Origin of the sequence: Streptomyces sp. MI02-7b (assembly GCF_033793585.1) — a bacterium.
Lineage (GTDB): Bacteria > Actinomycetota > Actinomycetes > Streptomycetales > Streptomycetaceae > Actinacidiphila.
The window spans coordinates 1-47,800 of the sequence record NZ_JARAWX010000042.1; the positions used below are offsets into that span (position 1 = coordinate 1).

Here is a 47,800-nt window from a genome sequence, read left to right on the forward strand (position 1 = left end):
GGCCGGAACCGCGGGGGCCGCCACAGGCGCGGCGGGGGTCACGGCGGCGGCAGCCGCGGCGGCCGCAGCGGCGGCGGCCGCGGCCTCCTCGACGGCCTTGGCCTCGGCGGCCTCCTCCGCCTCGATCTCCGCGGTGTGCTTGGCCACGAACGCCTCGCCCAGGACCTCGCGGGCCTCCTTGAGGTGGTCGAGCTCCACCTCGCCGTTCTCCGCGACGTGGCCCTCCAGGGCCTCGAACATCCTCTCCACCGGCTCGTGCGAGCCGCCGAGGCGCTGCTCGGCGTAGACCGCGACGCCCAGCTTCAGGAAGAGCTCGGCCGTGCGGCGGTTGACGGTGAAGTCGTGGATGGCGTCACCGCCCGCATCAAAGCCCTTCTCGATGACTTCGAATGCCTTCTTGATGAGACTCACGCTGTGCTCCCCTGCACGTGCCTGTCGGACGACTGCCTGACTGTGACCTGACCTGATCTGACCTGAACTGACCCGAACTGCGCAGTGCTGTACGGCAACTGACCGAACGGGCCGGTCCGCGCCGAACCCTATGGCAGTTCCCCGGCCGATGGGCAGTCGCCCCGGTCCCCATCCGTCCCCGGCGCGGAGAGCGTGCCGGCGCGCCGGAGGTCAGGCCCGGTGCGAACCCGCCGCGTACTGCTCCCGCGTGATCGCCGTGACCCGTACCGGCTGCCCGTGCGCGGGCACCGTCGTCGTACGGTCGAGGGCCATCCCGAGCTTGGCCATCACGCGGGCGGAGGCGTGGTGGTCGACATGGCAGATGCTCACGAGCCGGTCCAGACCGGCCTCGGCGAAGGCGAACTCCATTGCCGCGCGGGCGGCTTCGGTCGCGTAGCCGCGGCCCCAGTGGGCCCGTCCCAGACGCCAGCCGATCTCCACGGCGGGCAGGATCTCGGGCAGGAAGGCCGGCACCGTCAGCGCGACCCAGCCCGCGAGTTCGCCCGTGCTGCGGACCTCGACGGCGAACGCGCCGTGGCCGTGCCCGTGGTGGTCGCGCCATTCCCCACGGAAGCGCTCCAGTTGGGCGGCGGTCTCCTCGCGGGTGCGGGTCGAGCCGTCGGCGATGAAGCGCATGACCTCCGGGTCGGCGTTGACGGCGGCCAGCGGGTCCAGATCCGCGTCCTGCCACGCCCGCAGGCGCAGCCGCGCGGTCAGCCGTTCCACTGCGGGGGCGACGCGTGCGCCGCCAGGGCTTCGCGGAGCTGCCGCCGGGAGGGGTTGACCATGGCCCGGCCGGCGACGGTCACCGTGGGCACGGTCTCGTTGCCGTCGGCGACGGAGCGGACGAAGGCCGCGCCGTCCGGGTCCCGCCAGATGTTGACCTTGGTGTGCCGCAGCCGCGTCACGAAGAGGTAGAGCCGCAGCCGCATGCAGTAGGGGCAGCCGGGCCGCCAGTAGAGGACGACACCGTCGTCGCGCCCTTCGCTCATGCTTCCCCGCTCGGCAGGCGTGGCAGCCGGGTGTCGTGCAGCCACGGTCGGAACACCAGCGCGTCCAGGGGCTGGTCGCTGTGCTGGTGGGCCAGTGCGATGAACTGGTCGGTGGTCACGCTGCCATGACGGTACGTCCGGGTCCAGGCCTGTGCCAGCGCGAAGAAGGCGGCGTCGCCCATGGTGGTGCGCAGCGCGTGCAGGGCGAGCGCGCCGCGCTTGTAGACGCGGTCGTCGAACATGCGCCGTACGCCGGGGTCGGAGAGCCGCAGATCCTGCGCCAGGGAGGCGAGCCGGGAGTGCGCGCGGGCGGCGTGGCGGGCGGCCGGGATACCGCCGGAGACCTCCGACCAGAGCCATTCGGCATAGGCGGCGAAGCCCTCGTTGAGCCAGATGTGGCGCCAGTCGGCGATGCTGACGCTGTTGCCGAACCACTGGTGGGCGAGCTCGTGGGCGACCAGGCGCTCGTGGCCGCGCCGGCCGTCGACGTGGTTGCGGCCGAAGATGGACAGCGCCTGGGCCTCCACGGGGACGTCGAGTTCCTCGTCCACCACCACGACCGCGTACTCGGCGAACGGGTACGGCCCGAACAGCCTGGTGAAGGCCCTCATCATCTCCGGCTGGCGCCCGAAGTCGTGGCCGAAGTCCGCCACGAGCGCGGCCGGGACGGCGGCCGGCTGGGGTATGTCGCCGCCGATGTGGTCGATCAGCTCGTAGGCGCCGACCTGGACGGTCGCCAGGTACGTCGGCATCGGCTCGGCCTGCTCGTACACCCAGGTCGTGGTCGAGGCGCCGACCCGGTACGACTCCAGGCTGCCGTTGGCCACGACCGCGTACGCCGACGGCGCGGCCACCGTGATCCGGTAGCTGGCCTTGTCGCCCAGGTGGTCGTTGCAGGGGAACCAGGAGGGCGCCCCGATCGGCTGGCTGGCCACGAGGGCGCCGTCCTCCAGCTGCTCCCAGCCCAGGTCGCCCCAGTCGCGGGTGCGCACCGGCTTGGGGTTGCCGACGTAGCGGACCTCGATCTCGAACGGTCCGGCGGGCAGCGTCTTCAGCGGCTTGATCCGCAGCTTGCCGGCGCGGTGCGTGTAGCGGCACGGCCGGCCGTCGACGAGGACCCGGTCCAGCCGGAACGGGCCGAGGTCCAGGCTCAGCCCGGACAGCGCGCGGGTGGCCACCGCCGAGATCCGCGCGCGGCCCGACAGCCGGTTGGCCGCCGGGCGGTAGTCGAGTTCCAGGTCGTAGTGGGCGACCTGGTACCCGCCGTTGCCGTGCTCGGGGAAGTAGGAGTCGGCGGACACGTCCGCCCCCGGCGTGGCGGGGACGCCCTCCCCGCCACGCACGCGCTTGCCGCTGCTCACCCTCTGCGGGCCCCCTCTGTGTGCCAGGCGGAGATCGGGTTGCCCAGCCACCGGGTGCCCTCGGGAACGCTCTCCCCGCGCATGACCAGCGAGGCCGGGCCGATCGTGGTGCGCGCGCCGACGGTCGCCCCGGGGAGCACGATGCCGTGCGGGCCGAGCGTGGCACCCGGCTCGAGGACGACCTCGTCCATGCGCATGATCCGATCGTGGAACAGGTGCGTCTGCACGACGCAGCCGCGGTTGACGGTGGCGCCGTCCCCGATCCTGACCAGGTCGGCTTCCGGCAGCCAGTACGTCTCGCACCATACGCCCCGACCGATCCTGGCCCCCATGGTCCTCAGCCACAGGCTCATCAGCGGGGTGCCGCCGAGCGTGCCGACCGCCCACGGCACGGCCAGCACCTCGACGAAGGTGTCGGCCAGTTCGTTGCGCCAGACGAAGGAGCTCCACAGCGGCCGCTCGACCGCCCGGAAGCGCCCGACCAGCAGCCACTTCGCCTCGATGGCCACCGCGCAGGCCACCGCGCCGGCGAGGGCGAGCAGCAGCCCTCCGGAGAGCAGCGCCACCGCGACGCCGAACCGGCTCGCCAGCACCGCGTACCCGGCCAGCAGCAGCACGGCCAGCGCGGCCGCGCACATCAGCGGGACGATCCGGCACAGTTCGACGGCCCCGCGGGCCAGCACCAGGTGCCGGGGCGGCGCGAAGGTGCGGCTCTGGTCGGCGGCCTCGGGGGTGCGCGGCAGCTTCATCGGCGGCATGCCGAGGTACGAGCTGCCCGCCTTGAAGCCCTTGGGGGTCGACGAGAGCACGCCGACCAGGCCGTTCTTGGGCACCGAGCGACCGGGGGCGGTCATGCCGGAGTTGCCGAGGAAGGCCCGCTTGCCGATCCGGGCGCCGGCGATGCGCATCCAGCCGCCGCCCAGCTCGTAGGAGCCGACCATGGTGTCGTCGGCGAGGAAGGCGCCGTCACCGACGGTGGTCATCGAGGGCAGCGCCAGCACGGTCGAGGCCTCGACGCGGCGGCCGATCTTCATGCCGAGCGCCCGCAGCCAGACGGGCGTGAAAAGGCTCGCGTAGAACGGGAAGAGGTGCCCGCGGGCCATGTCCATGAGGCGTTCGGTCGCCCAGGCCTGCCAGGCGACACGGCCGTGCACGGGGTGGTGCCCCTCGCGCAGGCCGAGGCCCAGCACGCGCACGCCGCCCAGCACGAGCAGCGCGTACGTCAGGAGCCAGGCGAGCGTGGCGAGCGGGACGGCGGCAAGGGCGGCGCCCAGGGACGCGTGCCCGGCGCCGCGCAGGAAGGCGGCGAGGACGAGCACGGCGGGCACCGACGCCACCGTCGGCAGCAGACCGAGGGCGAAGGACGCCATCTCGTAGGCGAGCGCCCAGCGCCGCTTGCGCGGCGGCCGGGTGTCGGGCCAGCGGTGGGACGCCTTGCCGGTACGGGCGGCGGGGACGCCCGCCCAGCGCTGCGCGGCGGGGACGGCGCCCTTGACTCCGGAGCCCGGCGCGATCTCGGCGCGCTTGCCGACGCGGGCCCCCGGGAAGAGCGTGGAGCGCGAGCCGACGGTGGCCCCGGCGCCGATCCGGATCTTGCCGACGCGCAGCAGGTCACCGTCGAGCCAGTGGCCCGCGAGGTCCACCTCGGGCTCGACGGCGCTGCCCCGGCCGAGCTTGAGCATGCCGGTCAGCGGCGGCAGGGAGTGCAGGTCGGCGCCGTCGCCGATGCGGGCGCCCAGGGCCCGCGCGTAGTGGGTCAGCCAGGCGCCGGTCAGCTGGGTCGCGCCGCTGAAGTGGGCGAGGCGTTCGGCGGTCCACAGCCGCAGGTGCACGCCGCCGCCGCGGGGGTACGTCCCCGGGCGCACGCCGCGCAGCAGCAGCCGCGCGCCGCCCGCGGAGATCGCCAGCCGGCCGGCCGGGCTGATGAGCAGGGCCCAGCCGGCCGCGATCCACCACCACGACACAGTGGGGGTGCCGGTGGAGGCGCCGAGCAGCGCCAGCACATTGCCGAGGGCCGCGGCCACCACGCCCCAGCGCAGGCCGGCCAGGGTGAGCAGCGGCAGCATCAGCGCGAGCTGCGCGGCGGCCGCGCGCCGGGGCACCGGCGCGATGGTGCGGACGGCGGTGCGGCGGGCGTCGGCCTCGTCCAGCCGCGCGGCGAGGCCGGCGAGCGTGGGGTGCTGGTAGATCTCGCTGACCGACGCGCTGGGAAAGCGGGTGCGCAGCTGGGAGACCAGCCGGGCGGCGGTGAGGCTGCCGCCGCCGAGCGCGAAGAAGTCGGCGTCGGCGGAGGTGGCGGGCACACCGAGGATCTCGCCCCACTGTTCGGCGAGCCAGGTGCCGGTCTCCGTCAGGTCGCCGGGCACTGCCCCCGCGGCGTCGAGCGTGGGCAGCGGCCAGGGCAGCGCGTCGCGGTCGACCTTGCCCGAGGTCCGGGTGGGCAGCGTGTCGACGACGGCGATCAGCGGGACGAGGGCGGCGGGCAGCGCCTCGCGCAGCCGGCCCAGCGCGTCGGCCTGGTCGAAGGCGTCGGTGCCGGCGACGTAGCCGACGAGGATCTGGTTGCCGGCCCTGGTGGTGCGGACGGCGGCCGCGGCGCCCGCGACCTCGGGCAGCGCCTGGAGCGCGGCGTCGATCTCGCCGAGCTCGATGCGGCGGCCGCCCAGCTTGATCTGCTCGTCGGCGCGGCCCATGAAGAGCAGGCCCTCGGGCTCGGCACGCACCAGGTCGCCGCTGCGGTAGGCGCGCTCCCATCCGAGCGAGCGCAGCGGTGCGTACTTCTCGGCGTCCTTGGCCGCGTCCAGGTAGCGGGCCAGGCCGACGCCGCCGATGACCAGTTCGCCGGTGGCGCCCATGGGCAGCGGTACGCCGGCGGTGTCCACGACGGCCAGTTCCCAGCCGTCCAGCGGCAGCCCGATGCGGACCGGGCCCTCGCCGGTGAGCTGGGCGGCGCAGGCGACGACGGTGGCCTCGGTCGGGCCGTAGGTGTTCCACACCTCGCGGCCCTCGACGGCCATGCGCTCGGCGAGCTCGGGCGGGCAGGCCTCGCCGCCGAAGATCAGCAGACGTACGTCGTCCAGGGCCTCGATGGGCCACAGGGCGGCCAGCGTCGGCACGGTGGAGACCACGGTGATGCCCTGCTCGACCAGCCAGGGGCCGAGGTCCAGTCCGGTGCGGACCAGGGAGCGCGGCGCGGGCACCAGGCAGGCGCCGTGCCGCCACGCCAGCCACATCTCCTCGCAGGAGGCGTCGAAGGCCACCGACAGTCCGGCCAGCACCCGGTCGCCGGGCCCCAGCGGCTCCTCGGTGAGGAAGAGCCGGGCCTCGGCGTCGACGAAGGCGGCGGCGGAGCGGTGGGTGACGGCGACGCCCTTGGGCTTGCCGGTGGAGCCGGAGGTGAAGATGATCCACGCGTCGTCGTCCGGCCCGGGGCGGCGGCCCGGCGCGCCGCGGGGCGCGGCGTGCGGGGTGATCGCGCGGTGCTCGCCGATCACGGCGCAGACACCGGCCTCGGAGAAGACCAGTTCGGCGCGCTCGTCGGGGTCCTCGGCGTCGACCGGCACATAGGCGGCGCCCGCGGCCAGGACGGCGAGGATCGACACATACAGGTCGACGGTGCCCGAGGGGACGCGCACGCCCACCCGGTCGCCGGCGCCGATCCCGGCGTCGGCCAGGCGGCGGCGCAGCCGCTCGGTCTCGGCGGCCAGCGCGCGGTAGCTCAGCGCGGTGGTGCCGTCGTCGACGGCGGCCGCGGCGGGGTGCGCGCGGGCCGTGGCGGCGAGGATGTCGAGCAGGGTGCGCTCCGGCGCGGCGCCGCCGGCGCGGAAGAGCGCCGGGACGGGCTCGTCCGGGGCGGTGGCGACACCGGCGAGGGCGGAGTCGAGCAGGGGCAGTTGTGGGAGCGGCGAGTCGACGAGCGTCACGCGGGGCTCCCCGGCTCGAACGACCCGGACGCCGGTGGCGCGCCGGCGGACGCGCGGGACACCTGGTGCCGGTCGCTCACGGCCAGAGACGGACGCATGTCAAACCCTCCAAAAGTCAAGGACCACTGCGGTGCCGGGGTTCACGCGACGGGCGGTCCCGGCCGGCCGGGGACGACACTGTCCCGGGGCCGCGGGCTTCTTCCCGCGGTCGGCGTACGCCCGGCACATCCCCGTTCCGCTGTCGTCCGCTCTGGACGACGACGGGTCCTTTCACCTGGCGTCACGAATAGCGAACAGGCAGTTTACCTGTCGTTAATCCACGCGGCCCGCCGAAACGGGCGCCAAGTGGCTGGTCTCACAACGGGTCCACCACCGGACGGGGATGCCGGTGGCCCGGCCGAAGGACGCCGGCGTCTCCTTTCCGCAGGTGCCACGGCGGTCCCGAAGCCGTTCACCCGTCCTTCTCCGGCGGTTGGGCCGGGGCCCGCGATCCGCCCGTAGCGTCCGGAACGACGCTGCCCACCGGCCGAGAGCGGGATCACCATGTGCGACACACACCACAGACCTGATGGACCTCGGCTCGGCGCGAGCCGCCGCTCCGTGCTGGCCGGCGCGGGTCTGGCGGGCGCCGCCGTCGCGGGGCTGGCCGCGGCCGCGCCGGCGGCGTCCGCCACCGGGAGCGCCGGTCAGGGCGGCTCGTGGCGCCCCGACACCGACGACTCGCGGTTCACGCTGGTCGTCATGCCGGACACGCAGTACCTCTTCGACGGCGCGAGCGTCCACCCGGCCCCCGTCGAGGCGTCGTTCCGGTACCTACTGGACCACGGCAAGGACGAGAACATCGTCTTCATGGCGCATCTGGGTGATGTCACGCAGAACGGCCAGGCCGGTGAATTCGCCGCCGTCGACGACGCGTTCCGCGTCCTGGACCGCAAGGGCGTGCCCTACAGCGTCGTCGCGGGCAACCACGACATCGACTCCTCCACCGACGACCAGCGGGGCCGCAGCGCCTACCTGGACGTCTTCGGCCCTGACCGCTACCGCCACGCGCCCGCCTTCGGCGGCTCCAGCCCGGACGGCTACAACCACTACCACCTGTTCCGCGCGGCCGGCCGCGAGTGGATGGTGCTCTCCCTGGACTGGCGGCCCTCGCCGGGCGGCATCGCCTGGGCGAAGGACGCCATCGCGCGGCACCCCGGCACGCCGGTGGTCCTCACCACCCACGAGATCGTGTACGCCGACGCCTACGGCGACGAGGCCCAGCTGTCCGACCACGGCCGGGAACTGTGGGACGAGCTGATCGACGGCACGGACCAGATCTTCCTCACCCTGAACGGGCACTTCTGGCCGCCGGCCCGCACCACCCGCACCAACGCGGCCGGCAACGCCACCCACCTGCACATCACGAACTACCAGAACCGCTACTACGGCGGCGCCGCGATGATCCGGCTCTACCGCTTCGACCTGGCGCGCAACACCATCGACGTCGAGACCGTCTCCCCCTGGATCCTGGGCCGCGCCGGCGAGGGCCTGAACGCGCTGGAGCGCGAGGAGGTCGAGCTGACCGGTCCGCAGGACCGTTTCGCGGTCGACATCGACTTCGCCGAGCGCTTCGCGGGCTTCGCCCCGGTCCCGGCGCGCCCGTCCCGCCCGGCCGCCCGGATGCTGATCCCCGGCACGGTCGCGTACTGGCGCTTCGACGCCTCCCACGACACCGACCGGGTCCGCGACCTGACCGGCCACGGCAACGACCTCACCAAGGTCGTCGCCCCCGGATCCGACCCCGCGACCGCCCTGACCTGGTCCGCCGAGCACCACCCCGACCAGCCCGGCCACGCCAGCCTGTACTTCGCCGGCGACAAGAGCCCGCTGCGCGGCGCCCACCTCACCACCGGCGACCACGCCCCGCTCAACTCGGCCACGTTCCGGTCCGGTTACACCTTCGAGGCGTTCTTCAAGCTGCCCGCCGACTGGGACGAGGGCCGCAACGCCTGGGCCGCCCTGCTCAGCCGCTGGGGCCTCAGCCGCGAGGCGGGCAAGACCTCCGGCGACCCCGACGAGCCCGTCGCGACGCTCAGCCTCTCCGGCGGGCGCGAACTCCAGTGGTGCGTCTACCCGCTGAACACGGACGGCTCGGTCACCAACTGGGGCCACGAGCTGCCGCTGGACACCTGGTGGCACGTCGCCGTCGTCAACGACGGCCGCCACACCACGATGTACGTCGACGGCTGCCCCGTCGCCCGCAACCCCTCCACCCGCAACTCCGGCCTCACCGCCCTGGGCCTGCCCTGGATGCTCGGCGGTTACGAGTACGGGGGCAAGCTCGACCAGCTCCTGCACGGCTGGATCGGCGACGTCCGCATCAACGAACGCGCCCTGCGGCCGGACGAGTTCATGAACGCGCGCCAGGTGTAGTGACCCGGAGCGCCGTTCACGCGGGTGATGGACGGACGGCCGCCGAGTGCGGGGTGGCGGGGGGCCGGCCGGAGCGGTCGGCAAGGCCCGCCTCTCCCTCGGCTCGCCGGCGGGCGGACCCATGTGTCCACACGTCGCGCGGGAGATGCCCGTTGGGACGACCCGCGCTGCACGCTCGACCAGCAGTCGCCTGCCGTGGACGGTCAGGCGGGCATTACGGCGGGACACGAAGACCTCCGGCGCGGTGCGGTCCTGGACAGCTCCACCGCACCGGAGGTCTTCGCCTTGATCACGCGCCGACCGGTGGACAACGCTCGTGATCAATACAGCTGCCGCCCCTCCCCCTGCCCCGCCCCGCAGAGCAGGGGGCGGGTGGGGTGAACGCCGCGGGCACGGTCTGCGTATCCCCTCGCGTAGCGGGTGCCGCACGAACAGCTGCCCGAGATCGTCACGAGGGTGAGGACCGGCCGATGAACAGTCAGAGCAACGTCTCCTTCCAAGGACTTCAGGCGCTTCCCGACGGCGAGGCGGAACTGCCCCTGGTCGTGCACCTCCGCTGGGAGGACCTGGCGGCGCTCGGCCGCGAAGCGAGCCGGCTGGCGGTGCGGCTGCAGCGCCCGGTGAGTCTGGACGAGGCCGCCGGGCACCATCTTCGGACCCGGTTCGGCGTGACCCACGCGCCGGAGAAGGACGAGCAGCCCAAGGCCGACGCCACCCGCGCCGTCGCGGCGCCGGCCGCCGCCGTGCCGTCGAGCGCGGCGCCGATGGCGATCACCCCGGGCACGGCACAGCACTCGTCCGGGGCGCACGCGGCACCCCCCGTCGTGACCGGCACCGGCGCGGGTACGGGCGCGGCGCAGGCGGCGCACCAGAGCGACCACGCCGGACGGGTCGGCCCCCTGGGCGGCCGCAACATGGTCGTGCAGCCGGGCACCACCCCCGCCTGACCCCGCGCCCACGGCGTCCGGGCAGGCTCGTTCGCCGTACCGCCCACACGGCGCGTAGGCAGCCACGCCAGGCACGGCACAGCGCTCGTCAGAGACTCACGCGCCCCCCGGTTGCGACCGGTACAGGCCGCGACCCCGGCAGCACCGGCCCGGACCGAGAAGCCCACACCCTGCCCGGGGCGACGGCGGGCACAGGCCCCCGGGCAGGCCCGTACCGCCCCCACGGGCGCCGAGGCAGCCACGCCGCACCGCGCAACCGGCGGCCTCAGCCGCCCGACGCGGCGACCCTGGCCTCGGCCGTCCAGCGACCGAGCGCGTCGCGGCAGGTCTCGACGTGATCGGCGCCGTAACCGCGCGGTCCGCACTCGACGACGAGGATCAGGCCGAGGTAGAGGCGGTAGAGCGCCAGCCGGTGCCGCATGGCGGGCCCGAAGCCCAAGAGCCCGCCGGCCTCGCGGTAGCCGGCGACGAGGTCGCTGTCCGGGCCGGTGTCGCCGCCGAAGCCCAGGGAGACCAGTTCGGCTGCCGGGTCGCCGAAGAAGGCCCGTTCGTGGTCGATGAGGCCGGTGACGGCGGTGCCGTCGTCGGTGACGAAGACGTTGCCGGGCCACAGGTCGAAGTGGACCAGCCGCGGCCGGTCCACCCGCGCGAGCGCGGACGCGCCGGCAGCGACCAACTCCCTTACCTCGTCCGGCGACACCCCGAGCGGGGAGTGCCACCGCGCGGCCTCCTCCAGCATCGCCTCGACCATCGCGCCGAAGGCGGCCGGCCAGTCCGCCGCCGACAGCCCGGCCTCGGGGGCGGGGTAGCCGTAGCGGCCGTCCTGGGAGGTCAGGGTGTGCAGCCGCGCCACTGTCCGGCCGAGTTCGCGGCGCAGCGCGGCCTGCCGCGGTGGCGGGAGGCGGTCGGCGGCCTTGTCCCAGGGCGTGCCCGGCAGGACCGACAGGGCCATGAAGTCCGGTCCGGCGTAGAGCAGTTCCGGCAGCGGGACGCCGCCGAGGGCGGCCGCGCGGCGGTGCACCATGATCTCCGTCGCCATGATGCCGCGCTCGTAGCGCAGCACGACGGTCTCCGGCGGGGGCGCGACCTTCAGCACGGCGGGGCGTCCGTCGTCGAGCAGCACGCGGTACGCGGCGTTGAACCAGCCGTCCGTCAGCTCGGCCTCGACACGGCAGCCGATGCCCGCCGAGGCGTGCAGCATGGCCGAGAGCTGATCCGGCGTCAGGGCGCGCTTGGTGAGGCTCCGCATGACCCGCATGGTATGAGAGCGCTCCCACGCCTGTCCCGGGTCCGGCACCGTGAAAGGATCGCGGTCATGCGCGACCAGACGATCGGCGAGTTCCTGGAGCAGTTGTCCGCGCGGGTGCCGGTGCCGGGCGGAGGCGCGTCCGCGGCGCTGCACGCGGCCCAGGGCGCCGCCCTCGTGGCGATGGTCGCCCGCTACACCACGGGCGAGCGGTACGCGGAGCACGGCGCCGCCGTCGGGCGGATCGCCGAGGCCGCCGACGAACTGCGCGAGGCGGCCCTGCGCCTGGCCGCCGAGGACGCCGCCGCCTTCACCGCCGTCACCGACGCCTACCGGCTGCCCAAGGGCAGCGACGGGGAGAAGGCGGCCCGCTCGGCCGCCGTCGCCGCCGCGCTGGAGGGCGCGGCCCGCCCGCCGGCCGAGGTCGTCGCCGTCGCCGAGCGCGTGGTGGCGCTCGCCGAGGAGCTGCTGCCGATCGCCAACCGCAACCTCCTGTCGGACGTCGCCGCCGCCACGGAGGCGGCCCGCGCCGCCGCCGGAACCGCGCGCGTCAACATCGAGATCAACCTCGGCGGCATCAAGGACGGGACGGTCCGGGCCGGGTTCTCGGCGACCGCCGACGCGGTCGGCGCGCTCGTGGACCGCGCCGACCGCGTGACGGAGGCCGTACGCCAGGAGATCGCCAAGTGAGCCCCGCACTCGCCCTGTCGGGCAAGGAACTGGCCGCGGCCCTCCGGGAGGAGACGACGGCCCGCGCCGCCGCGCTGACGGAGGGGGGCCGGCCGCCCCGGCTCGCGGTCGTGGTCGCGACCGCCGACGAGTCCAGTGCCTGGTATGTGCGCTCCATCGCGCGCGCCGCCGCCAAGTGCGGCATCGCCTGCGACATCCGCGACCTCGGTCCGGACGCGTCCGCCGCCGCCCTGCGCGCCGAACTCGCCCGGCTCAGCGAGGACGAGGCCGTCCACGGCATCATCCTGCAGACCCCGCTGCCGGCGGGCGCGGCCCTGGAGGACCTTGCGTCGGCCATCGCGCCGGGCAAGGACGTCGACGGCGCCAACCCGGTGAGTCTCGGCCGTCTCGCCGCGCGGCTGCCGGCGTTCGCCCCGGCCACGGCGGAGGCGGTCGTCGCGCTCCTTGAGCACCACGGGATCGAGCTCACCGGGCGGCACGTCGCCGTCGTCGGCCGCTCCACGGTGGTCGGCAAGCCCGCGGCGCTCCTGCTGCTCGACCGGAACGCCACCGTGACCGTGTGCCATTCACGCACCCCCGACCTGCCCGCCGTCACCGGCCGGGCGGACGTCGTCGTCGCCGCGGCCGGCCGTCCCGGGCTCATCACGGCCGCCCATGTGCGCCCCGGGGCCGTCGTGATCGACGTGGGGACCAACCCGACGCCCGAGGGCGGGCTCGTCGGCGACGTGGACGCCGCCTCGGTCACCCCGCACGCGGGCGCGCTCACCCCCGTTCCCGGCGGCGTCGGCCCGGTCACCACCGCCCTGCTCCTGCGGCACGTGGTGCAGGCGGCGGAATAGCGCACGCGGGGCCGTCGAGGCCTACCCCGCACGGGAGTTCACGCAGGCGGCACGGCGATCGCGGGCCGCGCCGCCCCGGCCGCGACGGGAACCGGTCCCGGGAGCACGCCCCCACGGGGGCGCGCGGCTACACCCGTCACGCCGGGTGGCACAAGCCCTACACACGTGCTCTGTTCCCGGACTACTTTCGTATGGCAATCTCATCTACACGTCGTACGCTCAGGCCGCACGGGCCCCGTACGCCCTTTCCGCCCCCTCCTTCCGTTCCTCACCGCTGGTAATGGCTCGTTTCCCGCTGTTTCACAGGACCGACGAAGAGAAGACCGCTGTGGCGCCCCTGCCCCTCACTCTTGCGGCTCGTCTGCTGCCCACCGCCGTGCTCGCCATCGTCGGCTGGACGATGGCCTCCTCGTCCCAGCACGACGCCGCGACGCCCTCGGCCGGCGGCTCCCCGGCACGGCCGTCGACGCCGTCCGGCGGTTCCGGCTCCTCGAACGCGCCGGACTCCCCCGGCAGCTCCGGCGCCCCGTCGATCACGTACACCAAGCCGCCCGCACCCTGCACGGCGATGCGGGCGGCCACGATCAAGAAGCTGGTGCCCCAGGCCAAGACGGCCGGCAAGCCGCTCTCCCTCACCGACCCCTCGCACCGCACGGGCTGCTCCTGGAACGCCCTCAAGGGCTTCGACTACCGCTGGCTGGACGTGACCTTCGAGGTCGCCGCGGGCGGCAACGGGCAGAGCGCGGAGAAGGCGGCGCAGGCCTCCTACGACCGGTCCAAGAAGCCGAACCCCGCGCAGGGGATCGGCGACGAGGCGTCCGTGTCGGTCCAGGTGACCACGGAGGACGGACAGCAGACGCGCGAGGCGGTCGTGGTCTTCCGCAAGGGCAACGCGGTGGTCACCGTCACCTACAACGGCAGCGACTTCGAGTCCAAGAAGGCGCCCGGCGTCTCCGAGGTGCGCGACGGCGCGCTGACCGCGGCCAAGGACGCCCTGGCCGGACTCGCCAAGGCGGCGACCTCCGCCACCGGCGACCAGAGCGCCTGACCCCTCCTCCTTTCCTCTCCCGCGGGCGAGGAAAGGCGACCGGCGCCACGTGGTCGGCGGCGCGGCCGGGCACGGGACCGGGGCAGACGGGGCGGCGATCGACGCGACCTGCCCCTGGAGGATCCCCCGCACTGTGGCGGCCGCGCGGGGACGGCTGCGCAGCTCGCCGAGCGCGGACAGCAGCACCCCGTCCGGCCCGGCACCCGGGCCCCGGGCACCCGCCGCTGCGGGAAGGCGGGGACGACCGGTGGTGACGAGGCCCGCGCGCGGGGGTCGTGGGACTCCGCGTCGCCCGGTCCGGCGGCACCCCGCACGACGTGACCCCCGCACGGTGGGCGGGCCCCTCCTGACGCGTGCACCGTGCGGAAGCCCGCCGCCGCCCCGCCTATGCTCCAGTCATGGCCCGGCACCGCAGGCGCGTACCGGCGATAGCGAAAGGCAGCACGACATGAGCCCCCGTACCGCAGTCGTCACCGGAGCGAGCAGCGGCATCGGCGCCGCCACCGCCCGCCGGCTCGCCGAAGCCGGCTGTCACGTCGTCCTCACCGCCCGCCGCGCCGACCGGCTCGACGCCCTCGCCAAGGAGCTCACCGCCGCCGGCCACTCGGCCGCCGCCGTCGCCCTCGACGTCACCGACCGTGCCGCGGTCGACGCGTTCGCCGACTCCCTCGACCGCTGCGACGTGCTCTTCGCGAACGCCGGAGGAGCGCTGGGCGCCGACCCCGTCGCGACCGCCGATCCCGACGAGTGGCGGACGATGTACGAGGTGAACGTGCTGGGCGTGCTCCACTCGGTGCAGGCGCTGCTGCCGAAGCTCATCGCCTCCGGCGACGGCACCGTGGTGATCCTGTCCTCCACCGCGGGCCTGACCCCCTACGAGGGTGGCGGCGGCTACGTCGCCGCCAAGCACGGCACGCACGCCCTCGCCGGCACACTGCGCCTGGAACTGCTCGGCGAGCCGGTCCGAGTCGTCGAGATCGCGCCCGGCATGGTCAAGTCCGAGGGCTTCGCCCTCACCCGCTTCCACGGCGACGAGGAGAAGGCCGCCGCGGTCTACGCGGGCGTCGCCGAACCGCTGACCTCGGACGACATCGCCGACGCCGTCACCTGGGCGGTCACCCGCCCCGCCCATGTGAACGTCGACCTCATGGTCGTCCGCCCGCGCGCCCAGGCCGCCCAGCACCGCGTCCACCGCGTCCAGCGCGAGGACTGACCGGGACGGCAGAGCGCCCCGGGGTCCCCCGGGCCGGCATCACCGGCCCGGGGGACCGCGGGGAAGGCACCTCAGCCCTTCACGCAGACGACCTGCTTGAGCTTCGCCACCACCGCGACCAGGTCCCGCTGCTGCTCGATGACCTTGTCGATGGACTTGTACGCGCCGGGGATCTCGTCCACGACGCCCGAGTCCTTGCGGCACTCGACTCCCCGGGTCTGCTCCTCCAGGTCCCGCGTGGAGAACCGCTTCTTCGCCGCGTTGCGGCTCATCCGGCGGCCCGCGCCGTGCGAGGCGGAGTTGAAGGCGTCGGGGTTGCCCAGGCCGCGGACGATGTAGGAACCGGTGCCCATGGAGCCGGGGATGATGCCGTAGTCGCCGCTGCCGGCCTTGATCGCGCCCTTACGGGTCACGAGCAGGTCGACCCCGTCGTAGCGCTCCTCGGAGACGTAGTTGTGGTGGCAGGAGATCACCTGGTCGAAGCTGACCTTCGCCTTGCGGAACTCGCGCCGCACGACCTCCTGGAGCAGCGCCATCATGATCGCGCGATTGCGCTTGGCGTAGTCCTGGGCCCAGAACAGGTCGCGGCGGTACGCCTCCATCTGCGGGGTGTCCGCGACGAAGACGGCGAGGTCGCGGTCGACCAGGTCCTGGTTGTGGGGCAGCTTGTGGGCCTCGCCGATGTGGTGCTCGGCGAGTTCCTTGCCGATGTTGCGCGAACCCGAGTGCAGCATGAGCCAGACGGCGCCGGACTCGTCGAGGCACACCTCGATGAAGTGGTTGCCGGAACCGAGGGTGCCCATCTGCTGCAGCGCGCGTCCGTGGCGGAAGCGCACGGCCTCGGCGAGGTCGTCGAAGCCGTCCCAGAAGTCGTCCCAGCCGCCGGCCGGCAGGCCGTACAGCCGGCCGGGGTCGACCGCCTCGTCGTGCATGCCCCGGCCCACCGGGATGGCCTGCTCGATCCTGGAGCGCAGCCGCGACAGGTCGCCGGGCAGGTCGCCCGCCGTGAGGGAGGTCCTGACGGCGCTCATCCCGCAGCCGATGTCGACGCCGACGGCGGCGGGGCAGACCGCGCCGCTCATCGCGATGACGGAGCCGACCGTGGCGCCCTTGCCGAAGTGGACGTCGGGCATGACCGCGAGGCCCTTGATCCACGGGAGCGAGGAGACGTTCCTCAGCTGCTGCATCGCGACGTCCTCGACCGAGGCCGGGTCGGTCCACATGCGGATCGGCACCCGGACGCCGGGCACCTCGGTGTAGGTGGGTCTGGACGTGGATCCGGACATGGACATGGACATCTGCCTTTCCCCCAGGGGTGGTTCATGGAACGGTTCAACCAACAAAGCACTTAAAAACGGATAAAGGCCACACATCAATGAAAAACGAAATCAGGGAGGAAGTCATCCATACAGCCCCCGGGCCCGGCGACGGCCGCGGCCGGTGCGGTAGACATTGTGTCTACTCGGCGTCGTCCCCCGCCAAGGGATTTACACGAGCGCCGGGCCACCGCCGGAGGAAGGGGCCACGTCAGTGCAGCCATCGGGAGACCGCTCCAACCGGGTCCGGGCACTGCTGAGCGGAACGTGCGCCGTGTCGCTCGCCGCCGTGGCGCTGGCCGGCTGCAGCGGCTCCGACGGTGCCGGGAGCGGCACGGCCGCCGCGGACGCGGCCAACGGCGGGCAGACCGTCGCCGCGGCCCCGCCCGGCAAGTACCGCGTGCTGCCGGAGCCGTGCGGCTCGGTGTCCGCCGGCACCATCGCCTCACTCGTGCCGAACGCGGCCGATCCCGACGGGGAGGCGAGCGTGACCTTCGACACGGACCGCAAGGTCGGTTGCAAGTGGACGGGGCGCACCGCCCTCGGCAACCGCTACCTCCAGATCGACCTGGAGCGCGTGGTGTCGTACGACTCTGCGGTCAGTGACGACGACCAGGCCGCGACCGACTACCGCACCCGCGCGACGGACGCCGGCATCCCCCTCGCGCCCGCCGACGGCGGGCCGGGGGCGCCCACTCCGCCCGGCGCCCCGACGTCCTCGACGAGCCCCAGTTCGACCGGGGTTTCCGCACCGCCGAGCAGCAGCCCGTCCGGCATCCCGCAGGACGTCGCGCCGCGCTTCCTGGACGGCCTCGGGGACGACGCCTTCCTCGACGACGCGCTGCGCACCCGGGACTCCGGGGTGCACCGCGACGTGACCGTCGTCTTCCGGATCGCCAACGTCCTGGTGACCGTCGGCCTCTCCCAGTGGTCCACGGACAAGTCGGTCGAACCGCCCAGTCCGGACCTGCAGGCCGGTGCCCGTCAGGTGGCCGCGGAACTGGCAGATCAACTGGACGAATGAGGCGATCCGCGTAGTCTGGCCGTTTGTGCCACGCCAGGACACGCGGAAAGTGAGCGAAGGATCCATGCACCGATCAGCCCCCCGTCTCGCCCGTCTGCTCGCCTGTGCGGCCGTGCCGGTGACGCTCGTCGCCGCCTGCTCCTCCGGCTCGGACTCGCCGAAGGGGACCGCCGGCGCCGACAAGGCGGCACCCTCCGCCTCCCCCTCGGGATCGCCCACGGCCTCCGCCTCACCGGCCGTCGCCCCGGCGAAGTACACGCAACTGCCCGCCGCCTGCAAGGCCGTCGGCGCCAGGACCGTCGCCTCACTGGTCCCGAAGGCGAAGAAGGCCGCCGGCACGCCGGCCGGCTCCGGCTCCGCCGACGAGCGCGGCGGCTGCTCCTGGAACGGCCTGAACGGCTACCAGTACCGCTGGCTGGACGTGTCGCTCCAGCGCTACGACTCCGTGGCCGGTCTCGGCTCCGCCGAGCAGCAGGCCACCAGGCGCTACAACGAGCTGGTCGCGCAGGCGAAGGCCGCCAAGGGCGCCACGAGCGAGACCGTCACGGCGTCCGGCACCTGGGACACGGGCACCGCGGTGACCTCCAAGGCCACGAAGGACAAGGAGGAGTACCAGGACGTCACAGTCGTCGCACGCTCCGGAAACGCCGTCGTCGCGCTCTCCTACAACGGCGCCGGCCTGGAGGACGCCAAGACCCCCAAGGCCGACGATCTCCGGAAGAACGCGCTCAAGGCGGCCAAGGAAGCCGTCGCCTCGGTCGCGGCGGCGAACGCGTAACAACTCCCCCCTCGCCGTACCGATTCACCACGTTTGTACGACAAGCCCATTGACCCGTGTGGCAGGCTGGGCAGGCCAGTTTCCGAGCCTGGGAGGGTCGCGGGTGTCCGCGATACGCATGAACCGGACGCACCGCATCCTGGTCGGTGTGGTGGTCGCCGGAGCGGTGATCATCGCAGCGATCGGCTTCGCGGGCTCGTACGCGGCGGTGCGCGAACTCGCGCTCGCCAAGGGATTCGGCTGGTTCGCCAACGTCTTCCCGATCGGTGTCGACGCGGGGATCGTGGTCCTGCTCGCGCTGGACCTGTTGCTGACCTGGCTGCGCATCCCCTTCCCGCTGCTGCGCCAGACCGCGTGGCTGCTCACCGCGGCCACCATCGCCTTCAACGGTGCGGCGGCCTGGCCCGACCCGCTCGGCGTCGGGATGCACGGCATCATCCCGATCCTCTTCGTGGTGTCGGTGGAGGCGGCCCGGCACGCGATCGGCCGGGTCGCCGACATCACCGCCGACAAGCACATGGAGTCGGTCCGGCTCGCGCGCTGGCTGCTGGCGCCGCTGCCGACCTTCCGCCTGTGGCGCCGCATGAAGCTGTGGGAACTGCGCAGCTACGACGAGGTCATCCGGCTGGAGCAGGAACGTCTCGTCTACCAGGCCCGGCTGCGGGCGCGCTACGGCCGCGCCTGGCGCCGCAAGGCCCCGGTGGAGTCGCTGATGCCGCTGCGGCTCGCCCGCTTCGGCGTCCCCCTCACCGAAACCGGCCCCGTCGGGCTCGCCGCGGCCGGCATCGAACTCCCGGCGGTCCCGGCGGTCCCGGCGCCCACCGCGCTGCCCGCCCCGGCCCCGGTCGCCGCCCAGGCCCCGGCACCGGAGGCCGCCCCGTACGCCGAGGAGTACCCGGTCCCGGAGCCCGCCCCCGAACAGGCTCCCGAGCCGGCGCAGTTCACTCCCGCGCAGGCCGCCGTACCGTTCCAGGCACCGGCGCAGCCCCAGCCCCAGCCGCAGGCCCCGGTCGCCGCCCAGGCCCCGGCACCGGCGCCCGCTCCCGCGCCCGTCCCGCAGCCCGAACCCCTCACCGCACCGGTCGGCGCGGGCAACCGCCGGCGCAACCTCGCCGACGGCAGCGGCGTGATCCCCACCCCGCGCGTCGAGTACGCGCCGGAGCCCGAGCCGGAGTACTTCGCCGAGCCGGAACCGGAGCCCGTCGTCGAGGACATGGGCCGCGAGGAGCTGTACGACCGGGCCTTCCGGGCGTACCACCAGCAGTTCGGCGCCTTCCCCAACGCCCGCCAGTTCGGCCTGCTGCTGCAGGACCGGTACGGCATCTCCAGCCCCAACGGCGGCCCGCTGAGCGAGAGCACGCTGCGCCCCTACGTCCGCGAGCTGCGCCGCCGGCTCGAGCTCGACGGCCAGTACGCCTCCTAGGGCGTGGGGGCGGGGGTGAGCGCCGCGACGACGTCCGCCGCCGCCAGCAGCCGCACCCGCGCCGCGTCCAGCCCCGCCGGGTGGAGGGCGAACACCTCGGCGCCCTCCGGCAGTTCGAGGTCGCCGCGGAGCAGCCAGGCCAGCCGCGCCCGGCCGAGCTCCTCGCGCGCGTCAACGCCGTCAGCCCCGTCGGAGCCGTCCGCGTCGGGCGTGCCGATCCGGGCCGCGAACCCCGCCACCGGCTCCCCGGCACGGCGCCGGTAGGCGGTCAGCGAGCCGTCCGCGTGCCGCAGCAGCACGGTGGCGGCGCGGGCCGCCGCCTGCCACACGGCCAGTTCGCCCAGGCCCACACGGGCGCCGGAGGCGAACAGGGCGGTGAGGCTCCTGGCGAGCAGGGCGAGGTCGTCCCCGTGCCGTGCGACCGAGTGGTCGGTGCCGGTCACGCCCGAGACCACGTCCAGCCACCGCATGGTGCGGTTCACCACGTCGACGACCAGCGGCACGCTCGCGCGGGCCCGGCCGGTCAGGTCGTAGCGCTGCTCCACGGCACGGGCGTCGAAGACCGGCCCGTCGTCGCCGGGCAGGTCGCGGGCCATGAGCCCGGCGAACGCCTCGGGCAGTGCCTCGAACGGGACGTTGTTGAACGAGAAGACCACCGCCACCACATGGCGGACCCCGGCGGCCGCCAGCGCGTCCAGGTCGAGGTCGACGAACTCCGCCGCCCCCTGCGGCGCCGGGGCGCTGGTCAGGTCGCCCGAGTGCACGGCGGCGTCCGCCCCGAACCGCAGGCGGGTGTAGTCGCAGTGGCCGACCGCGTTCCACTCGGCGTCGAACAGCGCCGTGGACAGGTCCAGGTCGGTCCGGCCGGATTCCTCGCTCTCCATCCAGTGCAGGAACAGCCGCAGGCTCCTCCCGTCAGGGACGGGCAGTTCGCTGCCGCGCGGCAGCGTCACCAGGGCCCGAGCGGCCGTGCGCTCGGTGAACGGCGCGATCAGTCCGTCCAGGCCGGCGTCCACGACGGCGACGTCGGCTGCCTCCGCCTCCGCCGCCCGCCGCAGCACCTCGGCCTCCAGCAGGGCGACGGCCCGCCCGATGACGTCCGCCCCGATCGGCAGCCGGTCGTCCTGCGCCAAATGCACCTTGGCCGTGCCGCCCTTGGGGAAGAACACGCGTGTGGCGGCCGCGCGGGGACGGCTGCGCAGCTCGCCGAGCGCGGACAGCAGCACCGCGGGCGTCACCCGCGCCACCACGGGCTCCAGCGCGGACAGGACCGTGTCCGCGTCCTCGGCGGCGGACAGCCGCAGCAGGTGGTCCAGGCGGCGCACGAACTCGCCCGGCCGCTGCGCCAGCAGCGCGACGGCCGCCGGCACGTCCATGGCGTCCAGCGCGGCCTCGACCCGGCTCGCCCAGCCGCGTACCCGGACCGTGGTCCCGGTCGCGTCGACCCGCGCGTCCGAACCGGCCGCCGTCCGCAGGGTCGCGGTCAGGGCGTCGCCGTCCGCGAGCCGGGTGTCGCGCAGCGCCGCGACGGCCAGCGCCGCCCGGGGGAAACGGTCCGCGTACTCGAAGGGGTGCAGCAGTTCCGCGACCCGCAGCCACGCGTGCCGGTACCGGCGCATGTCCTGCACGGCGAGGTCGGGGGCCAGCCCCTCCAGCACGCCGAGCAGGGCGCGGCGCAGCGGCCTGGGCACCGAGACGAAGCGCGGCAGGTCGACCAGGCCGGGGTCGCCGCCGGAGCGCACGGCGAGCAGCCGCAGGATGTCGGTCGCCGTGTCGATGCGGGCCGTCACGGCGGGGAGGGTCGTCCCGTACGCGCCGGCGTCGTCCAGCAGCCGGGCCAGGACGCGCGCCTTGGTCTCCCGGCCGGGGATGTGCTCCGGCAGCCAGGACACATCTGCCGGGTCGCGGGTCTCCGTCAGCGCGAGGAGATCGTCGGCGTCCTGCGGGCTTAGGGCTCCGGGCCGGGCGAGGAGCCCGTGGATCTCCCGCACGGCGTCCGCGTCCCGGGCGGCGAGGTCGCCGCCGTGGTGCAGTACGCGCAGCCGCTCGGGGAGGGCGCGCCGCCGGCCGCCGAAGCGGCGCGGCCGGCGGGGCCGCAGGAAGGGGTCGTCCGCGTCGATCCGGCGGTGGCAGACCGGGCACGCGGAGAGGTCCGCGCCGTCGAAGCAGCTCCGGCACACCAGGTGCGCGCAGGGCGATACGGCATGGACGGAGCCCTCCGTGCCGCACCGCACGCACGGCTGCTCCGGGTACTGGAAGAGCACGGTCAGCACGCGCTCGACGTAGAAGGCGAAGGTGTCCCGGGGCGTGCTCGCCGGGAAGTCTCGGAACAGCGGCACGTGGGGCCGGTCAGCGCCCAGCGCCTGGTCGATGTCGGCCAGCAGCGCACGGCCCGCCGCGGTCAGCGCGGTCTCGCCGCGCCCGGCGAGCGCTTCGCGCAGGGCGGACGACATCAGGTAGCCGCGGTCCAGCAGATCGGCCTCCAGCAGCGCCACCCCGGCGGCGGTGCCGAGCGACGCCCCCGCCGTGGCGGCGGGCAGGTACACGGCTCCGCGGCGGGCGAGCATGACGGCCGCGAGCGGGCGCGGAACGTGCGTGGTGGCTGCGGTGGTGGTCGTGAACATCGCTGTGTCTCCCCCTGGTTGACCTCAGGGCGGGAAGTGGGCGCGCTGAAATCCATCGCAGGAATGCGACGTCGCAGTGAGAAGGAAGTACGCCCGTGAGCCGCCCCGGGTCCGGTCCGGTCGCCGGACCGGTGACGCCGGTTGCGTGCGCGGGGCGGGAAGGGTGCGCACTTTTTAATCCGTGACAGGGAAGAGAAGGAAGCACGCCAGGAGCCGCCCCGCGCTGGACGACCATAACGCGCCGCACACCACGGCGCGTTCGAATTTTCTGGCTCGTGCACGCGCAAAGGCGGCGGGTGGCCGGGCCACCCACCGCCTCCGTCTGCGTCCGCGTAAGCGCGCGTTCTCGCTCAGCTCGCCGCGAGCAGCTCCCGTACCCGCTCCTGGCCCACGGCCAGCAGCAGGGTGGGCAGCCGCGGACCGGTGTCCCGGCCGACCAGCAGGTTGTAGAGCAGGGCGAAGAACGAGCGCTGGGCCGCCTTCAGCTCCGGCGTCGGCTTGGCGTCCGGCGCGAAGCCCGCCTGCGTCTTCGGCACGCCGTAGACCAAGGTGGTCAGCCCGTCCAGCGACCAGTGCTCGGGCAGCCCGTCCACCAGCAGCTTCAGCGCCTCGCGCTCCTCGCCGGACAGCGCGGCCAGGGCCGCCGCGTCGGGCTCGGTGCGAACCTGGGTACGGGCCTCCGGCTCGACGTGGGTGTTGACCCAGTGCTCGGCGCAGTCCAGCCGCGGCCGGGCGTCGTCCAGGGAGGCCAGCGGCCGCTCCTGGTCGAGGTCGCGCAGGATGCGCAGCGTCTGCTCCTCGTCGCCGGTCGTGATGTCCACGACCGAGGCGAGGGTGCGGTACGGCAGCTTGTGCCCGGTGGTCGGGAGTTCCCCGCTCGCCGTGCGCGCGGCCCGCGAGTGCACGGCGACGTCGACCGGCGCGGCCGTGCCCTCGGCGACCTTGCGCTCCAGCGCGTCCCACTCGTCGTAGGTGCGGGAGATCTCGTCGCCGAAGGAGATGTTGAACGCCTGGTTCGGCCGGCGGCGGGCGTACAGCCAGCGCAGCAGCTGCGGCTCCATGATCTGCAGCGCGTCGGCCGCGATCGGCACACCGCCCTTGGAGCTGGACATCTTGGCCATGCCGCTGATGCCCACGAAGGCGTACATCGGGCCGATGGGCGGCTCGGCGCCGAAGATCTCGCGCACGAGCTGCTGGCCGACCATCCACGAGGAGCCGGGCGACTGGTGGTCGACGCCGGACGGCTCGAAGTCCACGCCCTTGAAGGCCCAGCGCATCGGCCAGTCGACCTTCCAGACCAGCTTGCCGCGGTCGAACTCGCTGAGCCGCACGGTCTCGCGGTTGCCGCAGGCCTGGCACTCGTAGGTGAGCTCGGTGGTGTCGTCGTCGTAGGCGACGACGGTGGTCAGGTCCTTGTCGCAGGCCGAGCAGTAGGGCTTGTACGGGAAGTACTCGGGGGCCTGCTCCAGTGAGGCCTCCTCGTCGTCCTGCTCCTCGCCGCCCGCCTTCTTCTTCGTCCGGTAGCGGCCGAGCACCTCGTCGATCCGCCGGCGCTCGCGCATCGCGTGCAGGATCTGCTCGCGGTAGGTGCCGGAGGTGTACTCGACGGTCTGGCTGATCTCGGTGACCTCGACGCCGAGCGCCGCCAGCGCCTCGCGGAAGGGCGCCTTGAAGTGGTCGGACCAGCTCGCGTGCGGGCTGCCCTCGGGCGCCGGGACGGCGGTCAGCGGCTTGCCGATGTGCTCGGCGTACGACGGGTCGTAGCCGGCCGGGACCTTGCGGTACCGGTCGAAGTCGTCCCACGACAGGATGTGCTCGCAGGGCACGCCGCGCCGCTTGATCTCGTCGGCGACCAGGTGCGGGACCATGATCTCGCGGAGGTTGCCCAGGTGGATCGGCCCGGACGGGCTGATTCCGGAAGCGACGACGATTTTCTTGCCCGGAGCCCGCCGCCCGGCTTCCGCAATGACGTCGTCCGCGAAGCGGGCGACCCAGTCGGCCTCGGTGCTCTGAGCCACTGTCTCGACTTCCTTCCACCAGTGCAGCGGGTAGCTCGGTACCCGGCAATTGTCCCAGAGAAAAATGAGTGGTAGCGCGTGGGATACTGAGGGTTGATCTCTGATCCCTCTCAGGAAGCACCCATCCCATGGCCTCGGTCAACTCGCTTTCCGCCACGATCCAGCAGCGCGTCGCTGACGCCCTCGGTGCCGACCCGCTGCTGCGACGTAGCGACCGGGCCGACTTCCAGGCCAACGGTGTGCTGGGCCTCGGCAAGCGGAACAAGGCGAACCCCCGCGAGCTGGCCGCCGAGGTCGTGGCCGCTCTTCCGGCCGACGACGGCCTCATCGCCGACATCGAGGTCTCCGGCCCCGGCTTCCTCAACATCACCGTCGCCGACTCCGCGATCACCCGGACGCTGGCCGCCCGGGCCGCCGACGACCGGCTCGGCGTGCCCGCCAAGGCCGACCCCGGCATCACGGTGATCGACTACGCACAGCCGAACGTGGCCAAGGAGATGCACGTCGGCCACCTGCGGTCCTCCGTGATCGGCGACGCGCTCGTCAAGATCCTGGAGTTCGAGGGCGAGACGGTGATCCGGCGCCACCACATCGGCGACTGGGGCACCCAGTTCGGCATGCTCATCCAGTACCTGGTCGAGCACCCGCACGAGCTGGACCACGACTCCGCGGGCGGCGCCGGCGACGAGGAGGCCGGCGAGGCCTCCATGTCGCGCCTCAACCGGCTCTACAAGGACTCGCGCGCCCTCTTCGACGCCGACGACGACTTCAAGACGCGGTCACGGAACCGGGTCGTGGACCTGCAGGCCGGCGAGCCGGAGACGCTGGCGATGTGGCAGCGGTTCGTCGACGAGTCGAAGATCTACTTCAACTCGGTCTACGACAAGCTCGACATCGCGATCCGGGACGAGGACGTCGTCGGCGAGTCCGGCTACAACGACATGCTCGTCGAGACCTGCACGCTGCTGGAGAAGTCCGGCGTCGCCGTGCGGTCCAACGGCGCGCTCTGCGTCTTCTTCGACGACATCAAGGGCAAGGACGGCGAGCCGGTCCCGCTCATCGTGCAGAAGGCCGACGGCGGCTTCGGCTACGCCGCGACCGACCTGTCGGCGATCCGGAACCGCACCGCCGACCTGCGCGCGAACACGCTGCTGTACGTGGTCGACTTCCGGCAGGCCCTGCACTTCAAGATGGTCTTCGAGACCGCCAAGCGGGCCGGCTGGCTCACCGACGAGGTCAAGGCGCTCCACATCCCGTTCGGCGCGCTGCTGGGCAAGGACGGCAAGCCGTACAAGACCCGGTCCGGCGAATCCTTCCGGCTGGTCGACCTGCTGGACGAGGCGGTGGAGCGGGCGGGCGCGGTCATCGAGGACAAGAGCGGCGGCCTCCTCACCCCCGAGGAGATCGCCGACCGGGCCAAGGAGGTCGGCATCGGCGCGATCAAGTACGCCGACCTGTCCACCTCCCTCGGCCGGGACTACGTCTTCGACCTCGACCGGATGGTCTCGCTCAACGGCGACACGAGCGTGTACCTGCAGTACGCGTACGCCCGTACCCAGTCGATCCTGCGGAAGTCGGGCGACGCCAAGCCGGTCGCCCACCCCGAGCTGCCGCTGGCCCCGGCCGAGCGCGCGCTCGGGCTGCTGCTGGACGAGTTCGCGGAGACCCTGGCGAGCGTGTCCGAGACGTACGAGCCGCACAAGCTGGCCTCGTACCTCTACGCGCTGGCCTCGACGTTCACCACGTTCTACGACCAGTGCCCGGTCGTGAAGCCGGAGCCCGCTCCGGACGTCAAGGAGAACCGGCTCCTGCTCTGCGACCTGACCGCCCGCACCCTGCGCCAGGGCATGGCACTGCTCGGCATCCGCACCCCCGAGCGCCTCTGACGCACCCCGCGTCCGCACGACGGCGGCCCCGGGAAGAGCAACCGCTCTCCCCGGGGCCGCCGTTGTCAGTGGTCACCCCTGCATTCCCGACCATGGCGACGCTCCCCAACCAACTCCCCAAGCTCGCGCAGGACCCGACCGGCCGGTGTCTGGGCCTCGACCTCCCGCCCGGCAGCCTGGTCGACGCGACGTGCGACGGCCCCTGGCACGCACCGTTGCTCTGGCACGCGGACGGGCCCGCCGCGCCCGACGCCTGGGAGCGGCTGCTGCCCGCGCGCATGTCGGCGGGCCTGCATCCGGTGCTGCTCTCGATGGCCCCGGTCATGCCCGCCACCAGGGAGTTGTCCCCCGGGATGATGTCGTACCCCGGCGACCACGACGCCGAGGACGTGCTGGCCGGCTTCTGGGGCTTCGAGGAGGATTGCGACACGCGCGACGCCGAGATGGTCGCCCCCTTCGGCCGGGAGTGGCCCGGCCTCGCCCCGGCACGGGAGTTCGAGGCCGACCCGGACGTGAGGGCGGCGGAGGTCGCGGCGTCGGTGATCGGTGCGGGACGGCTCGAGGATCCCCGCGTTGCCCTGGTTCCGGCCCGGCGCAGTGCCGACGTGCCCGCGGCCATGGGCTGGGCCGGCCCGCTCAACCACGAGAACGACGTGGGCCGGCTCTGCGCCGTGCTGCGTTCCTGGGAGGACCGCTTCGGCGTGCGGGTCGTGGCCCTCGCCTTCGACGTCCTGGTGCTCTCCGTGGCCGCACCGCCGGCGGACCTGGCGGAGGCCGAGGCGACGGCCGCCGAGCACTTGGCCTTCTGCCCGGACAACATCACCCAGGGCAGCGGTTCCCTCCACACGTACGCGAAGTCCTTGCTGGGCGAGGTGTGCTGGACCTTCTGGTGGGACTAGCGGCCGCCCGGGCACAAGGCAGGGGCGCCCTCCCCCGAGTCGGAAGGGCGCCCCTGCGATGTCATCCGTCAGCGGTGGTGACCCCAGCGGTGGCCCCAGTGGTGACGACCGTGGTGACGGTGGTGACGGTGGTGGCCCCAGCGGTCGTGGCGGTGGCCCCGGTCGCGACCCCAACGGTCGCCGTAGTCGTTGCCACGGTCGCCGTAGCCGTTGCCACGGTCGTGCGTCACGTGAGCTGCCGCCTTGGGCGCCACCTCGGTGGCGGCGCTGGCAGCCGTGGCGCCACCCATCAAAACGGCGGCCGCGACACCCAGCGCGGCGGCAAATCGGGAAGCCCGCATTGCGGTCTCCTTTCTCGGCGGCGCTTGCGCGTCCGCCCCGGTTTGGACAACCCGATACTTCCCGGCGATATGCCCCTTTCATTCGGGATAGGGGGCAAACCCACTTGATGTAACGAAATATCACCTTGGCGGGAACCGGAGTACGGCGTGGCGGCGTCCCGCGTGCCCAGGCACCCTCCGGTCGGCGTCCGCGACGGAAAACCCCTGGTGGCGGGCTTGGAGCGGCCCTCGCGCGGTGCCCGCACGCCCGACCCCGCGCACAGGTGTCCGGGCCCGGTCGGGCAGCACGGGGCCTCTGCGGGGCCTGTGGCGGACCGGGCGGCGCGGGCCGGGGCGCAGTGCAGCGCGAGCGCCACGACGGCGACGCTCCCCAGGGCACGGCAATCCCGCGGGCGCAGGAGCGCGCCACGCATGCCCGAAGCGGACGACGCCCGCCCGGGTGAGCACGGCCACGGCGACGCCCGGCCCGCGGCTGACGCGCCAGGGTGCTGCTCCGCTTTGCGGGGGCCTTGCGGCCCCCCCTGCCGCGGCGGCGCATGCGGCACGGCCCCAGCAGCACTGCGGTCTGTCGATGCCGACGCAAAACCCGCCGTCCAAGGGCCCGTTGGCCCGGCGCGCCGGGCCCCGCGCGGTCAGAGCTGCTGCGCGACCTCGGTCGCCCAGTACGTGAGGATCATCTGGGCGCCGGCCCGGCGGACCGAGGTCAGGGTCTCCATGATCGCGCGGTCGCGGTCGATCCAGCCGCGCTCCGCGGCGGCCTCGACCATCGCGTACTCACCGCTGATCTGGTAGGCCGCGACGGGCACGTCCACCGACTCGGCGACCTTGGCCAGCACGTCGAGGTAGGGCAGCGCGGGCTTGACCATCACCATGTCGGCACCCTCGGCGAGGTCGAGCGCGAGCTCGCGCATCGACTCGCGGAGGTTGGCGGGGTCCTGCTGGTACGTCTTGCGGTCGCCGGTCAGGGACGAGCCGACGGCCTCGCGGAAGGGGCCGTAGAAGGCGGAGGCGTACTTGGCGGTGTAGGCCAGCACGGAGACGTCCTGGTGGCCCGCGGCGTCCAACGCGTCCCGGATGACGCCGACCTGGCCGTCCATCATGCCGCTCGGGCCGACGACGTGGACGCCGGCGTCCGCCTGGACGCGGGCCATCTCGGCGTAGCGCTCCAGGGTGGCGTCGTTGTCGACGCGGCCCTCGGCGTCCAGGACGCCGCAGTGGCCGTGGTCGGTGTGCTCGTCCAGGCACAGGTCGGACATGACCACCAGCGCGTCGCCGACCTCGCTGATCACGTCGCGGATGGCGACCTGCAGGATGCCGTCCGGGTCGGTGCCGGGGGTGCCGATCGCGTCCTTCTTCTCGTCGAGCGGGACGCCGAAGATCATGAAACCGCCGACGCCCGCCTCGACGGCCTCGACGGCGGCCTTGCGCAGGGTGTCGCGGGTGTGCTGGACGACGCCCGGCATGGTCGACAGCGGCACGGGCTCGTGAATGCCTTCACGAACGAACACCGGGAGGATCAGCTCGGCGGGGTGGAGGCGGGTCTCGGCGACCATGCGGCGCATCGCCGGCGTGGTACGCAGGCGGCGCGGGCGCGCGCCGGGGAACTGACCGTAACGAGTACCGCTTCCGCTCATGACCGTGTCGCGCCTCTCCATCGCCGGGGCTTCCGTTCACCACCGTACGCCCGCGCCGGGGGTGCTCTTCCCGACCGGATGTCGGGCCGTACCGGGCCTCCGGGCGTACGCCCGCGGGGCGGCCGGCCGCTCGGGCCGGCCGCCCCGCGGGTGGCGTGGAGAGAAGGCGCGCCGGATCAGACCCGGGCGCGGCGCCGCGAGCCGGGACGGCGCTCGCTGGGCCGGGTGACCGGGTCGCCGGCCGCGACGGCCGCCTCACGGCGCCGTACGCCGAAGTCGGCCAGGGCCTGCGCCAGCGCCTGCACGGACGGCTCGGGAGCCATCACGTCCACCCGCAGCCCGTGCTCCTCCGCCGTCTTGGCGGTGGCCGGGCCGATGCAGGCGATGACGGTGACGTTGTGCGGCTTGCCGGCGATGCCGACGAGGTTGCGCACCGTGCTGGACGAGGTGAACAGCACCGCGTCGAAGCCGCCGCCCTTGATGGCCTCACGGGTCTCCGCCGGCGGCGGCGAGGCGCGCACGGTCCGGTAGGCCGTGACGTCGTCCACCTCCCAGCCGAGCTCCACCAGGCCCGCCACCAGCGTCTCGGTGGCGATGTCGGCGCGGGGCAGGAAGACCCGGTCGATGGGGTCGAAGACGGGGTCGTAGGGCGGCCAGTCCTCCAGGAGGCCGGCCGCGGACTGCTCGCCGCTGGGGACCAGGTCCGGCTTCACGCCGAAGTCCACGAGCGCGCGGGCCGTCTGCTCGCCGACGGCGGCGACCTTTATGCCGGCGAAGGCCCGCGCGTCGAGCCCGTACTCCTCGAACTTCTCGCGCACCGCCTTGACGGCGTTGACCGAGGTGAAGGCGATCCACTCGTACCGCCCGGTGACCAGGCCCTTGACGGCGCGCTCCATCTGCTGCGGGGTGCGCGGCGGTTCGACGGCGATCGTGGGCACCTCGTGCGGCACGGCTCCGTAGGACCGCAGCTGGTCCGAGAGGGAGACCGCCTGCTCCTTGGTGCGCGGTACGAGGACCTTCCAGCCGAACAGGGCCTTGGTCTCGAACCAGGAGAGCAGGTCGCGCTGCGTGGTCGGCTCGCCGACCACGGCTATCGCCGCGATGGGGCCCTCCGGGGTGGGGAGCGCCTTGGTGGCCTTCAGCTCGGCGGCGATGGTGGCCAGCGTGGCGGTCCAGGTCCGCTGCCGGGTGGTGGTGCCGGCGACGGTGACCGTCAGCGGGGTGTCGGGCTTGCGCCCGGCGGACACCAGCTCGGCGGCGGTGGCGGCGACGGTCTGCAGGGTCGTGGAGACCACCACCGTCGCGTCGCTCGCGCCCACCTCGCTCCAGCAGCGGCCGGAGGCGGTGGCGGCGTCTATGAAGCGCACGTTGCCGCTGAGCGGGACACCGGCGTACGCGGGCACGCCGATGGCCGCGGCCACGCCCGGGACCACCTCGAAGGGGATGCCGGCGTGCGCGCAGGCGAGCATCTCGGCGGCGGCCTGGGGGTCGAGTCCGGGGTCGCCCGCGATCGCTCGGACCACCCGCTTGCCGGTGCGCGCGGAGGCCGTGCAAAGCTTGGTCGCGGCGGCCGAAGTGCTCAACTCGCCCTCGGTGAAGGCCGGCTCCGCCGTGTCCACGCCTGCCCGCGCGTGCGTCCGCACGACGTCGAGCACCTGCTGGTCGGCGACCAGCAGATCGGCGCGGGCCAGGGCCTCGACGGCCCGCAGGGTCAGCAGACCCGGGTCACCGGGTCCGGCACCGAGGAAGGTGACGTGCCCGAGGACCGGAAGGGGCGGCGGTCCGTCAGCCGCGCTGCCGGTCGTGGCATCGGCTGCGGTCGTGGTGTTGGTCGCTGCGGCGGCGGTGGGGCTCAATGTACGCGCTCCCCCATAAGACCGGCCGCACCCTTGGCGAGCATCTCGTCGGCGAGCTCGCGGCCCAGGGCCAGAGCTTCCTCGCGAGAGACGGGGGTGGGACCAGTGATGGACATCTGCACCAGCGAGGAGCCGTCGGTGGTCCCGACGACACCGCGCAGGCGCAGCTCGGTGATGGGCTCGTCGGCGCCTGCGAAAGCGGGCTCGGCCAGCGCGCCCACGGGCGCGGAGCAGCCGGCCTCCAGGGCGGCGAGCAGTGCGCGCTCGGCGGTCACGGCGGCCCGGGTGAACGGGTCGTCGAGCACGGCGAGCGCGGAGACGAGTTCTGCGTCGGCCGCAGAGCACTCGACGGCCAGCGCCCCCTGTCCGGGGGCGGGCAGCACGACGTCGGGCGAGATCAGCTCGGTGACCTCCGGCAGGCGCCCCAGCCGGCTCAGGCCGGCGGCGGCCAGGACCACGGCATCGAGGTCGCCCGAGGCAACGTATCCGATGCGCGTGTCCACGTTGCCGCGGATCGGCACGGTCTCGATGCGGACGCCGAGCGAGCGGGCCCAGGCGTTCAACTGCGCCGCCCGGCGCGGCGAGCCGGTGCCGACGCGCGCGCCGCGCGGGTCCATGGCGAGCTGCTCGAACGTGAGGCCGTCGCGGGCCACCAACGCGTCCCGCGAGTCCTCGCGGGACGGGATCGCGGCCAGCGTCAGCCCGTCGGCATCGGCGGTGGGCAGGTCCTTCAGGGAGTGGACGGCGAAGTCGATCTCCCCGTTCAGCAGCGCGTCGCGCAGCGCGGAGACGAACACCCCGGTGCCGCCGATCTGCGCCAGGTGCTCGCGCGAGACGTCGCCGTACGTGGTGACCTCCACCAGCTCCACGTCACGGCCGGTGAGCCGGCGTACCTGGTCGGCGACCATGCCCGACTGCGTCATCGCCAGCGCGCTGCGCCGGGTTCCCAGTTTCAGTGCGGTGGGCCTCGTCATGCCCGCCCTCGATTCGCTTCATTCGTGACGGCACCGGTCGACGCGGCCGGTGACGGGACCACCGGTACGACCGGGGTGTCGGCCCGGCTGACCGCGGCGACCGCCTGCGGGTCCAGGTCGAAGAGTTCGCGCAGCGCGTCAGCGTACCCGGCTCCGCCGGGCTCGCCCGCGAGCTGCTTGACCCGCACGGTGGGCGCGTGGAGGAGCTTGTCCACCACGCGGCGCACGGTCTGGGTCACCTCGGCGCGCTCGCGCTCGCCGAGGCCGGGCAGCCGGCCGTCCAGCCGGGTGAGCTCGGTGGCGACCACGTCGGCGGCCATGGCGCGCAGGGCGACGACGGTCGGCGTGATGTGCGCGGCGCGCTGGGCGGCGCCGAACGCCTCGACCTCTGCGGAAACGATCTTTCGGACCTGGTCGACGTCCGCCGCCATCGGGGCGTCGGCCGCGGCCGTGCCGATGGTCTCCAGATCGGTGAGGTGCGCGCCGTCGATGGCGTGCACCAGCGGGTCGATGTCACGCGGCAGCGCGAGGTCGAGCATGCCGATGGGCGCGGCCGGCCCGCCGGCGGCGCGCAGGGCGCGGGTCAGGGTGGCGCGGGCGACCGTGTCGGCAGTCAGCACCAGTCCGGTCGCGCCGGTACAGGACACCACGATGTCGGCGTGCGGCAGCTCGGCGGCGAGATCGTCCATGGGCACCGCGCGACCGCCGACGGACTCGGCCAGCCGCTCGGCGCGCTCGTGCGTGCGGTTGACGACGACGATGTCGCCGGCCCCCGCGCGGGCCAGGGTCGCGGCGGCCAGTGAGCTCATCGAGCCCGCGCCGACGACCAGGGCGCGCTTGCCCTTGCCCCACTCCGCGAACGTGGTGCCGCCGACGGCCTGCGCCATCTGGTCCAGGCCGAAGGTGACCAGCGACTGCCCGGCGCGGTCGATGCCGGTCTCGGAGTGGGCCCGCTTGCCGACCCGCAGCGCCTGCTGGAACAGGTCGTTCAGGGTCCGGCCGGCGGTGTGCAGCTCCTGGCCGAGGCCGAGCATGTCCTTGATCTGGGCGAGGATCTGGCCCTCGCCGACGACCATGGAGTCCAGGCCGCAGGCGACCGAGAACAGGTGGTGGACGGCCCGGTCCTCGTAGTGGACGTACAGGTGCGGGGTGAGCTCGTCCAGGCCGACGCCGCTGTGCCGGGACAGGAGCGTGGACAGCTCGGCGACCCCGGCGTGGAACTTGTCGACGTCCGCGTACAGCTCGATGCGGTTGCAGGTCGACAGCACCGCCGCCTCGCTGGCCGGCTCGGCGGCCAGCACGTCGTGCAGCAGATCGGCCTTGGTGTCCTCCGCGAGCGCCGCCCGCTCCAGGACGCCGACCGGGGCGGTGCGGTGGCTCAGCCCGACCACGAGGAGACTCATGCCGGCATCACGGCGGGGACGTCCCCGTCAGGTCCCGGGCGGCGGTCGCCGTCGCGGACCGCCTTGGCCGCCACCGGGGGCACCGCGAGGGTGCCCTCGAGCTCCTCGCCCGCCTTGCGCTGTTCGTGGAAGGCGAGGATCTGCAGTTCGATGGAGAGGTCGACCTTGCGGACGTCGACCCCGTCGGGGACGGTCAGCACGGTCGGGGCGAAGTTCAGGATCGAGGTGACCCCGGCGGTCACCAGGCGGTCGCAGACCTCCTGCGCGGCACCGGCGGGCGTGGTGATCACGCCGATGGACACGTGGTTGTCCCGCACGATCGACTCCAGCTCGTCCGCGTGCCGCACCGGCAGCCCCGCGATCGGCCGGCCGGTGAGCTGGGCGTCCGCGTCGATGAGCGCGGCGATGCGGAAACCGCGGGAGGCGAAGCCGCCGTAGTTCGCGAGCGCGGCGCCGAGATTTCCCATGCCGACGATCACGACCGGCCAGTCCTGGGTGAGGCCCAGTTCGCGGGAGATCTGGTACACGAGGTACTCGACGTCGTAACCGACACCGCGGGTTCCGTACGAGCCGAGGTACGAGAAGTCCTTGCGGAGCTTGGCGGAGTTCACTCCGGCGGCCGCCGCGAGTTCCTCCGACGACACGGTGGGCACCGATCGCTCGGAGAGCGCGGTCAGGGCCCGCAGGTACAGCGGGAGCCTGGCGACGGTGGCCTCGGGAATCCCTCGGCTCCGGGTCGCCGGTCGGTGAGTTCGGCCAGTTGCCACGATGCTCCTGCGGGTAGAGCTGGGCTGCGAGCGGCACCCCTCGATGGGGCCGCCCCGTACACGCCAGGCTATGTCTTTGTGAACGCGTGCACAAAGATGGTGTCCGATTTGCCCTGGGGAAGTGACCGGCATCACGCACCCCCATTACGGACAGAAGAAGCCACCTTTTGTACGGGAACGTTCCGCATCAGCGGCCTCTCCGCACCCTTGCGCTCCACCCAGGCCGCATCGGTCCCCGCCAGCCGCGGCCATTCCACCCCGGCGGCGCGCGCCAGCTCCTGTTCCGCGTGCGCGGGCCACTGCGGGTGCTCGCGGACGTACGCGGTGAACAGCCGGGCGGTCGCGCGGGCGTCGCCGAGCGCGGTGTGCGCCGACCAGCCGGTCACCCCGGCCGCCTCGGCGCACGCGCGCAGGCTCAGGCCCCGCGGCACGGGCTCGCGCTGCGCCGCCATCCGCATGGTGCACAGCTCCGGCACCTCGGGGAACCGGATGCCGATGCGGCCGTACTCCGCCGCCAGGAACGCCCGGTCGCAGCCCACGTTGTGCCCGACCAGCACCCGGCCGCGCAGCAGGGCGAGCAGCCCGGGGGCGATCTGGGAGAACAGCGGCGCGCGGGCCGCCTCGACATGGTGGGACTCGATGCCGTGGATATGGGTGGGACCGACCGGGCCCTCGGGGTCCACCAGCGTCGAGAACTCGCCCTGCGGGACGAAATCGCGGTCCATCAGAACGACCGCCAGCTCGACCACGCGGTTCCGCCGCGAACTCGAACCGGTGGCCTCGACGTCGACGACGGCGAATCCGCCGCGCGCCTGAAGCCTGCCCGGGAGCACGCCGTCACCTTCCTCACGTACATACCCCCGCAGCACACAAAACGCCTTGATGGTAATCGAGCACACGGGCCAAGAGGAACACCCGCAAATCACCCACCTGTGGTCCCAGGCGTCTCAGAGGCCCAGCCCGCGGCGCAGCCGGCCCTCGTCGACACGCCAGAACGTGTGCTGTTCCCCGTCGATCAGGACGACCGGGATCTGCTCCCAGTACGCGCGGTGCAGCTCCTCGTCCTGGCTGATGTCGCGCTCCTCGAAGCGGCATCCGACCTCGGCGACCACCTTCTCCACGACGGCCCGGGCGTCGTCGCACAGGTGGCAGCCGGGTTTCACGATCAGCGTGACCGTGCGGAGGGCGGGGTCGAGGGGGGCGGCGGGACCCGTGGCGTCCTGGCGGGGGCCGCGTCCGAACAGGGGACTCATGCCGGTCATTCTGCCCGCGCCCGGCGTCAACCGGCCGTGACGGGAGTAACACTTCTGTCGCTCGGAGTTCATTCACCTGCTCCATCTGAGCACCGGAAGTACCCAACAGACTGGCTATGCTCCCCCCATGGCCGCTCTGCGATGGCTCACCCCCCGTAAGCGCTCCGCGACAGCACGCAGCGTGCTGGCGGGCGAGGCCGCGGCCGAGGCCGCCCTCGCGGCACCCGCGCCGAAGAAGGCGGCGCGGACCGCCCTCCCCGCGTTCCCGGTCGTCGGCGACCCCCATGCGGCCGCCTTCTTCGACCTGGACAACACGGTCATGCAGGGCGCCGCGATCTTCCACTTCGGACGCGGCCTGTACAAGCGGAAGTTCTTCCACAGCCGCGACCTGGTGCGCTTCGCCTGGCAGCAGGCCTACTTCCGCATCGCCGGGTCCGAGGACCCCGAGCACATGCAGGAAGTGCGCCAGAGCGCGCTGTCGATCGTCAAGGGGCACCGCGTCGAGGAGCTCATGTCGATCGGGGAGGAGATCTACGACGAGTACATGGCCGGCAAGATCTGGCCCGGCACCCGCGCGCTCGCCCAGGCCCACCTGGACGCCGGGCAGCGGGTGTGGCTGGTCACCGCCGCGCCTGTCGAGACCGCCACGATCATCGCCCGGCGGCTCGGCCTGACCGGCGCCCTGGGCACCGTCGCCGAGCACGTCGACGGCGTGTACACCGGCCGGCTGGTCGGCGAGCCGCTGCACGGCCCGGCCAAGGCCGAGGCGGTCCGGGCGCTCGCCGCGGCCGAGGGACTCGAACTGTCGCGCTGCGCCGCGTACAGCGATTCGTCGAACGACATCCCGATGCTGTCGTTGGTCGGACATCCATACGCGATCAATCCCGATACACGCCTGCGCAAACACGCGCGCGAAATGGGCTGGCGACTGCGCGACTACCGCACCGGCCGCAAGGCCGCGAAAATCGGCATTCCGGCGGCCGCCGGGGTCGGGGCGGTCGCGGGCGGCGCGGCCGCCGCGGTGGCCCTGCAGCGCCGCCGCCGCTGAGCATCGGCCCCGGTCCGGGGCCGATGCGCGACACACCGGTGTACCCCTCTGGCGTCCCGTCAGTCGCCACATGACCACACAGCCACAACACGCTCTCCACGCGAGCAATTCACGACGCTATGTGGTCAAGTACGTTTCAGTGTTCGATAATTGATCGATCACCATTCCGCCAGAGAGTGGGCGGAACCGGCGATTTCAGCAACTCGGTGTAGCGTCGCCTGTACGAAGCGTTATTCTCCTCAAACGCAAGCCGGTTCCCACGCGTCGCTACGACGAGTGAACGGTTCCGTACTGCACGTGATGGAAGTTCTGCCTCTGGGAGTCCCGTGTACCCACACACCGGGGTTGACGCCTCTGGCCTGGCTACGCTGCGCGCACTGGTGGCTGAGCACCTGCTGCGCGTTGTCCCCGCGTACGCCGTGCCCGTGCCAGCACTCGCCGCAGCAGTGCCCGCCGGCCCCGCCCTGGCGACCTATGCGCTCGCCGACGGCCGGGCGGCGGTCGGCAGACGAACCCGCAGCACCCCGCAGACCGCACGGTCCTCGGGCGCCTCCACGCGCCGCCCCGCGTCGGACACCGACAGCGGGCGGATGATGGACCTGGTCGAACGCGCCCAGGCCGGGGAGACCGAGGCCTTCGGGCGGTTGTACGACCACTACTCCGACACGGTGTACCGGTACATCTACTACCGCGTCGGGGGCAAGGCGACCGCCGAGGACCTCACCAGCGAGACGTTCCTGCGCGCGCTGCGCCGGATCGGCACCTTCACCTGGCAGGGCCGCGACTTCGGCGCCTGGCTGGTGACGATCGCGCGCAACCTGGTCGCCGACCACTTCAAGTCCAGCCGCTTCCGGCTGGAGGTGACCACCGGGGAGATGCTCGACGCCAACGAGGTCGAGCCCAGCCCGGAGGACTGCGTCCTGGAGTCGCTGTCCAACGAGTCGCTGCTGCGCGCGGTGCGCAAGCTCAACCCCCAGCAGCAGGAGTGCGTGACGCTGCGCTTCCTGCAGGGCCTGTCCGTCGCCGAGACGGCACGCATCATGGGGAAGAACGAAGGCGCGATCAAGACCCTGCAGTACCGGGCCGTACGGACCCTCGCCCGGCTGCTTCCCGACGACGCGCGATGAACGCCATGGATGGGACTTCATCTTGCGACTGTCTTCACGGTCCGATCATCATGAGTGCGCAACCCTGGGCGTAACCCTGGGCGTACGGCGCTCGTTGCATCACATGCGGACCCCCCACTGCCGTGCCCTGCCCGCTTCCGATCACTCGATCGGGTGGAAGGGCTCAAGGTCTGGAACCTTGCAGGCACATCGGGGAGTCGAGGTGGATGACGAGAGGAGGTGCCGCCCGTGATCGCGAACCCAACGGCGCACCGGCGGGCGAACGCCTTCGCCGACGCCCTTGAGGACGACGGCCAACAGGCGCACGCCGGCGAGCAGCACGGCGCACACGCCGCGGACCGGCATGCGGATCCGGATCAGGGAAGGCTCCTGGCCCTGGCGGACGCCCTGGAGGACGTGCCGCGGCCCACGCTGGACCCCGAGGCCAAGACCGTGCAACGTGCCCAATTGATCGCGGCGATGGAAGCCGCGCTCGCCGACGGCACGCTGACGGTCCCCGAGCAACGCGACGGCGGTCGTGGCGCACATCGCGCCGGCGGCCGCGGCATCGGGAAACTGAGGCCCCGCTCCGCGTGGTCCCGCCGGCTCGCCGCCGGCGGGCTCTCGGTGGGCGTCGCGGCCGGTGCCTTCGGCGGCGTGGCCGCCGCGAGCACCGACGCGCTCCCCGGTGACACGCTGTACGGCCTCAAGCGGGGCATGGAGGACATGCGCCTCAACCTCGCCGACGACGACGCCGACCGCGGCAAGGTCTATCTCGACCTCGCCTCCACCCGGCTCCAGGAGGCGCGCCGCCTCATGGAGCGCGGGCGCGGCGGCCAGCTCGACGACGAGTCGGTGGGCGAGATCCGCCGGGCGCTGTCCGGTATGCAGCAGGAGGCCACCGAGGGCCACCGGCTGCTCACCGCCGCGTACCGCAAGGACGGCTCACTGCGGCCGATGGAGACGCTCTCCGCGTTCTCCAGCAACCACCGCAGGGGCTGGACCGAGCTGCGCGACCGGCTCCCCACCAAGCTCAGCGACGTCGGCAACAAGGTCACCTCCGTCTTCGACGCCATAGAGCAGGAGGTCGCCCCGCTGCAGAAGCTGCTGCCCCCCGCCGCCACCCCCGGCGACGGGCGCAACGGCCTCCCCGGCAGCGGTGCCCGCTCCAGCAGTGGCACGCGGGGGCCGTCCCCCTCGTCGAGCGACTCCGCGAGCGACCGCTCCGTCGAGCGCGGCACGGAGAAGGCCAGCCCGTCGGCGTCCAAGAGCTCCGACAGCGGCTTCATCGGCGGCGCGGACGGACTGCTCAACCCCCCGCCGAGCAGCGGAAGCCCTTCCACCGGCTCCGGCGAGACCGCACAGCCGTCCGTCACCCTGCCCCCGTTGCTGCCGGGTCTGCTCCCGGGCCTCGGCCTCGGCGCGGAGAACGACAACGGCGAGTAGCCGACCGAGCGGTACCGGCGAGGGCCGGTGCCCGGGGTGACGCCCCGGGCACCGGCCCTCGCCGCGTCCCTCTGCGTCCTCGCCGCGTCCGTCAGAAGAACACCGAACGCCGTTGCACCAGCAGCTTGTAGAGCGTGTGCTGAATCGTTTCCCGTACCTGGTCGGTGAGGTTGAAGACCAGCATCGGGTCCTCCGCCGCCTCCGGCGCGTAACCGTCCGTCGCGATCGGCTCGCCGAACTGGATGGTCCACTTCGTCGGCAGCGGCACCAGCCCCAGCGGCCCGAGCCACGGGAAGGTCGGCGTCATCGGGAAGTACGGGAAGCCCAGCAGCCGCGCCGCGGTCTTCGCGTTGCCGATCATCGGGTAGATCTCCTCCGCGCCCACGATGGAGCACGGCACGATCGGCACCCGGGTCTTCAGCGCGGTCGCCACGAAGCCGCCCCGCCCGAAGCGCTGCAGCTTGTAGCGCTCCGAGAACGGCTTTCCGAGCCCCTTGAAGCCCTCCGGCATCACCCCGACGACCTCGCCGCGCTCCAGCAGCCGCTGCGCGTCCTCCGCGCAGGCCAGGGTGTGCCCGGCCTTCCGCGCCAGTTCGTTCACCAGCGGCAGCACGAAGACCAGGTCCGCGGCGAGCAGCCGCAGATGCCGCCCGGCCGGGTGGTTGTCGTGGACGGCGACCTGCATCATCAGCCCGTCCAGCGGCAGCGTCCCGGAGTGGTTGGCCACCACCAGGGCGCCGCCCTCGGCCGGGATGTTCTCGATGCCCTTCACCTCGACGCGGAAGTACGACTCGTACAGCGGCCGCAGCACCGACATGAGCACCTGGTCGGTGAGGTCCTCGTCGTAACCGAAGTCGTCGACCTCGTAGTCCCCGGTGACCCGGCGGCGCAGGAACGCCAGGCCGTGCGCCACCCGGCGCTCCCAGGGACCGCCCAGCAGGCGGTCGGCGGCCTGGCCGAGAGCGGCGGCCAGCGGCCCGCCCCCGGTGGCCGGCCGCGGCTGCGTGCCCTCGGCCCCTTCCGGGGCCGCTCCGGCCGCTCCGGCCGGTGTGACGTCCGGGCCGCCCGCCGCAGCCGTGCCGGTCTCCTCCGGCCGCGCGGCGGCCTGGTCCCGTACGGTGCGGTCCTCCACCGGCAGTGCGGCCAGCGCGTTCGCGCCGGAGGCCTCACCCGACGTGCGGGCGGCCGCACGCCCGCGCGACCGTGACGCCCCCCTACGCGTTCGCGTGTCCTCGTCGAACGGGATGACCTTGGCATCCGCCATGGCGCGATTCCTCCTCGCAGGAGTGCTCACAAGCTCAGTTCTCAGGGACGCCCGCGGGCACCAGCGCGGCGAGCCGGTCCACGGTGCGGGCGAGCCGTTCGGGCGGAAGCAGACCCGGGCCGTGACTGCGGGCGAAGTCACTGAAGGTCTCGGCGGTGGTGTACTTCGGGGCGAAGCCGAGAGTCTCGCGCATCTGTGTCGTGTCCACCACCCTGCCATGGGTGAGCAGCCGGATCTGCTCGCGCGAGAAGTCCGTCACCCCGGCCGTGCGCAGCATCTGCCCCACCCAGGTGACCGCGGGCAGCAGCACCGGCACGGTGGGCTTGCCGAGCCGGCGGGCGGTCTGCGACAGCAGCAGCACCCCGTCGCCGGCGATGTTGAACGTACCGCTGTTGATGGTGCCGTTGCCCTCGTCGCGCAGGGCCAGCAGCAGGACGTCCATGACGTCCTCCTCGTGGACGAACTGCAGCCGCGGGTCGTAGCCGAGCACGGTCGGCAGCACCGGCAGGGCGAAGTACTCCGCCAGCGGCGTGTCGGCGTTCGGGCCCAGGATGTTCGCGAAGCGCAGCACCGAGACGGCCACGTCCGGGCGGCGCCGGGCGAAGCCCCGCACGTACCCCTCGACTTCGACGGCGTCCTTGGCGAAGCCGCCGGTCGGCAGTGACTTCGCGGGCATCGACTCGGTGAAGACCGCCGGGTCGCGCGGCGCCGATCCGTACACGCTCGTCGTGGACTTGACCACCAGGCGCCGCACGGTCGGAGCCTTCTGGCAGGCACCGAGCATCTGCATGGTGCCGATGACGTTGGTCTCCTTGACGGCCGCGCGGTTGTTGCGGCCCGGCAGCGTCCCGCTCACATCCATGTGCACCACCGTGTCCACGGAGTGCTCGGCGAGCACCTTCGCGATCATCGGGTGCCGGATGTCGGCGCGCACGAACTCGGCGCCGTCCAGCTGGTGCTCCGGCGGAAGCACGTCGACGCCGACCACCCGGTCGACATCGGGCTCACGCATGATCCGTCGTACCAGCCGGCCACTGAGCCGGCGGGCGACCCCCGTCACGAGCACCACTTTGCCCAAGATCAGCGCCTTCCTTCTTACCGCATATACGCACCGTATCGGTTCGATGTTGCGCCGTGATGACGCACGACCGTACGAACACCGTCAAGGCGGCCAAGGAGATCCTGTCCCAGCCGGTGACCGGAGCCGCCACCGGGCCCCCCGTCCCGGCTGCCCCGCCGCCCGCGCCCGGAACGCCACTGCCCTCCCTCCACCGCGGATGGCGGTGGAGGGAGGGCAGTGGGAAGAGCGACGCGCAGCTCGACTACTTCTTGTTACGGCGCTGCACACGCGTCCGCTTCAGCAGCTTGCGGTGCTTCTTCTTGGCCATACGCTTGCGCCGCTTCTTGATGACAGAGCCCACGACTACCCTCGCTTCGTTTTCACTCGGTGCGGGGCGTCCGAGCCCACACGACCTACGTCGGCCAAGCCTACCCGCCCGGGGGCACCGAACATAAACCGAGGCAGTCGTCAGGCAGTTTCCACCCCCACGTAGGACTCGCGAAGATAGTCATGGACGGCCTGCTCCGGGACGCGGAAGGACCTCCCCACCCGGATCGCCGGCAGATGACCGCTGTGCACCAACCGATACACGGTCATCTTGGACACTCGCATCACCGCGGCGACCTCTGCCACGGTCAGGAACACGACCTCGTTGAGAGGCCTCTCGCTTGAAGCCATGACACACCTGAACCTTCCGCACATGACGGGCACCGGCTTCCCCTCCGGTGACTCCCTCTCGCATGTGCGCTCCTCCCCAGATTAGGTGCGCATGATGCAAGTGGGGAAGAGGAGTAGCGATCGGTTGACTACTGTGACAGACACGCTCGATTGAGTACATAGCGCGTAAGCGGTCGGTAGTAATCGGACCGCACAGCGTCATCAAGCGGAACCACGACCGAAACCCTGCCCTCCGCCTGGGCGACGAAAACGGCGGGGTCGTCGGAGTCGGCCAGCCCCACGGCCTCAATGCCCAGCTGACCTGCCCCGCAGACCCAGCCGTGGTCCCCCACCACAAGGCTCGGCAGCGGGCCGCCGTGCGTGGCCGCGCCGGCCAGGGCGACCCGAACCGGGAGCGGGGAGTGCGTGTGCACTCCGGGCGCACTCCCGGCGCCCTCACCCGGCGCACCGCGGACCACCGCGACGCCCCCTACGTAGCGGAGGTTGTGCGGGCGTAGGCCGAATTGCGTCGGCATGTCGACACGTCGACCATGCGATGGGGTGAGGACAGGACATCCCGCCGCCGACAGGGCCGCGGCCAATCCGGCGTAGAAGCCCAGGAGCCGGTGCGGATGCCCGGTCCCGAGGAGCACCGGCTCCCGGTCCAGCGCCGCTCGCCGCAGACGAGCGGCGAAGGCGTCCAGGCCGGCCAACGTGCGGTCCGGGTCGATCACATCTTGCCCTGACGTGTGGCTCGGATCAGGCGAAACCCCGCATTGGTCAGCCATCAGGCGGAGCAGTTCGGACGGCGTCCAGTTCCGGCCCGGATCCAGCCCCAGCGTCTGGCGCGGATCCCCGGCGGCGAACAGCCGGTAGCTGCGCAGGCTTCTCTCCCGTGTCGTCGCCACCGGCCCGGCGATCCCGACCCCCACCAGATGCGCGCGCAGCGCGCCCACACTCACCACGGGCCGATGGTGACCCGGAGCGGACCGCGGCCGCACCGGAACAGGCCGGACATCACTCGCGTGGGGCGGCCGTTCGGACCGGCGGTCCGACGACGGGGCCGCCGCGTGCCCGCCGCTCTTCCTAGACTTCCCAGAAGGGGGCAAAGCGCGCGACGGCGATGGGCGGTTCACCGTGACCGGCACCTTTCCGAACGGCACCGAGTTCGACTACGTCGTGGTGGGCGCCGGGTCCGCGGGGTGCGTGCTGGCCGCGCGCCTGTCCGAGGACGAGGCGGCCCGCGTGCTCCTCCTGGAGGCGGGCGGAGCGGACCTCCCGCCGGCCGTGGCCCTGCCGCCGGCCTGGCCGGACCTGCTGAACACCGCCCTGGACCGGGCGGACCGCACCACACCGCAGACCGAGACCGGCCTCACCGTGCCGTGGCCCCGCGGCCGCGGCCTGGGCGGCAGCTCGGCGATCAACGCCATGAACTTCCTGCGCGGCCACCGCTCGAGCTATGACGCCTGGGCCACCGAGGACGACGCCCCGGGCTGGGGCTTCGACGACCTCCTGCCCGCCTTCAAACGCACCGAGAACCTCACCGGCGTCGCGGACCGCGATCCGGCGCTGCGCGGCATGGACGGTCCGCTGCGGGTCGCCCCCGCCGCCGACCCGCACCCGCTCGCCCGGGACTTCCTGCGCGCCGCGGCACAGGCCGGGCACCGTCAGGCCCGCGACCTCTCCGGGGGCCTGGAGGAAGGGTTCGGCCGGGGCGACCTCAGCATCGCCGACGGTGTCCGGCAGGACGCCGCCACGGCCTACCTCCGGCCGGCCCGCCACCGGCCCGGGCTGCACATCGTGACCGATGCCCTCGTCCACCGGATCACCCTGGACGGCGCCCGCTGCACGGGCGTGGAGTACGCCGCCGACGGCGAGTTGCGCACCGCGCGCCGGTCCCGCTCCGGAGCGGTCGTGCTGGCCGCGGGGGCCGTCGGCACCCCGCAGCTGCTCATGCTGTCCGGCATCGGCCCGCGCAACCACCTGCGGGCCCTCGCCGTCCCGACCGCGGTGCACCTGCCCGGCGTCGGCTCGCACCTCCAGGACCACGTGCTGACCGGGGTCGTCCACCGCTCGGCCCGCCCCGTGCCCCCTGGCACCGACAACCACGGCGAGGCCCAGGGACTGATCCGCAGCGGACCACAGGCCCCCGGGCCCGACGTGCAGCTGCAGATCGTCGACGTCCCCCTGCGCGAGGACAGCCTGCCGGGACCAGAACCCGGCCTGGGCTGGACGATCATGGTCGCCCTCATGACGCCGTTCAGCCACGGCACGGTCCGCCTGGCCGGCACCACTCCCGGCGCGCCCCCGCGCATCGATCCGCGGTACTACGCGGACATGCGCGACTTCGACGCCATGGTCCAGGGCCTGCGCGCCGCCCGGGAGATCGCCGATGCCCCGTCACTCGCGGACTGGAGCGCCGAGGAAATCCTGCCCGGCCGGGACGTCGACGGCGAGAAGGCCCTGCGCGGCTACCTCTGCCGCAATCTGCGCTCCTATCACCACTACGCGGGCACCTGCCGCATCGGCACCGACGCGCACGCCGTCGTCGACCCCGCCCTGCGGGTCCACGGCGTGGACGGCCTGCGGGTGGCCGATGCCTCGGTGATGCCGCGGGTGGTCTCCGCCAACATCAACGCCACGGCCTACGCCATCGCCGAACGGGCCGCACAGCTGCTGCGCGACGCGGCCTGAGCGCTACGGCAGAAGCCCGTGCAACGGGAACACCGCCCGCCGGGTCGCGAGGATCGCCTGGTCCAGCCGGTCCGCCGGGTCGTACCCCGCCTCGTGGAACCCGGCGAAGGACACGTCCCGGCCGTCCGTCATCCGCTGCGGCGCCGTCTGCCGCGTCCTGCGGTAGACCTCCGCACGCCACTCCTCGGGCGTCGCCGCCTCCGGCGGCACCGGCCGCCCCGCGGCGATGCCCACCAGGTGCGTCCACGTGCGCGGCACGACGTCCACCACCGCGTACCCGCCGCCGCCCAGCGCCACCCAGCGCCCCTCGGCGTGCTCGTGCGCCAGGCCGTGCAGCGCCTCGGCCACCACGCGCTGCGCGTCCAGGCTCACGGCCAGGTGCGCCAGCGGGTCCTCGAAGTGCGTGTCGGCGCCGTGCTGCGTGACCATCGCCTGCGGCCGGAAGGCGGCGATCAGCTCGGGCACGACCGCGTGGAAGGCGCGCAGCCAGCCCGCGTCCCCGGTACCGGCCGGCAGCGCCAGGTTCACCGCGCCGCCCTCCGCGGCGGCGCCGCCGGTCTCCTGCGGCCAGCCCGTCTGCGGGAACAGGGTGCTGGGGTGTTCGTGCAACGAGATGGTCAGCACGCGCGGGTCGTCCCAGAACACGGCCTGGACCCCGTCGCCGTGGTGGACGTCCACGTCCACGTAGACCACCCGCTCGGCGCCGAGCTCCAGCAGCCGCGCGACGGCCAGCGCGGCGTCGTTGTAGACGCAGAAGCCCGAGGCCGCGGCCGGCATCGCGTGGTGCAGGCCGCCCGCGAAGTTCACCGCGTGCGCCGCCTCGCCCCGCCAGACCGCCTCGGCCGCGCCCACCGACTGCCCGGCGATCAGCGCCGAGGCCTCGTGCATGCCCGCGAAGGCCGGGTTGTCCTCGGTGCCGATGCCGTACGACAGCTCCGTGAGCGCCTTGGGGTCGGCCGACGCCCGCCGCACCGCGGCGACGTACTCCGCCTCGTGCACCAGCCCCAGCGTCGAGTCGCCCGCGGCCGGCGCGGCCGCGACCGTAGCCGCCCGATCCAGCCCGAAGGCCCGGATCAGCCCCATGGTCAGCGCGAGCCGCACCGGGTCCATCGGGTGCCCGCGACCGAAGTCATAGCCCGTTACCTGCTCGTCCCACATCAGCTGTGCGCGGCCGCTCATGGTCGCCACCGTATCGGGCGGGCTCCGTTCCGAACGAGCGGGCGTACAGCAGCGTGGCCGACACCAGCACCATCGGCACCAGCATGGCCCCCCGGTAGCTCCACGCGTCACCGAGCGCGCCCACCAGCGGCGAACCGACCAGGAAACCGACGTAGTTGAAGATGTTCAGCCGCGCGATCGCCGTGTCCGACGCCCCGGGGAACATCCGTCCGGCCGCGGCGAAGGTCTGCGGCACGATCACGCACAGCCCGAAGCCGAGCAGCGTGAAGCCCAGCATTCCGGCCCAGGGCCCCGGCGCCACCGCGACCACCGCGAAGCCCGCGACGGCGACCACCGCTCCGGCCCGCACGACCGCCGCGGCCCCGAAGCGCCGCACCCCCAGGTCACCGACCGACCGGCCGAGGAGCGTCGTCACCATGTAGACGTTGTACGGGACCGTCGCCAGCTGTTCGGAGCTGCCGAGGACGTCCTGCAGGTACTTCGCGCTCCAGTTGGAGACCGTCGAGTCGCCGATGTACGCGAACGCCATCACCAGGCACAGCGGAAGCAGCATCCGCATCGCGACGGAGGTGCCGGCCGCGGCGGCGGACGGCCCCGGCTGGTCCTGCGCCGCGGCCTTCGCGAGGCCGTCGGCCGCCGCCTGGTCGACGTACCAGCGGCTGCCCACCAGGGTCAGCGGGATCAGCACCGCCACCACCGGTCCGTACAGCACGGCCAGCGACAGGTGCCAGTGCGCCCCGGCCCACGCCAGCGACGCACCGAGGATGCCGCCGAAGCTGTAGGCGGCGTGGAAACCCAGCATGATGCTGCGGCCGTACCGCCTCTGGAGGCTCACGCCCAGCATGTTCATCGAGGCGTCCAGCCCGCCGACGCAGATGCCGAACACCGCGAGCGAAAAGGCGAGTTGCCACATCGTGTCGCCCGAGCCGGCACCCAGCAGCGCCAGGCACACCACCGGCTGCACCCAGCGCAGCACCGCGCTCGGCCGCACACGCTTCACCAGGTACTCGGTGGCCACGCTTCCGACGCCGGCGAGGACGGGCACCGCCGCGAGGAAGAGCGGCAACAGCGCGTCACTGATGTCGTACCGGTCCTGCAGGGCCGGGATACGCGTCACCAGGAGCGCGAAGGCCACACCTTGGGAGAAGAAGCTGACGGACAACGAGGCCCGCCCATGACGCAATCTGCCGTCGATGCCGTCCATGAGCGAGCAGCGTAGGGCCGAACCCTACGGACGGGTAGGTCGATCACATCATCAGTTTTCCCGGCAGGCCCGCCATATCGGCGAAGAGCGTCAGCGTCCCCGCGGACCCCGCCTCCTCCAGCCGCGCCTGCGGGGTCATCGCCGTGAAACCATACGCGTCCATCCCCGCCGCGACCGCCGCCCGTACCCCGAGCGGACTGTCCTCCACCACCGCGCACCGCTCCGGCGCGACACCCATCACACGTGCCGCGTGCAGGAACAGATCGGGCGCCGGCTTGCCGCGCCCCACGTCCTGCGAACTGAAGATGCGCTCCTCGCCGAAGTGCCCGTACAACCCGGTCTTCCGCAGGGCCACCCGGATCCGCTCATGGCTGCCCGACGACGCCACGCAGTACGGCACCCCGTCAGCGTCCAGCTTCTCCAGCACGTCCGCCACACCCGGTACCGGCTCCAGCTCACGACGGAAGCCCTCAAAGACCCGCGCGTAGTACGTCGCGTCGAAGTCCTCGGGCAAACGCTGCCCCGACCGCTCCGCCACCAGGTCGTGCACCCGGTGCATGGCAGAGCCCATGTAGTCCCGCAACGACTCCTCGTAGGTCGTCGGATGCCCGTGCTCGGTCAGCAGATCGGCGAGCACGTGGTTCGCGATCGGCTCGCTGTCGACGAGCACACCGTCGTTGTCGAAAATGACCAGGTCGTAGCGCACGCAGTCAACTGTAGTGGACGCAAAAAAGCCTCAACCCCCGAACCGGAGTTCGGGGGTTGAGGCTGAAGAATTGTTCGGCGGCGTCCTACTCTCCCACAGGGTCCCCCCTGCAGTAC

40 protein-coding genes and 1 pseudogene are annotated in these 47,800 nt (G+C 73.1%); 15 read left to right on the plus strand and 26 right to left on the minus strand.

Going from position 1 to position 47,800, the window contains the following annotated elements; genetic code table 11:
- The 5 genes from PV364_RS38695 to PV364_RS38715 all read right to left on the minus strand — a co-directional run.
- Positions 1–411: hypothetical protein (locus PV364_RS38695; protein WP_319665629.1), on the minus strand; the 411-nt coding region annotated here is incomplete at its 3' end.
- Positions 412–621: 210 nt separating this feature from the next.
- Positions 622–1,176, minus strand: a complete 555-nt coding sequence (locus PV364_RS38700; protein WP_319665630.1) for a GNAT family N-acetyltransferase — start codon at positions 1,174–1,176, stop codon at positions 622–624.
- On the minus strand, positions 1,164–1,442 hold the full coding sequence (locus tag PV364_RS38705; RefSeq protein ID WP_319665631.1) for a glutaredoxin domain-containing protein: 279 nt from the start codon (positions 1,440–1,442) through the stop codon (positions 1,164–1,166). Before PV364_RS38705 ends, PV364_RS38700 begins: the two co-directional genes overlap by 13 nt.
- Positions 1,439–2,803 carry a M1 family metallopeptidase gene (locus tag PV364_RS38710; protein ID WP_319665632.1) on the minus strand — a complete coding sequence of 455 codons (1,365 nt, stop codon included), beginning with the start codon at positions 2,801–2,803 and terminating at the stop codon, positions 1,439–1,441. Before PV364_RS38710 ends, PV364_RS38705 begins: the two co-directional genes overlap by 4 nt.
- Positions 2,800–6,726, minus strand: a complete 3,927-nt coding sequence (locus PV364_RS38715) for a Pls/PosA family non-ribosomal peptide synthetase (RefSeq protein ID WP_319665633.1) — start codon at positions 6,724–6,726, stop codon at positions 2,800–2,802. The genes PV364_RS38710 and PV364_RS38715 overlap by 4 nt, the downstream gene beginning before the upstream one ends.
- 543 nt (positions 6,727–7,269) lie before the next feature.
- Here PV364_RS38715 and PV364_RS38720 point away from each other — a divergent pair.
- Positions 7,270–9,141 (plus strand): LamG-like jellyroll fold domain-containing protein, encoded by a 1,872-nt coding sequence (locus tag PV364_RS38720; protein WP_319665634.1) that lies wholly within the window; start codon positions 7,270–7,272, stop codon positions 9,139–9,141.
- A gap of 37 nt (positions 9,142–9,178) precedes the next feature.
- Here the strand turns inward: PV364_RS38720 and PV364_RS41450 are convergent.
- Positions 9,179–9,369: pseudogene (locus PV364_RS41450) on the minus strand (IS481 family transposase); the annotation flags it as partial.
- A gap of 242 nt (positions 9,370–9,611) precedes the next feature.
- On the opposite strand from PV364_RS41450, the gene PV364_RS38725 reads away from it, so the two are divergent.
- A complete protein-coding gene (locus PV364_RS38725) occupies positions 9,612–10,088 on the plus strand; it encodes a hypothetical protein (RefSeq protein WP_319665635.1) in 477 nt (158 codons plus the stop codon).
- A gap of 265 nt (positions 10,089–10,353) precedes the next feature.
- Here PV364_RS38725 and PV364_RS38730 read toward each other — a convergent pair whose 3' ends face one another.
- Positions 10,354–11,337 (minus strand): aminoglycoside phosphotransferase family protein, encoded by a 984-nt coding sequence (locus PV364_RS38730; protein ID WP_319665636.1) that lies wholly within the window; start codon positions 11,335–11,337, stop codon positions 10,354–10,356.
- 66 nt (positions 11,338–11,403) lie between these two features.
- Here PV364_RS38730 and PV364_RS38735 point away from each other — a divergent pair, with 66 nt between their 5' ends.
- The 4 genes from PV364_RS38735 (at position 11,404) to PV364_RS38750 (ending at position 15,124) form a co-directional block, all read left to right on the plus strand.
- Positions 11,404–12,024, plus strand: a complete 621-nt coding sequence (locus PV364_RS38735; protein WP_319665637.1) for a cyclodeaminase/cyclohydrolase family protein — start codon at positions 11,404–11,406, stop codon at positions 12,022–12,024.
- The gene (locus tag PV364_RS38740; RefSeq protein ID WP_319665638.1) at positions 12,021–12,863 is read left to right on the plus strand and encodes a bifunctional 5,10-methylenetetrahydrofolate dehydrogenase/5,10-methenyltetrahydrofolate cyclohydrolase; all 843 of its coding nucleotides are present in this window, start codon (positions 12,021–12,023) and stop codon (positions 12,861–12,863) included. The genes PV364_RS38735 and PV364_RS38740 overlap by 4 nt, the downstream gene beginning before the upstream one ends.
- Before the next feature lie 328 nt (positions 12,864–13,191).
- Positions 13,192–13,911: a hypothetical protein gene (locus PV364_RS38745; protein ID WP_319665639.1), complete on the plus strand. Its 720-nt coding sequence runs from the start codon at positions 13,192–13,194 to the stop codon at positions 13,909–13,911.
- Positions 13,912–14,359: 448 nt separating this feature from the next.
- Positions 14,360–15,124 (plus strand): SDR family NAD(P)-dependent oxidoreductase, encoded by a 765-nt coding sequence (locus PV364_RS38750; RefSeq protein ID WP_319665640.1) that lies wholly within the window; start codon positions 14,360–14,362, stop codon positions 15,122–15,124.
- A 71-nt stretch (positions 15,125–15,195) separates the two neighbouring features.
- Here PV364_RS38750 and PV364_RS38755 read toward each other — a convergent pair whose 3' ends face one another.
- A complete protein-coding gene (locus PV364_RS38755) occupies positions 15,196–16,410 on the minus strand; it encodes an RtcB family protein (RefSeq protein WP_319665664.1) in 1,215 nt (404 codons plus the stop codon).
- Positions 16,411–16,654: 244 nt separating this feature from the next.
- On the opposite strand from PV364_RS38755, the gene PV364_RS38760 reads away from it, so the two are divergent.
- From PV364_RS38760 to PV364_RS38770, 3 genes are all read left to right on the plus strand, one after another.
- Positions 16,655–17,464 carry a hypothetical protein gene (locus PV364_RS38760; protein WP_319665641.1) on the plus strand — a complete coding sequence of 270 codons (810 nt, stop codon included), beginning with the start codon at positions 16,655–16,657 and terminating at the stop codon, positions 17,462–17,464.
- A 64-nt stretch (positions 17,465–17,528) separates the two neighbouring features.
- The gene (locus tag PV364_RS38765) at positions 17,529–18,242 is read left to right on the plus strand and encodes a DUF3558 domain-containing protein (protein ID WP_319665642.1); all 714 of its coding nucleotides are present in this window, start codon (positions 17,529–17,531) and stop codon (positions 18,240–18,242) included.
- Between the two features lie 118 nt (positions 18,243–18,360).
- Positions 18,361–19,665, plus strand: coding sequence for a DUF2637 domain-containing protein (locus PV364_RS38770; protein WP_319665665.1), 1,305 nt, complete (start codon positions 18,361–18,363; stop codon positions 19,663–19,665).
- Here the strand turns inward: PV364_RS38770 and PV364_RS38775 are convergent.
- Positions 19,662–22,289: an MXAN_6230/SCO0854 family RING domain-containing protein gene (locus PV364_RS38775; protein WP_319665643.1), complete on the minus strand. Its 2,628-nt coding sequence runs from the start codon at positions 22,287–22,289 to the stop codon at positions 19,662–19,664. The genes PV364_RS38770 and PV364_RS38775 overlap by 4 nt on opposite strands.
- A 350-nt stretch (positions 22,290–22,639) precedes the next feature.
- On the minus strand, positions 22,640–24,307 hold the full coding sequence (gene lysS / locus PV364_RS38780; RefSeq protein ID WP_319665644.1) for a lysine--tRNA ligase: 1,668 nt from the start codon (positions 24,305–24,307) through the stop codon (positions 22,640–22,642).
- A gap of 128 nt (positions 24,308–24,435) precedes the next feature.
- Between lysS and argS the strand changes: the two genes are divergently transcribed.
- Positions 24,436–26,193 carry an arginine--tRNA ligase gene (argS, locus tag PV364_RS38785; protein WP_319665645.1) on the plus strand — a complete coding sequence of 586 codons (1,758 nt, stop codon included), beginning with the start codon at positions 24,436–24,438 and terminating at the stop codon, positions 26,191–26,193.
- 92 nt (positions 26,194–26,285) lie between these two features.
- Complete coding sequence (locus PV364_RS38790; RefSeq protein WP_319665646.1) at positions 26,286–27,092, plus strand: DUF4253 domain-containing protein; 807 nt, start codon at positions 26,286–26,288, stop codon at positions 27,090–27,092.
- A 68-nt stretch (positions 27,093–27,160) separates the two neighbouring features.
- Here PV364_RS38790 and PV364_RS38795 read toward each other — a convergent pair whose 3' ends face one another.
- The 8 genes from PV364_RS38795 to PV364_RS38830 all read right to left on the minus strand — a co-directional run bounded on the left by PV364_RS38795 (position 27,161) and on the right by PV364_RS38830 (position 35,320).
- Positions 27,161–27,433: a hypothetical protein gene (locus PV364_RS38795; protein ID WP_319665647.1), complete on the minus strand. Its 273-nt coding sequence runs from the start codon at positions 27,431–27,433 to the stop codon at positions 27,161–27,163.
- 632 nt (positions 27,434–28,065) lie between these two features.
- The gene (gene hemB / locus PV364_RS38800) at positions 28,066–29,067 is read right to left on the minus strand and encodes a porphobilinogen synthase (protein ID WP_319665666.1); all 1,002 of its coding nucleotides are present in this window, start codon (positions 29,065–29,067) and stop codon (positions 28,066–28,068) included.
- Between the two features lie 176 nt (positions 29,068–29,243).
- Entirely contained in the window at positions 29,244–30,923 is a 1,680-nt protein-coding gene (locus PV364_RS38805) for a bifunctional uroporphyrinogen-III C-methyltransferase/uroporphyrinogen-III synthase (protein ID WP_319665648.1), read from the minus strand.
- Positions 30,920–31,897 carry a hydroxymethylbilane synthase gene (hemC, locus tag PV364_RS38810; RefSeq protein ID WP_319665649.1) on the minus strand — a complete coding sequence of 326 codons (978 nt, stop codon included), beginning with the start codon at positions 31,895–31,897 and terminating at the stop codon, positions 30,920–30,922. Before hemC ends, PV364_RS38805 begins: the two co-directional genes overlap by 4 nt.
- Positions 31,894–33,300, minus strand: a complete 1,407-nt coding sequence (locus PV364_RS38815) for a glutamyl-tRNA reductase (protein WP_319665650.1) — start codon at positions 33,298–33,300, stop codon at positions 31,894–31,896. Before PV364_RS38815 ends, hemC begins: the two co-directional genes overlap by 4 nt.
- On the minus strand, positions 33,297–34,067 hold the full coding sequence (locus PV364_RS38820; protein WP_319665651.1) for a redox-sensing transcriptional repressor Rex: 771 nt from the start codon (positions 34,065–34,067) through the stop codon (positions 33,297–33,299). Before PV364_RS38820 ends, PV364_RS38815 begins: the two co-directional genes overlap by 4 nt.
- A 131-nt stretch (positions 34,068–34,198) precedes the next feature.
- On the minus strand, positions 34,199–34,900 hold the full coding sequence (locus PV364_RS38825; RefSeq protein WP_319665652.1) for a 3'-5' exonuclease: 702 nt from the start codon (positions 34,898–34,900) through the stop codon (positions 34,199–34,201).
- A gap of 114 nt (positions 34,901–35,014) precedes the next feature.
- A complete protein-coding gene (locus PV364_RS38830; RefSeq protein WP_319665653.1) occupies positions 35,015–35,320 on the minus strand; it encodes a glutaredoxin family protein in 306 nt (101 codons plus the stop codon).
- Positions 35,321–35,447: 127 nt separating this feature from the next.
- Between PV364_RS38830 and PV364_RS38835 the strand changes: the two genes are divergently transcribed.
- From PV364_RS38835 to PV364_RS38845, 3 genes are all read left to right on the plus strand, one after another.
- A complete protein-coding gene (locus PV364_RS38835) occupies positions 35,448–36,368 on the plus strand; it encodes an HAD-IB family hydrolase (RefSeq protein ID WP_319665654.1) in 921 nt (306 codons plus the stop codon).
- 326 nt (positions 36,369–36,694) lie between these two features.
- Complete coding sequence (locus PV364_RS38840) at positions 36,695–37,495, plus strand: ECF subfamily RNA polymerase sigma factor, BldN family (RefSeq protein WP_319665655.1); 801 nt, start codon at positions 36,695–36,697, stop codon at positions 37,493–37,495.
- A 228-nt stretch (positions 37,496–37,723) separates the two neighbouring features.
- Positions 37,724–38,920 carry a DUF5667 domain-containing protein gene (locus PV364_RS38845; protein WP_319665656.1) on the plus strand — a complete coding sequence of 399 codons (1,197 nt, stop codon included), beginning with the start codon at positions 37,724–37,726 and terminating at the stop codon, positions 38,918–38,920.
- 91 nt (positions 38,921–39,011) lie between these two features.
- On the opposite strand, the gene PV364_RS38850 is transcribed toward PV364_RS38845, so the two are convergent.
- From PV364_RS38850 to PV364_RS38870, 5 genes are all read right to left on the minus strand, one after another.
- Entirely contained in the window at positions 39,012–40,184 is a 1,173-nt protein-coding gene (locus PV364_RS38850; protein WP_319665657.1) for a lysophospholipid acyltransferase family protein, read from the minus strand.
- Between the two features lie 34 nt (positions 40,185–40,218).
- On the minus strand, positions 40,219–41,262 hold the full coding sequence (locus tag PV364_RS38855) for an NAD-dependent epimerase/dehydratase family protein (protein WP_319665658.1): 1,044 nt from the start codon (positions 41,260–41,262) through the stop codon (positions 40,219–40,221).
- Positions 41,263–41,506: 244 nt separating this feature from the next.
- Entirely contained in the window at positions 41,507–41,605 is a 99-nt protein-coding gene (locus tag PV364_RS38860) for a 30S ribosomal protein bS22 (protein ID WP_003948845.1), read from the minus strand.
- Positions 41,606–41,712: 107 nt separating this feature from the next.
- Entirely contained in the window at positions 41,713–41,922 is a 210-nt protein-coding gene (locus tag PV364_RS38865; RefSeq protein WP_319665659.1) for a helix-turn-helix domain-containing protein, read from the minus strand.
- 128 nt (positions 41,923–42,050) lie between these two features.
- Positions 42,051–42,866, minus strand: coding sequence for a phosphatase (locus tag PV364_RS38870; protein WP_319665660.1), 816 nt, complete (start codon positions 42,864–42,866; stop codon positions 42,051–42,053).
- A gap of 172 nt (positions 42,867–43,038) precedes the next feature.
- Between PV364_RS38870 and PV364_RS38875 the strand changes: the two genes are divergently transcribed.
- The gene (locus PV364_RS38875) at positions 43,039–44,595 is read left to right on the plus strand and encodes a GMC family oxidoreductase (protein ID WP_319665661.1); all 1,557 of its coding nucleotides are present in this window, start codon (positions 43,039–43,041) and stop codon (positions 44,593–44,595) included.
- A 3-nt stretch (positions 44,596–44,598) separates the two neighbouring features.
- Here the strand turns inward: PV364_RS38875 and PV364_RS38880 are convergent, their stop codons facing one another.
- The 3 genes from PV364_RS38880 to PV364_RS38890 are packed head-to-tail and all read right to left on the minus strand — an operon-like array spanning position 44,599 to position 47,684.
- Positions 44,599–45,774: an acetoin utilization protein AcuC gene (locus PV364_RS38880; RefSeq protein WP_319665662.1), complete on the minus strand. Its 1,176-nt coding sequence runs from the start codon at positions 45,772–45,774 to the stop codon at positions 44,599–44,601.
- Positions 45,725–46,978 (minus strand): MFS transporter, encoded by a 1,254-nt coding sequence (locus PV364_RS38885; protein ID WP_401975250.1) that lies wholly within the window; start codon positions 46,976–46,978, stop codon positions 45,725–45,727. The genes PV364_RS38880 and PV364_RS38885 overlap by 50 nt, the downstream gene beginning before the upstream one ends.
- A gap of 43 nt (positions 46,979–47,021) precedes the next feature.
- Positions 47,022–47,684, minus strand: coding sequence for an HAD family hydrolase (locus PV364_RS38890; RefSeq protein WP_319665663.1), 663 nt, complete (start codon positions 47,682–47,684; stop codon positions 47,022–47,024).
- Positions 47,685–47,800 lie beyond the last annotated feature (116 nt).

Coding starts and splice junctions, on each gene's coding strand:
- PV364_RS38815 (WP_319665650.1), bottom strand. CDS start 33,300: ATGAGTCTCCTCGTGGTCGGGCTGAGCCACCGCACCGCCCCGGTCGGC.
- PV364_RS38730 (WP_319665636.1), bottom strand. CDS start 11,337: ATGCGGAGCCTCACCAAGCGCGCCCTGACGCCGGATCAGCTCTCGGCC.
- PV364_RS38755 (WP_319665664.1), bottom strand. CDS start 16,410: ATGTCCGGATCCACGTCCAGACCCACCTACACCGAGGTGCCCGGCGTC.
- PV364_RS38725 (WP_319665635.1), top strand. CDS start 9,612: ATGAACAGTCAGAGCAACGTCTCCTTCCAAGGACTTCAGGCGCTTCCC.
- PV364_RS38705 (WP_319665631.1), bottom strand. CDS start 1,442: ATGAGCGAAGGGCGCGACGACGGTGTCGTCCTCTACTGGCGGCCCGGC.
- PV364_RS38885 (WP_401975250.1), bottom strand. CDS start 46,978: ATGGACGGCATCGACGGCAGATTGCGTCATGGGCGGGCCTCGTTGTCC.
- PV364_RS38795 (WP_319665647.1), bottom strand. CDS start 27,433: ATGCGGGCTTCCCGATTTGCCGCCGCGCTGGGTGTCGCGGCCGCCGTT.
- PV364_RS38835 (WP_319665654.1), top strand. CDS start 35,448: ATGGCCGCTCTGCGATGGCTCACCCCCCGTAAGCGCTCCGCGACAGCA.
- argS (WP_319665645.1), top strand. CDS start 24,436: ATGGCCTCGGTCAACTCGCTTTCCGCCACGATCCAGCAGCGCGTCGCT.
- PV364_RS38865 (WP_319665659.1), bottom strand. CDS start 41,922: ATGGCTTCAAGCGAGAGGCCTCTCAACGAGGTCGTGTTCCTGACCGTG.
- PV364_RS38775 (WP_319665643.1), bottom strand. CDS start 22,289: ATGTTCACGACCACCACCGCAGCCACCACGCACGTTCCGCGCCCGCTC.
- PV364_RS38850 (WP_319665657.1), bottom strand. CDS start 40,184: ATGGCGGATGCCAAGGTCATCCCGTTCGACGAGGACACGCGAACGCGT.
- PV364_RS38720 (WP_319665634.1), top strand. CDS start 7,270: ATGTGCGACACACACCACAGACCTGATGGACCTCGGCTCGGCGCGAGC.
- PV364_RS38735 (WP_319665637.1), top strand. CDS start 11,404: ATGCGCGACCAGACGATCGGCGAGTTCCTGGAGCAGTTGTCCGCGCGG.
- hemC (WP_319665649.1), bottom strand. CDS start 31,897: ATGACGAGGCCCACCGCACTGAAACTGGGAACCCGGCGCAGCGCGCTG.
- PV364_RS38770 (WP_319665665.1), top strand. CDS start 18,361: ATGAACCGGACGCACCGCATCCTGGTCGGTGTGGTGGTCGCCGGAGCG.
- hemB (WP_319665666.1), bottom strand. CDS start 29,067: ATGAGCGGAAGCGGTACTCGTTACGGTCAGTTCCCCGGCGCGCGCCCG.
- PV364_RS38790 (WP_319665646.1), top strand. CDS start 26,286: ATGGCGACGCTCCCCAACCAACTCCCCAAGCTCGCGCAGGACCCGACC.
- PV364_RS38880 (WP_319665662.1), bottom strand. CDS start 45,774: ATGAGCGGCCGCGCACAGCTGATGTGGGACGAGCAGGTAACGGGCTAT.
- PV364_RS38765 (WP_319665642.1), top strand. CDS start 17,529: ATGCACCGATCAGCCCCCCGTCTCGCCCGTCTGCTCGCCTGTGCGGCC.
- PV364_RS38830 (WP_319665653.1), bottom strand. CDS start 35,320: ATGAGTCCCCTGTTCGGACGCGGCCCCCGCCAGGACGCCACGGGTCCC.
- PV364_RS38750 (WP_319665640.1), top strand. CDS start 14,360: ATGAGCCCCCGTACCGCAGTCGTCACCGGAGCGAGCAGCGGCATCGGC.